Genomic DNA, 56,805 nt, shown 5'->3' with positions numbered 1-56,805 from the left:
CGTCCTTGGTCAAAACAAAGGCCAGCTCATCCATGGTGGCCGGACTCATCAAGTCACACGTCGCCAAGGTAACCGAGTTAATCCCCCGTTCGACTGGCACCACCATATACATACGCGCCACACTGGCGGAAATGGAGTGAACCACCTCCGGCGGAATATCGGTTGCGGCCAGATTCACAACTCGGGTTCCCAGGCTCTCGGCAATCATCTTCAGAAGCGTGTCTTCAGGACAAACATCAATATTAATGATGATATCGCGCACCGGCTTACCGCTGCGTTGATGCTCCTCACTAATTTCCTGGAGCTGTTCGGGGGTCACCAGACCATGCGACTCCAGTAATTGAAGAATCAGTTCGTTGTGATGAACATCCGGCATAGGTCATTTACCTTTTCTTATTCTTATGAGCCTCTTCCAGTTTCAACACAATCGACTCCGGATCCTGAGACTTTGTAATCAGATCCTCGTAGTTGATCCGTCCTGCCTGGTAAAGCGCCATGAGATGTGCGTCCAAGGTAATCATGCCCCATTTGGCGCCCGTCTGAATTTCTGATGTAATACGATAGGTTTTACCTTCACGGACCAAGGACTGAATGGCCGGCGTGGAAATCATGATTTCGAACGCAGCGACACGTCCCGGCGCATCTGCCCGCACAAGAAGCAACTGTGAAATCACCGCCACAAGTCCGGAGGCCAACTGGGTGCGAACCTGGGCCTGCTGCCCCATGGGGAAGGCATCCACAATACGATCAACCGTACGGGCAGCCCCGGTCGTATGCAGTGTGGCAAAAACCAAGTGTCCGGTTTCCGCCGCCGTGATGGCAGCCATCATGGTTTCCAGATCGCGCATTTCACCGACAAGAATGACGTCAGGATCCTGGCGCAACGCCCGGCGCAAGGCCTCACCAAATGAGGGGACGTCCACACCAATTTCCCGCTGAGTCACCACGGATTTTTTATGAGGATGATAATACTCAATGGGATCCTCAATGGTTATAATATGCAGATCGCGTTCCTCGTTAATCAGATTCAACATCGAGGCGAGTGTTGTGGTTTTCCCGGATCCAGTCGGACCGGTAACCAAAATCAGGCCCCGAGGCCGGAAAATCAATTCTTTAACTTGCGGAGGTAGCCCGATCCCATCCAGCGACATAAGCTTGGTGGGGATCTGGCGCAGAACCATCCCGACGTTCCCTTTGGCCTTGAGGACGCTGACACGGAAACGAGCCACTGTACCAAAGCCGAAACCGAAGTCTGTTCCCCCGCCTTCCCTGACTCTCTGCTGATGATCTTCCGAAGTAATGCTCTTCATGAAGCGCTCAGTATCTTCCGGCTTCAGCACTGAGGCATCAATAGCCTGCATGCGGCCATGAAGGCGCAGTACGGGTGGGACTCCCACGGTAAGATGCAAATCCGAGGCCCCTTCATCCACGACAAGCTGAAGCAATTCGCTCATCTCAATCTGGCTGCTATCGATCATTATAATGCATCTCCCATGGTGGCGCGTAACACTTCATCCAGGGTTGTTGTCCCGATCACAACTTTCCTTAAACCATCTTCTCGCAGCGTTCTCATCCCCAGCTCACGTGCTTTCTGGCGGATCTCAATCGACGAAATTTTACCAAAAATCATTCTTTGAATTTCATCATTGATGATGAGAATTTCGAAAATACCAGCCCGGCCCGAATACCCGGTAAGCGCGCACTTGTTGCAACCGCGCCCACGATAAAGTTGAACTCCGGCGAACTGCTCGGCAGCGGCTCCGAGAAGAAGCAATTCATTAGCCGTAGGCTTATGCTCCTCCCGGCAATGTTCACACACGGTTCGGACCAATCGCTGCGCGATAATCGCACGCACAGACGAGGCAACCAAAAATGGTTTTACGCCAATATCCTGCAAACGCGTAATGGCACTCGGAGCATCATTGGTGTGCAAGGTGCTGAACACGAGATGACCGGTCAATGCTGCCTCAGTCGCAATACGTGCAGTTTCGTTGTCCCGAATTTCACCAATCATTACAATATTCGGTGCCTGACGTAAAATCGAACGGAGCGCAGTTGCGAAAGTCAGCCCGATATCCTCTCGAACATGCACTTGATTGATACCTGACATTTGATATTCGACGGGATCCTCAACCGTGATGATTTTTCGGTCAGGCTTATTGACGAAATTAAGACAGGCATAAAGTGTCGTCGTTTTGCCTGACCCAGTCGGGCCGGTAACCAGAATAATCCCATCCGGCAAACCGATCAACCGGGTGAAAGTCTCCTGATCATCAGCAAGAAATCCCAGTTTAGGCAGTCCCAGAGCCAAATTTTGCTTGTCGAGAATACGCATGACAATACTCTCGCCATGCCCGGTGGGGACCGTCGACACACGCAGATCCAACTCACGACCTTTGACGTTTACCTGAATACGACCATCCTGGGGAACACGTTTTTCGGCAATTTTCATGTTCGCCATGATTTTAACACGGCTGATAATCGCCGCCTGCAGGCGCTTCGGGGGACTATCCACCTCCTGCATGACACCATCAATGCGATATCGCACACGGAATCGCTTTTCCAGCGGCTCCAGATGAATATCAGAAGCACGGTTTCGATGCGCTTCATAGATGATCAAACTGACCAACTTGATAATGGGCACATCGGACTCGGAAACATCAACATCCTCCCGCAAATCTGCCCGTCCGGCACTCACCATGGCGACCGTACCCTCGGTGAGCTGATCAATCATGGTCTCCATGGAAGCTTCGGTCGCATAATAGCGATCCAACGCAACCGTGATCTCAGCGGGAAGAGCAACCACCCCTTCAATGTCACATTTAAGCAAATAGCGCAGACTATCAAGGGTATCGACCTCCAAGGGGTCACCGATGGCCACCGTCAATACGTTATCATGCTTGGAGACAGGCATGACCTTGTATTTGCGCGCGATATCAACCGGCACCGCCGTAATCGCCTCAGGGGGGATATGGAGATTTACGAGGGAAATCATTTCCATACCAAAACGGCTGGAAAGGACTGAAAGGATTTCTTCAAAGGTGAGCACCTTCGTACTGATGAAGGTATCCACTACAGAGCTATGCATGGGCATGCGCTGTCGAGCCAATTCAATCTGCTCATCGGCGACCAGGCCCTCTTCCTTGAGGACCTCCAAAACATATTCATCGTTTGAGGTCAAATCGCAATCCTCTCAGATCTAGTTGGATGACGGCGTGTACAACTCTGTCAGGTAACACCTTACCACCATCCCGCGTCATGGTCAATTGGACAACTTCTTTTCCAGCAGAGCACCCGCCATTTGGGGATTGGCCTTCCCTTTACTAAGCCGCATGACCTGTCCGACCAGAAATTTCATGGCTGCCGCCTTACCATTCCGGAAATCTTCCACAGATTTTGAATTTTCCGCAATGATCTGATCAACCACTGCCTCAATCGCCCCGGCATCACTCACCTGCGCCAATCCACGGGCGGCAACAATATCCTTAGCGAGCCCTCCCCGCTCCAACATAATGGCAAAGACATCCCGCGCCGTATTAGAATTGATCACCTTGGCATCAGTCAGGTCTACCAGTTCGGCCAGGGCCGCAGGTTTAATGGCAAAGGCGGAAATAGAAATCCCCTTTTCAGTAAGTGTCCGCAACACATCGGTCATGACCCAATTTGAGACAGCCTTCGGATTGCGCGAACACCGGGCAGCATCTTCAAAATAATCGCCTACAGCCTTCTCCGCCGCCAACACCTGAGCATCATATTCTGGCAATCCAAATTCCCTTACAAATTTTTCGCGCCGCTGGGCAGGCAGCAAAGGAAGCGCAGCGGCCCATTCGGCGACAAGGGCCTCAGGCAATGCAATCGGCATCAAATCTGGTTCAGGGAAATAACGATAATCATGGGCATCTTCCTTGGTGCGCATCGAGAACGTCTGCCCCTTATCCACATCCCATCGGCGGGTTTCCTGAATGATCTTGCCGCCTCCCTCAATCACCTCGCGTTGCCTCTCGATTTCATAATGGAGTGCGTTATAAATCCCCTTGAAGGAATTCATGTTTTTGATTTCGACTTTGGTTCCGAATGTAGACTGCCCTTCGGGCCGGAGGCTGATATTCACATCACACCGCATATTGCCCTCTTCCATATTGCAATCACTGACTTCGGCATACACCAAAATCTGACGCAACGTCTGGAGGTAGGCCAAGGCCTCGTCCGGGCTTTCCATGTCAGGCTCCGATACGATTTCCATCAGGGGCACTCCGGCACGGTTGTAGTCAATTCCGCTCCAGGTGGTGTAGTGCATATTTTTCGCCACGTCTTCTTCCTGATGAATGCGCGTAATGCCGATCCGGCGAGCATTCCCCCCCACCTCAATATCCACGCCCCCCCCCAGACAAAGAGGCTTGTCGCATTGGGTAATCTGGTAATTCTTTGGCATGTCCGGGTAGAAGTAGTTCTTCCGGTCAAATTTACTGAAGGAATTAATGCGGCACCCAAGCATCAACCCGGAAATAACTGTCCAGCGAATCGCCTCACGGTTCATGACCGGCAGGCTCCCGGGGTAGCCCATGCAAACAGGACAAACATGCGTATTGGGCGAAGCCCCGAAATCCGTACTACAGGCACAAAACATTTTGGACTTCGTCTTGAGCTGGACATGCACTTCCAGCCCGATGGTTACCCGGAAAGTCGTCATAATTGCACCTGTGATCCTGCATTCTCTGTAGCGATGCCCGAACGCTGAGCTCGCCAATGTGTCGCCTGCTCAAAAGCAAATCCCGTTCGCAAAATGGCCTCCTCGCCCAACGCAGGACCCATCACCTGAAGCCCGACAGGAAGCTTCCCGGATGCCATGCCACAAGGAACAGACAGCCCGCAAATCCCCGCCAAATTGACGGGGACAGTGAAGACATCTCCAAGATACATCTGGAGAGGATCAGCACAATTCTCGCCAATCCGATATGCCGGAGTCGGGGCCACTGGCGAGAGGATCACCGAACAGTGTTTGAAGGCCTCCTCAAAATCACGCCGAATCAGGGTCCGAACCTTCTGGGCGCGCAGGTAGAATGCATCATAGTAGCCGCTACTTAAGACATAGGTCCCCAGAATTATCCGCCGTTTGACCTCAGGACCGAATCCTTCCGCCCGGGTCTTCTTATAAAGATCCAGAGGATCTAAAGCCCCCGCTGCCCGATACCCGTAGCGCACACCATCAAAGCGGGACAAATTAGCCGAAGCTTCGGCCGGAGCAATAATATAGTAGGTATCCACGGCCACTCGCGTATGCGGCAGGGACACTTCAACCACCTTGGCCCCCAATTGGCGGCACACCTCAATGGCCTCCTGAACACACCGTTCAACTTCAGGGTCCAACCCACCCACAAAGTATTCCTTGGGCAGCCCGACCGTTACCCCTCTCAAATCCTTCGTCAACGAAGCTTGATAGTCCGGAACGGACACAGACAATGTCGTGGAATCCGCTGCATCAACGCCCGCCATAATCTGCAACAATAAAGCCGTATCACGCACATCTTTTGTCATCGGCCCGATCTGATCAAGTGATGAGGCGTAAGCAGTGAGTCCATAGCGGGAAATCCGTCCATAGGTCGGTTTCAACCCGACACACCCGCAAAACGACGCCGGCTGCCGAACCGAACCGCCCGTATCGGACCCTAGCGCCGCCACACACTCGTTTGCCGCAACCACGGCCGCAGAACCACCGCTTGAACCACCGGGGACACACTCCAAATTCCAGGGATTACGCGTGATGCCATAGGCCGAGTTTTCCGTGGTTGACCCCATGGCAAACTCATCCATATTGGTACGTCCGACAAAAACCGCCCCTTCAGCTCGAAGCCTGGCAATGGCAGTGGCATCATACGGCGACACGTATCCCTTTAGAATTTTGGATCCACAGGTACAGGGTTGACCTTTGACATTCAGAACATCTTTTACGGCGATGGGCACGCCAAGAAGGCGTCCCTTCACACCATTCCCACGGGCAACATCAGCCGCACGGGCTTGCTCCAGGGCATCCGACTCATCAAGCGTCAGATAGCCATGAATCCGGTCATCTGTCCGATGAATGGCATCCAGCACCGAGCGAACCACATCCACAGAACAGCATTCACCGCGATTTAGGTGCTCTAAAATTTCATGAATGGTAAGGGTATTCAGCATGATAATTACTCCACAATGGTTGGCACCATCACCAGACCGGCAGACTGCTCGGGTGCGTTGTTCAGAATCACGTCCCGGTCCAACCCCGGTTGCACGACATCTTCCCGAAATACATTCTGGATGGGGGTTGCATGTGCCATCGGCTCAACGTCATCCACCTCCAAGCTCCGTATCTGGTTAAAATGATCAACAATATGATCCAGTTGCGACTGAAATTCGACCACCTCATCGTCCGTCAAATTCAAACGCGCCAGATTGGCTACATACCGGACATCCATTTTCTTGGCTGATTGGGTTTTATCGTCACTCATAAATAATCTTACTCTCCGCCGCCTTTGGCAACTGAAAAAACACATTCTCTGAAACAACAACACCCCTGTCAACTGCCGTCGTACAAGGGCTATTAACGGTTACTCAAATTCTGAACCGTTACGGGAACGGTCAATCCGGCGAACCGTGCACACACTCCCCAACCACCACCGAATTACGAAACTTTGAGAAGCAGCATATTACTGCCGGCACGCAGTGTCAGCCGAATCCGCTCCTGATCCACGGTCACCCCACGCGCGACATTCCGTCGTTGTTCCGTAATGGAGTCGCCGAGAAACACTATACGATCATTCGTTTTTAATAATAACCCGCTCGTCATCGCAAATCATCCTTCCCCGAGGTGAATACCACAGATCACTGCCTTCATAAAAAACCAAGAATATATGATATAATCAAACAGGCCATGCAAGCACGGATCTGAGCATTTTCATCGTTCGCCGGAGCCTGCGGATTCACCGACATCCGGACTGGCCCTTGTAGGGTTACTCCCCATAGTAGAGCTCCAGCCAAAGAAGTAGCATGAAATTGAGATAAATACATAAACAACAAAAAAGGCAGATGACTATGAAGATTAATTTTTTAACGGTTCTTGGAATTGTGGCAGTTGCAGGCATTATGGGTTTCGTCAGTTGCAAACAGAAGACGGCGACACCCGGTCCTGCCGAACGAACTGGTGCGGCTATTGATAGGGCTACGTCTAATACGGTTGAAACGGCCAATGACGCTGCCGAGAAAACCCGCGAGCTCGCAGTAAAAGCGGCGGAGGCAACAAAAGCCGCTGCGCAAAAAGTAGTCGAAAAGACAGGCGAAGGCTTGGAGAAAACCGGAGAAGCCATCGAGAAGACAGGCGAGAATCTGCAAAAATAATGGCTCAGTCGATAGGCGAAGCTGACATTATTCGATAGATTGCATCGCGCCTCCGGGACTCAAAGTGGTAGTGACGTCTCAGCTCTGGCTTACCCAGCAGCGGCGAGACGCCGCTGCCACTTTTTTTCATTAACCTACGCATAGAAACCAATATCCATACGCTTTAGCACCACATCTCGGTCGGAAATTGGAATGACTATTCTGCCGCAGTTTCTTCCGGTACGGGTGGAGCATATTTCTTTACCATACGCTTCAGTGCGGATTTTTGACGGGGGGTCAATGATTTACGCTGTTCATATTGCCTGGACAAGGAGACGTAAAACGTCTTGTCGTCAAACGTCTTGCCTTTCTTCTCAACCGCCTCTTTCCACTCAGTAACCGTCTTGAGCTGGTCCAACAGTGCCGCACATTCCGGATCTTCGACCTGGGGCCCTTGAGCTTCCAGAACCAGCCGCGACTTGATGACCTCAAAATCAGGAATTCGATCGGCATACTTCAACACCATTCGATTTACCACGTTGAGCTGTGCTGGCGAAAGTTCGCGATTCTGGTCAACCCGCCGTTGCAGGGAGTCGATAAACTTTTTCTCATCGAAAGTGCGACCCCGCCGGGCTTTCGGAGGATCAAACTCCATCCCTTTAAGCAACGACATCTTCTCAACCGTCGAGGGCTCCGGCGGCACATCCGGCTTCTCCTCCAGCAACAGGCCCAGTCCGGACTCGGTGATGGTGGCCTCGACTCCAGGAATCTGTTCCCGATAGCGCAGGGCTATCCTTCCTAGCGATTCAAACTGGCGCATCGACAATGGCTTTTCAGCCTTTTCCATCTGCTCGCGAATGGAGTCGGCGAACTTTTTATCACTATAGGTGCGACGTCCCCGCTTCACCTCAGGCCCCCACTCCTTGATGTGCTCCAATACCGCCAGCACCCGCCCCACTTTGGCACTATCCGGCGCTGGCCCCTTGGCGGCCTTCATCCACTCCACGAAGTTGACATAGAAATTACGGAGCATATCCGTCCATTCAACCTTACCGGCCTCAATTTCATCCAACAGCAGTTCCATCCCTGCGGTGAATTTGACCTCAAACAGCTCATTCAGGTATTGAACCAATAACCCATTTACCTGAAGCCCGATGTCCGTGGGCGAAATGGCCTTCTTTTCTTTGGCAATATAACGTCGATCATAAAGCGTACCGAGAATCGAAGCGTAGGTACTTGGACGCCCCACCCCATTCTCTTCGAGTGCCTTGATAAGCGAGGCCTCACTGAATCGGCCCGGCGGCTGGGTCTCTTTACGTTCCTCAAGCCATTTCAGAACTTCCAAGAGTTCGCCACGTTCAACGTTTGGAAGTTGATCAACTTCCGATTCCTCTTCAGCGCCGTCTTCCTTATCAGAAGGATCCTTTTCTTTTACTTTCTTCTGAACTCCACTGACTTTCATGTACCCCGGAAACGCAACTTGTGACGCCGTCGCACGGAAAAGGTAATCAGGCACATCTCCCATCGCACCGGTGGTTTCAACTTCCACGGTCTTCTGTTCGATCCTGGCTGGCGCCATCTGACTGGCCACAAACCGCTGCCAGACCAGGGTGTAAAGCTTGAGTTCATCCGGCGTCAAAATGTGGGACATATTCTTCGGGGTGCGATTCACATCCGTAGGACGGATGGCTTCATGGGCTTCCTGCGCATTCCCGCGACTCTTGAAATAGTTCGGTTTCTCGGGCAGATACTCCTGCCCGTATTCCTGTTCAATGAACGTGCGGCAGGTATTCAGCGCATCCTGGGCGATATTGAATGAGTCCGTACGCATATAGGTAATCAAACCGGTCGGCCCATCACCAAGGTCCATTCCTTCATACAGCTTCTGGGCGATCTTCATGGTGCGACTGGGGGTAAAATCAAATACCCGAGAGCCCGCCTGCTGAAGACTGCTGGTAATGTAGGGGGGGGAAGTGCGTTTTGAGAGTTCACGGCGGATGATATCCTTAACGCGAAGTTGCCGGCCATTAAGTTCGTTTCGCACGGTCTCGGCTTGTTCCGGCGTTTTGACATCCGCCTTGGCACCCTTAATACGGGCTAAACGAAGGGCAAAGGGGTCACGGGGATCAACTTCTTTGCGCACATCGGCGCCAAATAGCCAGAACGGTTCAGGAATAAAGGCTCGAATGGCCATCTCGCGTTCACAAACCAAACGTAACGCCACCGACTGCACCCGCCCCGCGCTCAAGCCTCGGCGAATACGACTCCAGAGGAGTGGACTGACCTTATAACCCACGATTCGGTCCAGAATGCGGCGTGCCTGCTGGGCGTTCACCAGCTTTTCATTGATCTCCGAAGGATTGGCAAAAGCTTCCCGCACGGCACGAGGAGTAATTTCATTATAGGTAACCCGAAAGAACTGGTCATCAGCCACCTTCCCCTTGAGCAAAGCCTTCAGATGCCAGGCAATGGCCTCCCCTTCCCGATCTGGATCGGGTGCCAGATATACGGCATCGCATCCCTCCGCAATATCACAAAGCTCTTTGACGATTTTTTTGCGATCCGGGGTCACCTCATACTGGGGTTTGAAGTTTTTCTCGGGATCCACTCCAAGACTTTTGACAGGGAGATCACGAATATGCCCCATGGAAGCCTTGACCACGTAGTCTGCGCCAAGAATCTTATTGATGGTCTTGGCCTTAGCGGGGGACTCAACGATTACTAGATTTTTTCCCATTATATGCTTCCTTTATCCCTGAATGTCAGGCAACCGGAGAAGCCTGATATTCAAGGGTCGTTATTACTGCTTTCTCAAAGCCACACGCTGCCCGGGCAACATTTTGACAACACGCTTCAACTCCAGCCCTAAAAGAAGGGCGCTGATTTCAGAGGGCTTGCGACCCGACCTGCGAATTAAGGCATCCAGCTCAACCTCACCATCCTCAGCAATCACCGTCACCAAACCAGCTTCTGCCTCTGTCAAAGTCGCCAGGATTGAAGCCCCCTCGACCTTGGCTGACGTTGGGATTAAACACCCGAGTTCTTCCAGAATGTCTTCAACACTTTCGACTAATTTCGCACCATTCTTGATCAACTTATGCGGACCGCGAGCACCAAATGAATCAATCCGGCCAGGTACGGCAAAAACGGTGCGCCCCTGATCCAAGGCTTGATGAGCGGTAATCATCGCCCCACTGGCCACATCGGCTTCCACCACCGTAACCCCTTTTGAGAGGCCACTTACTATCCGATTCCGGACTGGGAACGTGGTCTTATCAGGCTGACGGCCCATTGGATATTCCGATAACACAGCCCCTTGTCGGGCGATCTGGGCGGCTAATTCCGCATTTTCAGGAGGAAACATGCAATCCAAAGCACCCCCCAATACAGCCACAGTACGGCCCTTCCCCTTGAGCGCCCCCTTATGAGCGGCCGTATCGATTCCTCGTGCCAAACCGCTAATCACGGTAATTCCGCTCTGCACCAACTGAGTGGCAAGTTTTTCGGCTGTTTCCAAACCATAATGCGAGGTGCGTCGCGAGCCCACAATGGCCACGCCATGTTCGTCACGCAACTGAAGGGCTCCCTGGACATACAATGCCAGAGGAGGGTCATAGATTTGCAGCAACCGTTTCGGATACTCGGCATCCACAGGCGTGATCAGATGTGCGCCAACCGCCGCAGCGGCCTGTTCTTCCTTCTCAACATCCAGTCTGGCTCGCTGATCAAGGAGTTTACTTACAATATCCCGACTGACGCCAGGAACGCTCATCAAAGCATGCTTATCCGCCTCAAAAATAGCAGGGACGGAACCCAGGTGGGTAGCCAACGTACGCACCGTTACCGGGCCGACTCCCTGCATCATATTTAGAGCAATATATGCCTGCCGCAAATCCAATACAAACCTCCATCCTCAACTTAGGGAACAAAAATGAGTCGGTAGAAATAGCACACATCCTTCACCTGCGCAACTAGAGACAATTAAAGATTTCAGAATTGCGTTATGCTCGTATTTAAGGAAAACTACATCACTTTTTATTCAGGAAATGGAAATTATGGGACTGGCTCCAATCGTCGCTCTAGAAATCGGAACCTCGAAGATCATGGCCCTCGTGGGCGAACTCCGCGAGGATAACCATATTGTCATTACGGGAATGGGCGAGCATTCCTCCACGGGAATTCGCAAAGGCGAAATGGTGGACTTTGAAAACGCCCGCATCTGCGTCAAACAAGCCTTAGGTGCGGCTGAAGATAACGCCCAGGTGGCCATCCATCAAATTCATCTGGCCCTCTCGGGCGGGGACATCCAAAGTATTGTCAACCGGGGGACCATCCCCATCACCTCCGCCTCCGAAGGCGTGACACGGGATGATGTCGAACAGGTCACCGAACTTGCCCGCTCAGTCAATCTTCCCCCTGAGCGCCAAATCCTTCATTCCATCGGGCAGATTTTTTATGTGGATGGTGAACGCGTGGCCCGTCCTGAAAACTTCGAATGTGACACCCTCGCTCTCGACATGTTAATCCTTCACGCCCAAAGCAGTCACATACGGAATACCGTACGCATGCTTCGTAACGACCTTGAAATGGATGTCGCAGACACCGCCTTTGGCGGGCTCTGTTCGGCTCTCGCCGTCCTGACGCCCGAGCAAAAAGAGGGAGGCGTACTGGTGATTGACCTTGGCGGTGGCACCACCACCTTCACAGCCTATGCGGCAGGCACTTTTGCGGCCGCCGGGGCCTACGCCATCGGTGGTGACCATGTTACCAACGACATTGCTCTTGCCTTTAATATTCCTCGCATGCAGGCCGAGCAATTAAAAAGGGAGCAAGGCAGCGCTATCACCGAAGAATCCGGCGGTCCGACTCGCATCGATCTGCCAGCAGAAGGCGGCTATCCGGGAAGAAATATCAGCCTCCCGGGCCTGCAAACAGTCATACATCTACGCATGACAGAGATTTTCCAGCTCATTCTCAAGGAAATCGAGCGTAAGGGAATTGTTCATCAGATCGGGGCCGGAGTAGTGTTAACTGGGGGGGGCTCGCAAATGAAAGGGTTAACCAAACTCGCTGATCGCGTCTTTCGTATGCCATGCATGATTGGTCGCCCCATCGGCTATAGTGGCCTGGCAGCAGCAACTGAAAAACCGGAGTGCTCTACAGCTGCCGGCCTGTTGCGGTACGCCTTCAAAAACGTGACTGCGGCTCGTCGCCGTCCCTCGGTCTGGTCAAAGTTTACAAAAATCATCGGCGGACGCTGATGTTCGGAGCAATTTTATTATGAGAAGGGTCGAGAACATCATGGCCACCAGCCGTATCAGCGTGGTGGGGGTTGGTGACGGCGGTTGTAATGCCGTGGATAGCATGGCGACCCATTGGGAGAACGGGCCATCCCTGATCGCCATCAACACAGACGCGCAGGCCCTCAAAACTACACAGGCCAGCACCAGGCTCCAAATCGGTGAGCAAATTACACGCAATATGGGGGCAGGCGGTGATGCCAATATGGGTGCCCTTTCCGCAAACGACGACTTCGACACTCTTCAGGGGTTATTCCGCGGCATGGATCTGATCTTTTTAGTGGCCACACTGGGTGGCGGCACCGGCACCGGAGCGACCCCGGTTGTAGCCCGCGCGGCACGCGAAACGGGAGCCATGGTTATTGCCTTCGTTACCCTTCCATTCACCTTTGAAGGGGATCGTCGTATGTCGCAAGCCCGACAGGGCCTGCTCAATCTTCAGGATCAGGCCGATGTCGTCATCGTTATTCCCAATCAGGCGCTATTTGCTGCGGCAGGCTCCAATGCAACCGCCGAGGAAGCGTTCCACCAATCCGACTACTATCTGGGCATGGGCATCTTTGCGATCTGGAAACTGCTGACCCAGCGGGGTATCATCAACCTTGATTTTGCGACCCTCCGCATGGTGGCACGTTGCAGCGGCGGAGCCAGTAGTTTCAGTTATGGAGAAGGCAAAGGATCGGAACGGGCCCAACGTGCGATCCAAACCGCACTTCACAGCCCGCTTTTAGACAACGGCGAAACTCTTTTAGAGTCGGAATCCATTCTAGTCAGTATTCTGGGCGGATCCGATATGAGCATCCGGGAAGTTGAATCCATTATGTCCGCCGTCGAAAGCGCCACCCGGAAAGATGCCCACATCCATATGGGAACATCCATTGATGATTCATGGAACGACGCGATCTCAGTCACCATTGTGGCTTCACGTTTCTGGCGCGCCGAAAATGAGTCCGACGAAAAAACGCCCCCCGATCCCGCTGTTCCCGAAGAATCCCCCACTACTCCTGCCGGAAAAAAGAAAAACAGAAAAACAGAAACCACCCAGTCCCAATTGATTTTTGAAGGCATCAGTAAAGGGCTCTTCAAGGATGTTGAACCCACCATCATTGCAGGTGAAGACATGGATGTCCCGACCTTCATCCGGCGACGTGTGGCGGTGTCCAAATGAAACACATCCTGCTCCAATTCAAAGGGAATGAGAATCACACCCCTCTTGTTCAGTTCATCAAATACGGCATTTCTGGCGGACTCTCAACGCTGGTTCATATCTGCCTGTTTTACTGGATGGCCACTCAAATACTGCCGGCGCTCAATGCACATGATGTCATTGCCTCGCTGCTTAATCTATCGGTTCCGGAAGTGTCACAGGGTATTCGCGCCCGGAACTCCATGATCGATAATACGGTGGCCTTTCTATTTTCAAATCTGACGGCCTATGTCATCAACATTTACTGGGTGTTTTCACCAGGCCGCCATCACCCCGTCCTGGAGTTTCTGTTTTTCTTCGCTGTCTCCGGAATCGCCATCCTGATCGGAAGCACCATTATGGGCTTTCTGATTCACACCTACGGGATCACAACCACTTCAGCATTTATGGCGAATGTTTTGGTATCGTTGCTGATCAATTTTTTCATCCGGAAACACATTATTTTTAAAGACTGAGTCCTTCCCCATGGTTAAAAAATTGACAATTTTGTTATCCACGGGCTTCGGACTGGGCCATAGCCCTCTATTTCCAGGATCGGTCGGTTGCCTCCTGGGTATCCCACTGGTCTGGGCCATTCAATACTCGGGGCTTCAACTTGGGATGGAGATTCCCTTCCATATCACTATGGCGGTTCTTCTCAGTTTGATTGCCATACCTATTTGCCATGTAGGCGAAAAAGCGGCTGGCAGCAAGGACCCTCATTGCGTCGTGGCCGATGAATACCTCACCTTTCCCATCAGTATGATCGGACTCCCTTTTACCCCCCTCATGATTGCCATATCCTTTGTGACCAACCGGATCCTGGACATCTTCAAACCCTATCCTGCCAGCCAACTCCAAGCTCTTCCCGGCGGTCTGGGAATCACCATCGATGACGTTTTTTCAGCGACCTACAGTCTCGCACTCAACCACGTGGTATTCTGGTGCCTGCGCCACTACGGCTGGCTGTAATACGATCTTGACCCTCTCCGAGTCGCCGCCTAAAGTATGCCCCTACATATGCGCTTCATCATTCATATTTTATTACTGATGTTATTTATTATCCCTTGCAAGGCGAACTACGATACCATGCCGGCACCGCCCCCCAGTTCGCCATACACCCAGTCCAAGGACGATGACAAGCCACGAGTCAAGCGCGGCATCCACTGGTACCGGAGCCCTCAGTGCGAAACGGCCGCACAACAACTCCAACTAGCCTTCAAATATTATAACGATGGCCGTTATCGCAAGGCGGCCAACAGCTATCAGGCGCTCGTGTATGCCTGGCCGGATTCGCCCGAAGCCCCTCAAGCCCAATTGGCCCTGGCCAAAGTTCAAGAAATACGGCAGCGTTTCGCAAAAGCCTTTGATGAGTATCAATACCTGTTTGAATACTATCCGGGGCAATTTGACTATCAGGAGATTTCGGATCGGCAATTCAAAATTGCTAACTACATGATGAAAACGCCCAAGGCATCATTTCTCTTTTTCCCGGGATTTGATGCCCCTGAACGCGCCTTACCCATGTACGAGAAAATCATCAAAAATGCTCCCACCGGAGGGCAGGCGGCCACAGCCCAGTTGAATATCGGGATCATTCACGAGTTAAATGAAGAAGAAGAAGATGCGGTCACCGCTTATGAAACTTTTCAGAACCGTTATAGTGATGCCAATCTAGCCGCTCAGGCCTCCTTCAGGGAGGCTCACTGTCTGGTCAAGATTCACACCAACCGGCCTAATGATGAAGATGCCTGCAATGCTGCACGCGCCGCTCTTGTTCAATTCATCACCACCTATCCTGGACATGAGAAAGTTGAAGAGGCTCGTGGCTTCCTGAAGGATCTGAATGACAAGCAGGCCAAGCGGGCCTATGACCTGGCCCGATACTATCAAACCATTGCCCATCGCCCCAAGGCGGCCATAGTTGCCTATGAGGATTTCTTGAGGAAATACCCGAACACAACTCTCGCAACGAGCGCCAAACAACAGCTGGCCATCTTGAATAAGGAAACAAAAACCAATGAAAATAAATAAGCTATTTACGCCCATCTCATTACTAGGTGCTCTCGTACTGCTACTCATCACAGGCGGGTGCGCAGGCTATCATCTGGGGAATACGCTTCCTCCGGGCATTACCTCCATTTTTATTCCCGTTTTCATCAATGACTCGCGAGAGCCTGGCTTAGAAACAACTGTTACCGCAGCCACCATTCAGGAGTTTCAGAAAGATGGCTCTCTCAAAGTCCTGCAAAAGAACCAAGCTAACAGCCTGCTGGAAGTCAGGATTAAAAAGTCGGAATTGGAGCCCCTTCGCTATCGACGCGACCAGGCTATCACAGCAAACGAATACCGCCTGACACTGACAGCAGATGTGATATTACGGAAGCTTCCCGGCAACGAAGTCATGGTGAATACGACGGGTGTGATTGGATTCACCACCTTTACAGCCCTTGCCGATCTTCCCAGCGCCCGACGCGCAGCACTGCCCAAGGCTGCCGCAGATCTCGGTCAACGAATTGTGAAATGTGTTGTCGAGTACTGGTAACTGACGCGAGCAAGAAAAAAAGCCGTGCACGGGTAACCCGGCACGGCTTTCTCATATCCAAATCGGCTCTATCAGCCAACCTTGCCAACCATAGCAGCAGCACGCGCCTTACGACGATCCGCTGTATTCGGCTTAATAATACCCCGCTTGGCGGACTTATCAAGGAGCGAGCAAAATGCGCTGAATTCCTTCATGGCCTTGCTCTTATCCTTCGATTCCACCGCATCCACAAAGACGCGTCGCATAGTCGCAATTTCACTCTTGGTGCTGCGATTCCGCACCCGCCGGACCAGCGCCTGTTTGGCGCGCTTGCCTGCACTCTTGATATTCGGCATACGTTTTCCTTTAATTCTTCTTGTTGCTTGCTGAACGCAAAAAACGCCGTCATAATAAACATCCAATGGCTCAAGTCAACTTGTAAATTTGTTAATTTCTATGCAATAAATACCCCATGTCATCCGTTATGCATATAGAACCTGTCAAAGAGCGGAGTTCTACCTTTGAAATCAGCGATGAGATTTTACTCGGGCTGTACACAAAGGGGGATATCAAAGCCCTGAATGAGTTGATTGTTCGATATAAGAAACCGTTGTACAGCTTTTTGTGGAGGCTTGTGGCATCGGGAAATGAGGTGGATGAGCTCTTTCAGGAAACATGGCTTCGCGTCATTCAGAAATCTGAGAGTTTTGAGCAATACAGGTTTAAAGGGTGGATTTTTAAAATTGCGTACAATCTGGTAATCGATTGGAGCAGAACTAAACGCAAAAATTTAAGCCTCGATCAAACGTCAGAATATGCCGATGGCTTACAGACACTGGGAGACACCTTACCCGCCACAGGGTTTAGTCCCGATGGGCAGGCGGCCAATGCTGACCTTCAAATAGAGATCACACAGGCACTGGCAAGCCTGCCCGTAGAACAAAGGGAGGTATTTGTAATGAGAATGGAAGCCGATATGTCTTTTAAAGAAATTGCCGAGATACAAGGGATCTCGATAAATACCGCCTTAGCCAGAATGCAGTATGCCTTAACAAAAATGAGAAAAGCATTAAAACCCCTGCATGAAAATTCAGAGAGGACGCTATGAACTGCGCCGATATAGAAAAGCTGATATTGCTTCAGGATTCTGGAGAAATTTCCGAGGATCAAGAGCAAGAACTTATTACACACCTAAATAACTGTGAGATATGTTGTGGGAACAGCAGCAATCTAGCGAGTCTTCGTAAAACCTTTACTTCTGAAGCTCGCCATCTTCCCGAACCTTCACAGAAGACATTCACCATCATCCGGAAGGCGGCCAAACGCCATCATAACCCCAAGGCACGGCCATTCTCGATCCCTTGGCCCCTGGCCCTGGCCCTGGCTACCGCCGCAAGTCTCACCTTGTGTTTGACCACCTTGCGATTTTCTATAGGTCCGTCCTTGAACCTACCGGCCCCCATCGTTCAAAATTCACATGCCATCGAAATCATCCCATTGATTGCCTATATCACAGGAACAGAGCCCGTTCAGTTCACCATGGAGGGCGATGATGCCGAGTTGACCGTCCTGGCCAATGAATTGTTACGACTTCAGGACATGGCCATAGAATGGCCGGGGGATAAAATGGACACCCCTACTCTACCCGAGGACTATCAGCCCACAACTCTTCTATGGAATAATATTCCCGGACCTCAGTTTGGAAGATGTGGATAACCACATCAAATAAGTCCACCACAACCCAGCCATCCTCAGGCGCCCCGCTTACGCGGATCGTAAATCCAGTAGATTTAAGGGACGTGCTCACAGCGCTGGCCATGGCCTTTAATTGGGCAGCGGTCGAACCGGACGCAATCATGTAATAATCAGTAACCGGTGATGTATTACGAACATCAAAGACTGTGATATTGGCCGCCTTTTTTGACAGCAAAGCTTCTTTCGCACAACGCATTAACTCTAGTGATTCCATCATTCCTACTCATCTCCTGTATAGGGAATGCTCGGTAATATACATATCTACGGCAGGAGACACAAGATAACGAATAGACATTCCCTCAGCCACCCGGTACCGGATATCCGTTGAAGAGATATCTATCAGGTGCCCACCCCTTACATCCGCCAGCAACCTTTCTGGCCAAGGCGCGGGAAGTTTCAAATCCGACTTTGCCAATGCGGCGAGATCAATGCCAGGACGGGCGATCGTCACAATCCGGCAAAGTTTTAGCAAAAGTTCAATATCCTTCCAAAGATGCAGTTCCATAAGGGAATCAGCCCCTATTATGAAGCATAATTCCATATCGGGATGATGCTCCGCCAATATCCGCATGGAATCAATGGTATAGGATGTCCCGCCCCGCTGAATCTCCATGTCAGACACTTCAAACTGCAAATCCCCTTCAATCGCCGCTTCCAACATGGCAAGACGATGGTGTGCCACAGGTAGTTCATATGAAGATTTATGGGGAGGTTGAGCACAAGGGACAAACATCACTTTCGTAAGCTCAAACCGCTCAATGGCATCCTGAGCCATAATTAAATGCCCCAAATGCACAGGATTAAAGGTTCCTCCCAGAACCCCAAGTCTTGGACGCTGTAAAAGGGTATCCACGGGTGATCGCGCTTAGGCCTTCAATCGGCTTACAGCCTGCTTCACAGCAGCAATATGCGCGGGAGTGGTCCCGCAACAGCCGCCAATAATGGCAGCACCAGCCGCAACCAATTCAGCAACACGTCCAGCCATGTCGGCCGGTGATTCCGGAAACACATCAATTCCGTTCACATTCTTCGGCAACCCTGCATTTGCCTGAACCATAATGGGGGTTGCTGGAGCCGCCAGCTTAAGCTCCTTAACAATATCAATCATACGCTCCATCCCATTACCACAATTGGTACCAATAATGTGGGCCCCGGCCGCAACCGTCGCACGTGCGGCCTCGGAGGGAGAAACACCCATCATCGTCCGATAGGTTCCTTGATGGGTTCGCTCATAGGTAAGCGTGCATATCACCTCACAGCCGGTATTCTCTCTTGCCGCCCTGATAGCTGCAACCGACTCATCCAAGGCACTCATAGTCTCGATGCAAATTGCATCAGCGCCACCGGCTTCAAGCGCCATAACCTGCTCTTTAAAAAAAGTATAGAAATCGTCTTCAGTCACATCCCCCATAGCCGTCATCATACCGGTAGGCCCAACCGAGGCGATAACCCATTTATCAGATCCGGCGGCCTCTCGCGAAATCGATGCCGCCGCCTTATTCAGTTCCCGAGTACGGTCTGCCAGACCGAAATGCTCCAGCTTACACCGGGTTCCACCAAAGCTATCCGTTTCAATCATGTCCGAACCGGCCGCAATGTAGCCTTTGGCAATATCCATCACAGCGTCACGGTGCGTAACACACCACAATTCAGGACACTCACCTGGCTGCATCCCTTTTTTCTGAAGAAACGTCCCCCATGCCCCATCAGACACCAAAACTCGCCCGGCCTTGATCGCAGCAGTAATTTTTTGTTTTGCCATGGTTCGTCCTGATCCTTTCGGTGTTACAGCGAGGCAGCTTTAAGCGCCTGATCCAAATCGGCCACAATGTCATCAATGTGCTCGATCCCGACAGAAAGCCGAACAAGTTCAGGAGCAATGCCGCATTCTATCTGCTGAGTTTCGGTAAGCTGGGAATGAGTCGTGCTGGCTGGGTGAATGGCTAAACTCTTGGCATCTCCGACATTGGCCAACAAAGAGAACAATTTCAGGCTGTCGATAAACTTTCCGCCGGCTTTTGCGCCACCTTTAATACCGAAAACCACCATACCGCCAAATCCATTCTGCAGCATTTTTTTGGCTACCAGATATGAAGGATCGCCCTCCAACCCGGGATATCTCACCCACGAAACGGCAGGATGCTTCTGGAGATATTTGGCCGCAGCCATGGCATTCTGGCTATGCCGCTCCATCCTTAACGGAAGGGTCTCAAGTCCCTGTAAAAACAACCAGGCATTATCCGGAGCAATACAGGCACCCAGATTACGCAACGGCACCAGCCGCATCCTGAGGATGAACGCCAAAGGCTCCAACGGCCCGAGATCATAAGCAAACCGAAGATTGTGATAACTCGCTTCCGGCTGAGTAAATGACGGAAATTTATCACTCTTCCAGTTAAACTTTCCAGAATCCACCACGATACCACCAATTCCGGTCCCATGGCCCCCGATCCACTTGGTCAACGAATGCACAACAATATCAGCCCCCTGCTGAAGAGGACGCTGGTGAAAAGGGGTGCTGAAAGTACTATCCACCACTAACGGTAATCCGTTTTCATGCGCAATCTTGGCGACAGCAGAAATATCCACCACATCAAGACCGGGATTTCCGATGGTCTCAACATAAACCAACTTGGTTTTCGGGGTAATCGCCTTGGCGAAATTCGCGGGATTGCGCGAATCAACAAAGGCACACTTAATGCCGAAATGCGGCAGGATATCGTTGAACTGCGTGTAGGTTCCCCCGTACAGATTCTGTGCAGAAACAAACTCATCACCCGCCTGGCAGATGTTGATGATCGCATAGAAGATTGCGCTTGTGCCTGATGCAACCGCTAAAGCGGCCACCCCGCCCTCCAGAGCGGCAACCCGCTTCTCAAGCACATCCTGAGTCGGATTCATCAATCGAGTATAAATATTACCCAATTCTTTCAGGCCGAAAAGATTAGCCGCATGTTCCGCATTTTTGAACACATATGAACTGGTCCGGTAAACGGGTACCGCTCGTGACAACGTAGAGGAATCCGGTTCCTGTCCAGCATGCAAAGCTAAGGTCTCAATCTTATTACTGATCACACTCATCTTGAATTTCCCTTCTGTAAAATCAATGCAAGAAAACAGGTGCCACCTGACGCGCTACAGCCTCCGCCAGCTTTTCCTCAGCATCAGCGGGATCATCAGCCAATACAGCAAAATCAGCCAGTATGACCGTAATTTCAGGAGTCACTTCCGCCACTCCGCCATCCACCACGATCAGCTTGGTTTCATTTGCCAAGCTCACTTTAACAATCCCCGTTCCTACCGCCGCCACCATTTGGGCATGACGCGCCAAAACACCGAAATAACCCTCTGGCTCAGGACAGACAAGACTATCGGCCAAGCCGTTGTAGAAAATTTTATCGGGTGTAGAAATCAGGACTTTGAACGTCACGCCTTGCCTCCCGCGAGTTTTTTAGCTTTCACAAGCACATCCTCAATTCTTCCGACCATGTAGAAGGCCTGCTCAGGAACCTTATCATGCTTACCATCCAGAATTTCCTTGAAAGACCTGACGGTATCGGCAATCTGCACATAGGCACCCGCCATGCCGGTGAATTGTTCGGCGACAAAGAAGGGCTGTGAAAGAAATTTCTGAACTTTACGGGCACGCTCAACCGTAAGCCGATCTTCTTCAGAAAGCTCATCCATACCCAGAATCGCAATGATGTCCTGCAATTCCTTATAGCGCTGAAGAATCTCCTGCACCCCACGTGCAACCTGATAATGTTCTTCCCCGACAATTTCCGGTGAAAGAACTGAGGAGGAGGACGCCAGGGGATCCACAGCCGGATAAATGCCAAGCTCGGAGATCGCGCGGGACAGTTCCGTCGTGGCATCCAAATGCGCAAAGGTCGTCGCCGGGGCGGGATCGGTATAGTCGTCAGCGGGAACATAAACCGCCTGAATGGAGGTAATGGAGCCATTCTTGGTCGAGGTGATACGCTCCTGCAATTCACCCATATCAGTACCCAAAGTCGGCTGGTAGCCTACTGCCGAAGGAATACGTCCTAACAAGGCCGAAACCTCAGATCCGGCCTGGGTGAAACGAAAAATATTATCGATAAACAGCAATACATCCTGCCGCAACTCATCACGGAAATATTCAGCCACAGTCAACGCGGACAGGGCGACTCGAGCGCGAGCACCTGGCGGCTCATTCATCTGCCCGAACACCATGGATGTTTTCTTAATCACTCCAGATTCGCGCATTTCCCGGTAAAGCTGAGTTCCCTCACGTGTGCGCTCACCAACCCCGGCAAACACAGAATAACCACCATGCTCCGTGGCGATATTACGAATCAATTCCTGAATCAGCACGGTCTTTCCGACACCGGCCCCGCCAAACAACCCAATCTTGCCACCTTTTTTGTATGGGGCAAGAAGATCAATCACCTTGATCCCGGTAACCAGAATGCTGTCCTTGGTATCCTGATCCTGGAAAAGAGGAGCGGCACGGTGAATCGGCATGCGAACCTCACAGGGAATCGGTCCCGCCGCATCAATGGGATCCCCCAACAAATTCATGACTCGGCCCAACGTCCCCGGTCCGACAGGAACCGTGATTCGCTCTCCGGTATTTTTAACTTCGGCGCCACGCACCAACCCATCCGTTGCATCCATGGCAATGGCACGAACCAGATTGTTGCCAAGATGCTGTGATACCTCAAGCGTCAGATTCCATTCCTGATCATCGATATAAGGATTGGTAACCTTCAGCGCTGTCAAAATAAAAGGCAGCTGGTTCTCCGGAAATTCAACATCGACCACCGGGCCAAGCACCTGAGCCACTTTACCGTTCACCACCGTTTTTTCCATGCTCATAAATCCCTCTTTATTTCAGCGCCTCAGCGCCCGCCACAATCTCTGTTAATTCCGTTGTAATCGCTGCCTGACGTGCCCGATTCCGCTGCAGCGTAATCTGGCGGATCAAGTTATCAGCATTCGAGCTCGCCTGTTCCATCGCCTTCATGCGGGCGCTATGCTCCCCCACCGAACTGCTGAGCATCGCAATATAGACGCTCAAGCTGATCACACGAGGAAGCAGGGCCTTCAGCACCTCTTCGGAACTTGGCTCCAGCATCCAGCCTCCGGATTTGACATCCCCGACACCCTGCGTTAACGCCGCCGCATCCATAGGCATGATTTTTTCCACAACCGGCTGTGTTGACATGGCGCCCTGAAGGGAATTGTAGGCCAGATATACCTCATCCACACGGCCCCGCACAAAAGCCGCCTGAAGTTCGCGCGCAATACGATGGGCATGCGTAAAGTCCGGCTTCACCATCACGTCTTCATAGTACCGCTCAACTGCGACATGGTTTTTCATGGAAGCATAGCCGCGACGACCACAAAAACTAATCAATACCGACCGTCCCTTTTCCTCCTGCTGCCTCATCCAGGGATTGATCATCTTGACCAGATTGTTGTTGAACCCACCGCACAACCCCCGGTCTGATGTAATCAGCAATACCAGAATTTTTTTTACAGATTTGCGAGAAATAACCAGCGGATGCTCACCGGCCACCACAGAAGGCCCCATCCGCCCCAAAATTCCAAACATCCGGCTTGAAATCAGGCTGACACGCTTCTCGGCATCCTGTGCCCGCCGGAGCTTGTTTACCGAGACCAGCTTCATGGTCTTGGTCATTTTCCGGGTACTTCGGAGACGGGTCAACTTGACATTAAATTCTTTAAGCGTCGGCATGCGATAACGTCCCCGATCAAGCCGTCTTCACAGACAAACGTTTCAGTACAGCATCCAAGGCCGCCTTAACCTCGGTCGTCATCGCTTTGGCCTGCGCAAACAAAGTCAAATATTCACAGGGACCGCGATCCAGAGCCTCATACAATTCATCCTCAAACGTTCTGATTTTAGTCACCGGGATGGAATCCAAGTACCCTTGAGTGCCGGCATAGATGACCGCCACCTGCTTGGCCACGGGAATCGTCGCGTGAACGTTTTGCTTCATAAGTTCCATGAGCCGTCGACCACGATCAAGCTGCTTGCGCGTTGCCGGATCCAAGTCCGAGGCGAATTGCGAAAAGCCTGCCAGTTCACGGTACTGCGCCAACTCCAAACGCAGGGAACCCGCGGTCTGCTTCATGGCCTTCAACTGGGCGTCACCACCCACACGCGAAACTGAAATTCCGGGATTGATCGCGGGCCGCTGCCCGGCATTAAACGCATCCGTCTCAAGGAAAATCTGCCCATCTGTAATCGAAATGACATTCGTCGGGATATAGGCCGAAACGTCGCTCGCCTGGGTTTCCACGATCGGCAACGCCGTCAGGCTTCCGCCCCCCTTCTCAGGGCTCAACTTGGCAGCGCGCTCCAGCAACCGGCTGTGTAGATAGAAAATATCCCCGGGAAACGCCTCACGGCCCGGTGGTCGACGCAACAGCAGGGACAACTGGCGATAGGCCTGTGCCTGCTTGGTCAAGTCATCAAAAATAATCAGTGCATGCCGGCCACTGTCCCGGAAATACTCAGCCATGGCGCAACCGGTATAACCCGCGAGATACTGCATGGGGGCAGGATCGGAAGCCGTTGCGGCGATGACCGTCGTATATTCCATCGCGCCGTATTTTTTCAGCTTCTCACACACCTGCACCACGGTTGAGCGCTTCTGCCCGATGGCGACATAGAAACACATCACGTTCTCGCCGCGCTGGTTGATGATCGTATCGATGGCAAGCGAGGTCTTCCCTGTTTTACGATCACCAATGATCAACTCACGCTGTCCCCGCCCGATGGGGGTCAAGGCATCAATCACTTTGATTCCGGTCTGAAGCGGCTCACGCACGTCAGCACGATCAATAATGCCCGGGGCCTTAATCTCGATTTTCCGCATCTCAGTACTCTTGATGGCGGGCCCGCCATCAATGGGACGTCCTAATGCGTCCACGACGCGTCCGGCAACCGCCTCCCCTACAGGCACTGAAGCAATTTTACCCGTACGACGAACGGTATCCCCTTCTTTGATTTCACGATCCTCACCAAAAATGGCTACCCCGACGTTATCCTCTTCGAGATTGAGAACCAGACCTGTCAGCCCCTCGCGGAACTCGATCAACTCCCCAGCCATCACACCGGTCAAGCCATCGACATGGGCGATCCCATCACCCACGCTTAACACGGTTCCAGTTTCGGATACGTCTATTTTCTGATCAAACTCCGAGATTTGTTTTCTCAGAATAGACGCAATTTCTTCAGGTCTTAAATCAACAGCCATACGCCCACCTTGCCGTTATCCGGCCATCATCGTTTGCCTGATCATACGCAATTGCGCCGCCAAGCTGAAATCATACACCGTATCACCCACCTGCAATCGGCATCCGCCCAGCAGCTCGGGGTTCTCTTCCGTCTCCAAAATCAACTGTTTTCTAATGCGGCTTCCCGCCTGCAATGCAATAGCCCTGACATCATCGGAGGATAACGCGAATGCCGAAGTTAAACGCCCTCTCAAAATTCCCTGGCACCGCTCTTCCTGATCCTTGAAATCAGCACAAATCTCACCCAAAAGACCCAGACGCCGCTTGGACTCCAGGAAACGGATAAAACGCCAGACAAGCGGGTGGACCCGGGCCGCAAAGAGAGCCTCCAGGGTTTGCATCCGCCGCGCTGAAGCGTACCGATAGTTCCCGATAAAACCGCGAAGATCACCAGAGCCGGCTAAATCCGATTGGATCTTGACGAGATCGGCCCCAACAGCCTCAAGCGCCGCATCTCCTGTTGCGAGATCGTGCAACGCCTGCGCATATCGGTGCGCCGCTCTGGAACGCAGCTTCATAGGTGCTGAATTCCCTTGGTCATATCGTGTGCCAATGTCCGATTCCGCTCGGTATCCATATTCGTCGCGAGAATTTTACCCGCCAGTGAAATGGCAAGTTCGGTTGTTTCCCGCCGCAGGACAATGCGCGCCTGCTCGGTGGCCGCCGCAATATCACGCCCCGCCTCTTCAACAAGCGCTTTCGTCTTCTGCTCCGCCTGATCCAGAACGATTCGGGCCGACTCCTGAGCCGCCACGCGCGCCTCTGCGACCAACCGCTGGGACTCCCGCTCGGCGGCCTGGATCATTTCGCGATTCTTCGCCACGGTCTCTTCCGCCCCAAGGCGCGCAGCCTCGGCTTGCGCCAGCGCATCGCGGATGGATTTCTCCCGCATATCCAGCACTTTTAGAATCGGCTTCCAGGCAACCTTATAGAGCACCACCGTCAACAAAGCGAAGGTGATCCACGTCAGTACCATCATGGACCCCGACACGTCCATGACGTTCGGGGAGGCTCCATGGCTATCAGCTGCCGGTGTTTCCGTCACAGCCTGAGTTTGAACGGCGTCTTCCATGCCGGTTTACTTTCCAAGCAAACAGATAACGGCACAAAACAAAGCCGTACCTTCAACCAAAGCCGCAACGATCAACATCGTCACTTGAATTTTGGCCGTCATTTCCGGCTGCCGTGCAATGGCACCGACCGCTGCGGCTCCCACCAACCCGATTCCCAGACCTGCACCAATGGCAACCAACCCCGCACCAATTCCTGCTACTGACCCAGTTAACATACCGTTTTCCTTTCTAAAAACTCAGTCCACATAAACCCAACAAACCACGTCACCTCTTCCCGCCCCATGTCATTAATGAGCCGGATGATACCGTTCCCCTATAAAAATCGCGGAAAGTAATGTAAAAATATATGCCTGCAAAAAAGACACAAACACTTCAAGAAGATAAATTCCCAAAGCCCCCAGCAACGCCGGCGCGGCATAGGCGCCAAACATCACAATCATTCCCAGCAGGGAATAAATGACCAAATGCCCGGCCAACATGTTGGCAAACAAACGAATGGCCAATGCCATGGCGCGAATAAACATACTCACAAATTCGATTGGTACAATCATAATCAGCATTGGACCGGGAATTCCGGGTGGAACAAAGCCCTTACAAAAAGCGACAAATCCGTTCCGGTAAATGGCCCCAAAAATCATGAAACCCAGCGTGACCAGGGCCAACGCAGCGGTGACCCCGAGGTTCGACGTGGCCGTATACAAACAAGGGACCAGACCCACCAGATTCATGATCAATATGAAAAAGAAAAGCGAACAGAACATCGGGGTCATTTTCTGGCCATCTTTTTCGCCCAAAAACGGAATAACCATTTCATCACGGATATACTTGGCGAAAAACTCAACCGCATTCAGCAAACCGGTTGGCACCGCCTGCTTTCTGCGACCCAGAAGCCCCAACACCACGATCAGCAGCAACGCCACGGAAACCATCATGACGGAATGTACCGTAAGTCCAGCAGGAAGGGTCGTATGCAGGTGGGGCAACCAGGCCCAAGTGGAGGAGTTCATGACATGATGCATCATGTAGGCTTGGACCGCCTCACTTTTCGCCTGCACCAAATTCACCGCATCAATTGTATTAGTTTGCATCACGTCCACACTCTAACTTTTCTGCCACCTTTGTCTGAGATTTAAACAGTTGCATCACTTCAACCGGCATCATCACAAAAAAAGCAGAAAGACCTGAAATCAAAAAACTTCCGCGCTCACCTGGGAAAAAGACGGTCATGTAAGCAAAGATCACGATCAGGGTCAACATTCTGATTGCATTGGCAATCACACCCCACCCCATAAAGGCTGCCCGCGAAACCCCGACCGACTGGTCACGAATCACGCGAGCCGCCATGCTGTTAAGTGCCACGAGGCTCCATCCGCCACAGGCCGCCCACCAGCAAGGAGTAAGCACGATAACCCCCACCAAACTAAAAGCAACAAAACCAGAGAGAAGCATCCCCGCCATCCAGTGGTGCGAGTTCACGCCTGACTTCATGGCCTGCAACTTCACGAAAAATCACCTTCCCCAGGATCTTTGGATCTAGGCGTTGTCGCCTTGCGGGCCTGTTCATTCAGCATCCGGATCACAATCCAAACCTCGTAAGCCCCATAGGCCAATCCCAGCAAAATCCCACCCACGGTAAAAAGAATGGCCCCTTCGCCTCGTTGCTGATCAATGTAATAGCCAAGAAAAGAAAAAACCGCCATCCCGACTGCAAAATTCATTCCCAGCATCAAGGCCCGGCCTAACTCATTGCGCTCTCCTGGCCCGGTAAAAACTTTTCGCATCATGGTAACCCCTCTTTCTCACTCGATTGAAAAGAAGCCTACATAATATTCTTGGGATTGTACCGCACAATGATATTTGGTTACATAAGCCCTTACACAACTAAGCCGCTTTCTTAAATGAGACAATTTATCGTATGAATATCCTTTTTCTGGCCCCCCACCCTTTCTACCAAGAGCGCGGCACCCCCATTGCCGTCAACTTGCTGCTTCAGGCCCTTTCCAATCAGGGCCACAAGGTTGACGTCCTGACCTATCACGAAGGGTCGGATGTAACCTATCACGGCGTAACCCTTCATCGAATCCGCCGCCCCATCTTTGCAAAAAATGTTCCGCCCGGACCCTCACTGAAGAAGATTTTGTGCGACCTGGTAATGCTCCCGACAGCCCTTAAAATGGCAAAGAACACTCGCTATGATCTTGTCCACGCCGTGGAGGAATCCGTCTACATGGCCATGCTCATTAAATGCCGTTATGGCATTCCGTACCTGTATGATATGGATTCTTCTCTTGCCCGACAAATTGCCGAAAAGTTCAGCTTTTTGAAATTTCTGCTACCCATGATGGCCAAAACTGAAGGGGCCGCCATCAAAGGGGCTCTCGGGGTCGTGCCCGTCTGCGATGCTCTTGCAGATATAGCCCGTGCCGACGGGGGACGTAAAATTTTTCTTCTGCGAGACATCTCGCTATTGCAACCTGCCTCCGCCGAAGACCGCGAAGTCGTTCGGAAATTGATTCCAGAGCATAACCGCCCTCGCCTCATGTATCTGGGCAACCTTGAGACCTACCAGGGAGCCGATCTAATGTTGGAAAGCTTCGCCCGCTTCATCAAAAACGGTGGGACTGCCGACCTCATCATCGCAGGGGGTAAAGAAGCCGACATCACACGATTTCAGGAAAAGGCCATCGTATTGGGAATTAACACCCAAACGCAATTCCTTGGCCACCAGCCTGTCAGCCGGATGGCCGCTCTTTTCGAAGCGTCGGATATCCTGGTATCGCCACGTATCAAGGGCAACAACACCCCGATGAAGATTTACTCCTATCTTGCCTCCGGGAAAGCCATCCTCGCCACCAACCTGCCAACCCACACCCAAGTGCTCACGCCGGAAGTGGCCATCCTCACCCCTGCCACGGTCGAAGCCTTTGCCGAAGGTATGGCGAAACTAGTAAACGACAAACCCCTGCGCGAACAGATCGGCTCGACGGCCAGTACCCTCGCACAGCAATCCTATTCACAGGAATCCTTCCTCAAGACGGCACAAGAATTGTATACTTGGGTCAAAACCGAAATTTCCAGCCATGAAGAGATCTAATAGCCGTTACCGTCCTTCACCCCAGCCCTACGTTACCCGCGCCCAAATGAGGATGAGCACGGCTCTGATCCGTTTGAACACAAGCTCGATCCGGAACAAAGCGCTCAAGGACTATCAAAAGGCCGAACGGGAACTCGAGCGGCATAAAAACCAGTTGAAACGTTACCACGAGGAGGACATCCCTGGCTTCCGCTCCTGGATCCACAAAAACTTTGGCCACTTGCTCACCCGACAACGTGAGTTGGCGCAGGCGCTTGACGAGAACAGAAATACTGTTTTTGAAATTCAAGCTCTCGCCTCGCGCTACCATCTCTCCGAAGCAGCCGCCTATAAAAAACTTCTCTGGCGCCGGGCTCATCCCGCAGAGGCTGAGGAAGAAGACCGCCAATGGGAAGAAGCGATGGAGCGCAAAAGGAAGAAAAGCAAAGATCCCTCACTTGATGATTTCTTTGGGGATGAAGATGATGACGGCTTTACTGATTTTGAAAGTGAGTTAGCCGACATGCCGGATGACGCCAAGGCTGGCTTTACCGATTTTTTTGAAGAAATGACGGGCATCCGGCTGCCCTATCGCTCCCCTGAAACCTCAAGTGCGGAAGGCAAAACCGCCAAGGAGTTGTATCGCACCATTGTCCGGCGCCTCCATCCGGATCACCACGGCCAGATGTCGGAAGCTCGGAAGGTCCTCTGGCATGAGGCACAGGCCGCCTATCGCCAAAAGGATACCAATGCCCTCTATAACATCCTGGCACGCTGTGATGGTGGCGAATCAGGCTTAGGTGCACAGAGTGCGGTCAGCCTGATCCAAAACCTGACGCGTCAACTGAAGCAATCCCTGCGCACAACCAAACAAGAGATCAAGCAGGTCAAGCGTGACCCGGCCTGGGATTTCCATACCCGCGCCCAGGACCCCAAGTTTGGCCAAAAAATCCGGCACGAACTTGAAGATGAAATCACAAACGGGGAATGGAATTTAAAATCGGTTGAAAACCTGTTGAAACAACTTGAACGTGAAGCCAACCGCCCTCCCCCGCGTCATGGCCGCCCGAGACGATACGCACGGGATCCATTCGATATCTTTTAGTAACTGCTCAGGTATCCAGAAGGCAGGACTTGACCCTCAAGGTGGCGTTCGACGTCCTCGGCGAACGCATTCGCCATTTAAGGGCACCTGATACGCAATTTGTGCCACTTTCTGGTCTTCCGCTGTTTTGAACCCAGGCGGTTCACTGGCCTTTGGCATCACCGTGCTGGTAGTCGTCTGAACAGGCTCCAGCCCCAGTTTGTTGGCCAATTTAGACTGCGAATAAACCGTCACGGTTTTCTCGCCCAACTGTTCCGGCTCCGGGATCACCTGCTGCATACGGATTTGCGAATCCGGTTTCTTGGCCTCATCCACAATCTCCTGGAACTTATCGTGCGCAATGATATTCAGGCGATCCACTGTGTTGACCCCGGTACGCCGACCGTAGGGCAGCCGAAGCCCACGCCCAGAGGATTTGACTTTACCACCGGCTAAATTGTGGTGGGCGGCTTGTAGACCGGGATTATGATGGCTGGAGGGGGAAGAGGTTTAAGAACAGGCGGCACTGGCTTAGCCGGTTCTATGGCTGGACGGGGAGATGGTGTTGCCTGGGTGGCGGGAGGCGGAATCGTACGGCTTTTCACTCGGGACTCCATGGACTCCTTCACCTCCACTCCCAGCGCCTTCAAAATCGTCTCACCGGCCCCCTGCCCCATGGCAATTATCGGACATATGTTATCCCAACAATTCCCGACGGAGGGTTCGGGCGCGTTCCAGAAAGGACTTAACTTCGCAGTAGTCTTGCTTATCGATGGCAGAGATCAACTGGCCAAGTTGATCTTGATAGGCATGTAATTCGGTGAGAATAGCCGTCCGGTTGGTTTTCACGATGTCGTGCCACATTTCCGGGGATCCCGCCGCGACGCGAGTGGTGGACTGAAAACCCGGGCCGCAAAATTTCGAGAGGTCAACTGGGTGATTACGACCGGCAGTCGCCACCAGCAAGGCGGCAATGAGATGCGGCAAATGACTGCTTCGCGCAACCAGTTCATCATGTGCATCGGGTGCCAGACGCACGACCTTGGACCCCACTCCCTGCCAGAGCGCCTCAATGATACCAACGGCAGATTCCGGCGTTCCCGCTTCCGGCGTAAGGGCTGTCACGGCACTTTCATAGAGTTCGGCATTCGCTACTTCCAAACCAGTTTTCTCAGAGCCCGCCATGGGGTGACTTCCTACAAAAACCAGGTTCGTGCCTTTGAAAAGACGAGGCATCTCTCGCGCAAGATCCGATTTTGTACTCCCCACGTCGGTTACCACACAACCGGGCTCAAACGCCGCTAGACAGGTTTTGGAAAGTTCAGGAATGCTGCACACCGGCGTGCAGAATACCACCACATCAGCCCCGCGTATTGCCGCCTGGGGAGTTTCAAAAACCTCATCTGCAGCACCCATGAACAACGCCCGTCGGCGGGTCTCCTCGCGCCGGGCCGATGCGCTGACTGTTGCCAGTCCCCTACGCTTCAAGGCCAGCCCTAACGAGCCCCCCATCAAACCCAGTCCAATTATGGCTACTTTTTTCATATCCAACAACACCCTCACCCCAGCCCGCTCCCCTGAAGGGAGCGGGAGTGTCATGCTTCCTTGAGGACTTTCTTAAGCACAGAAATGCACCGCTTGTTTTCGGCACGGGTTCCAATGGTAATCCGGATATACTCGGGAAGCCCATAGGGATCCATGGGGCGCACAATCACGCCCGCCCGTTGCATGGCATCAAAGATCTTTCGGCCGGGACCAACCTTGACCATAATGAAATTGGCGAAGGTGGGCACATATTCAAGCTTCATTTTGCTGAACATCGCCTGTAAATAGGTAACCCCTTCCTGTGTCATCGCCCGGGTCCGTTCTACAAACTCATCGTCGTCCAGGGCCGCAATGGCCGCCACCTGGGCCATGGCCGTGGTATTGAAGGGTTGGCGCACACGCTGCAGGAGCTTGATGCAATCCTCCGATGCCACCCCATAGCCAATACGTAAGCCCGCCAGCCCATAGGTCTTCGAGAATGTTCGGAGCACAATCACTTTGCGTCCGGCCCGAACGTATTTAATACAATCAGGCTGGAGCGCCGGGGGCAGCAATTCGATATACGCTTCATCAAACGCCACCAGCACATGATCAGGAACACGCTCCATAAAACGGTCCAGAGCAGCCTGATCCACCATTGTGCCCGTCGGGTTGTTGGGATTAGACACAAAAACCACCCGCGTATCCGGTGTAATCGCGGCCAGCATGGCATCCAGATCGTGGGTAAAATTCTGCATGGGCACCTTGATGGTGCGGGCCCGGAACATATCGGCCACCAGTTTGTAGACCACAAACGCGCGATCGGCCATTACAATGGACGTTGAGGAATCCAAAAACACATGCCCGAGGAATTCGATCAGTTCGTTACTGCCGGAGCCGGTAATGATCTGGTCGGGGGACACATTTAGTTTTTTCCCCAGTGCCTGCCGAAGATAGAAGGCACCGCCATCAGGATAGAGATGCATTTGACGCGCGGCTTTTTTCATAGCCGCCACGGCTTTGGGCGACGGCCCCAAAGCATTTTCATTCGAGGCCAGTTTGATGATTTCGCTGGCATCCTGAAATCCCATTTCACGAGCCACTTCCTCGATAGGTCGGCCCGGCTCATACATCCCAAGCCCCGCCACCCAGGGTCTCGCCAATTCATTAATCGTCATGACAAACTCCCTTCTTCACTACAACTATTACGCCTTGGGATAGGATCCCAGCACCGTCAATAAGGCGCAATGTTTCGCCAGATCCTGCATTCCCTTTTTCACCTGCTTATCCTCAGCGTGGCCTTCAATATCCACGAAAAAGAAATATTCCCAGCGTTTGCTGCGGCTCGGGCGCGACTCGATCTTGGTCAGATTCAGCCCAAACTTTTTAAAGGATTCCAGCGCCCCATAAAGAGCTCCCGCTTTGTGTTGAACGGCAAATAACAAGGAGGTCTTATCATCGCCTGTCGGTTGATTCTGACTGTGACCAATGACCAGGAAACGGGTCGTATTACCGCTCATATCCTGAACATCGGATTCGAGAATATTAAGCCCGTAGATTTCCGCAGCCAGCGAACTGGCCAAAGCCCCGGCCCCATCCTCCTTGGCAGCGAGTTCAGCCCCACGTGCAGTACTCGCTACAGGGATCAGGTCCACTCCCGCCATTTCGCGTTGCAACCATTGCCTGCATTGCCCCAAAACCTGAGGATGGCTGTACAATTTCTTGATGCTCTCCCGCGGCACTTTGGACAATAGATTCTGCGTGACAGGCAGATACAATTCCGCACAGATTCTGAGCGATGTTTCCGTCATCCGATCAAGCGTATAAGTCACAGCCCCTTCGGTGGAGTTCTCGACAGGCACCACCCCATAGTCGGCCATTTGTTTTTCGACTGCATCGAATACATCACTAATCGTCTCGCAGGATAAATAATCAACGCTACCCCCGAATCGGCTACGGGCAGCCTGGTGCGAGAAAGTGGAAGGCGGCCCCATATAGGCAACCTTGAGATTCTTCTCAAGCGCAAGGGCGGCAGACATGATTTCCCGATAAATGGCTCGAACCGACTTATCGCCAAGCGGGCCGCGACTTAGTTTTGAAACGCGCGCCAAAACTTGCTTTTCTCGGGCAGGCACATAAATGCTCTTACCGTCTTTCTTTTTGAGCTTACCAATCTCCAGCGCATACCGAGTCCGCTCATTCAGGAGCTTGACAAGCTTCGCGTCAACATTGTCGATTTTTTTTCGAACTGTTTCCAGGCTCATCATTTCTCCTCTTCTTCATCTTCTTCGTTGTCGTCCTCTTCGTCGTCGTCTTCGCTTTCCTCCTCGTCTTCGTCTTCTTCGTCATCCTCATCTTCTTCGTCGTCGTCATTGTCATCCGTCGGATCGGACGAATCCGTCGGATCGATCGCCTTGACATCTGCTGTGCCCTCTTCACCAGGGACCTCAACGGCGGGTGCGACCGTGGCGGCCGCATCCTTGGTGCTCTCGTCCTGCTTTTGGCGGATCGCATCCATCCGGCTCAATTCAGCAATGCCGGGAAGGTCTTTAACTTCCTTGAGCCCAAAATGCTCAAGGAATAGTGCCGTGGTACCGTAAAGCATAGGACGCCCTGGCAACTCACTACGCCCCACAATCTTGATCAACTGCATTTCCATGAGCATCCGGATCACATGGTCTACGGCAACCCCACGAACCGCTTCCAACTCGGCGCGGGAAATTGGCTGTCGATAAGCAATAATGGCAAGCGTTTCCAAAGCCGGGCGGGACAGCCGTGTGGGTTTTCCGACATTCAACATATGCCGAACCCATGGCCCGCCCGTGGGATCACTCTGGAAACGAAACCCATCGGCATTCTCGACCAAATGGACGCCTGTTTTGTTGGTGTCACACTCTGTCTGAAGTTGCCGCAGGCAAGCCTTCAGTTCCGCCTCTTTGACAGAACTGTAGACCCCCGCTTCTTCACGGTTGATTTCTGCCGTTTCCTGCAACAATTTTCGGATTGCCCCGACAGTCATGGGCTGACGTGCCGCAAAAATGATTGCTCCGAGGACTTGTTTTAATTCCACCTGTATTGCCTCCATACCTATATCCCCTTAAACTTCCACTTTCGTCACAATCACGATCTCGCCAAAATCACCATCTTGCTGCGCCATCAACTGACGCAAGCGAATCAATTCAAGAACGGCCAGAAATGTACAAACAATCTCATTCCGGCTGGCTGCTTTCTCAAACAGAGTCGAAAAACTGACCTTCCCTTTGGCTTTGAGAGTTCCTAAAACAAATTCTATCTTATCTGTAACCGTAAAACGCTCGTCATGGATTTCGCCGAACTCTTCAACTTTGACCTTCTTGAGCGCGTCATTAAAGGCTGTGATCAGATCAAATAAACTGACATCCCCCAGTCCGATACCCGGTCCCTCTTCAACCCCGGCCGCAGCGTCACTACCCAAAGCAAACACATTTTCCTGCAAATATTCGCGATGCTGGAGGTGGGCGGCCGCTTCCTTGAACTTTTTATATTCCACCAGCTGCTTAACGAGTTCCCACCGGGGATCCTCCTCTTCCTCCTCCATGTCCGGGCGCACATCGACCGGAAGCAACATCCGGCTCTTGATCATCATCAATGTCGCTGCCATGACGATAAATTCGCCGGCAATATTGAGATCCAACAGCTTCATGAGCGAGAGATACTCCATGTACTGCTTGGTCACCCGTTCAATGGGAATATTGTAGATATCTACTTCATCCTTCTTGATCAAATATAAAAGAAGGTCAAGAGGCCCCTCGAACACTTCGAGTGATACCTTATAATCATCCTGCACGACAATTTGCGTCATATAAATCCTTCGAGTTCACGTAGATCCAATACCCACCCGACTCGTATTCTCTACCACTATTCCTATTCCAAACCAACTGCCCGGCGAGCGGCAGACAATGTCTTGCGGGCTTCAATACGCGCCCGCTCCGCCCCCTCTTTCAACACAGCATCGACATAGGCAGGCTCTTTCTGAAGCTCTTCACGGCGTTTACGGAAGGGCTCAAAATAGGTCCATAACTTTTCAAAAAGCGCTTTTTTTGCAGTGCCATATCCAAACCCACCCACCCGGTAACGCGCCTCAAGCTCAGCCCGCTCAATGTCCGAGGCAAATAACTTGTACAAAGCAAAAACATTGCACGTCGCGGGATCCTTGGGCTGCTCCAACGGCGTGCTATCTGTCACGATGCGCATGACACGTGCCTTCGTGTCTTTTTCCGTCCCAAAGATCTCGATCGTATTGTTATACGACTTCGACATTTTCTGACCATCCACTCCGGGTACCACGGCCACATCGTCACGAATAACGGGTTCGGGAATGGTAAAAGTTTCACCGAACTGAAGGTTGAACTTCACGGCAATATCACGCGCCACTTCCACATGCTGTTTCTGATCACGCCCAACAGGAACCGTAGTGGCCTGCACTTCCAGAATATCTGCCGCCATCAACACCGGGTAGGAAAAGAGCGCATGCGACGCCGCTATCCCCTTGGCAATCTTATCCTTGTAAGAATGACACCGCTCCAACAGACCCATGGGGGTCACAATCGACAGAAGCCAGGACAACTCAACCACTTCCGACACATCACTTTGCCGAAAAAAAACCGTTCGACTGGTATCCAGGCCACAGGCTAGGAAATCAAGCGCCACATCACGCACATTCTGCCGCAACACCTGGGGATCGGCCACCGAGGTTAAAGCATGATAATCAGCAATGAACAAAAATGCCTCCCCTTGCTGTTGCAAAGCTAAGGCCGGTTTCATCATCCCGAAGTAATTACCAAGATGCAGCTTACCCGAAGGTTGAATTCCCGAAAGAATTCTCATTTTCTTCTTTGTTTCCATAGACAAAGGTTCCCTTTTATTCCTAAACCGGCAAACCATAGCGGATGCGCCCCTATTCTTAAAGAGTTTTTCGCAAGAATCGCTATTCAGTTCGATCCCGGATGTGTATAGAGTATGGCGGCTTCAAGAACAGAAGGAGACAAGGAAGGATTACACACATGACAACGACAATGGCCTGGGATTACTTGATTGTCACCGCTTCCAACGACGCGCAGGGCACAGCTTACGAGCAGCAGCTTGCACACCGCCAGCAACTGGGGCTATTGCCCCAATTCCGTAATTTCATGGTGGTGACCGATCTTGAAGGAAAACGAATTGGCAGTGGCGGCAGTACGGTTCTCTGTATCATGCGCGTTCTCGATCGTGAGATTGAAGGCCGACAGGGGCCCCTTACCGGCCCTGCCGATATCGAGCAAATCCTGCGCCGTCTGCGCATCATGATCATCCACGCCGGCGGGGATTCGCGCAGACTTCCCGCTTACGGGCCCTGCGGCAAAATCTTTATCCCGGTTCCCGGGAAACTCACGTCCCAACTCGCCCCCACCCTATTTGACCGACTTCTCCCGTCCTTTCTCGCACTCCCCGCACCTCAAGCGGATGCGGGGCAAATGCTCGTACTCTCGGGGGATGCCCTCCTGCTATTTAACCCCCGCTCAGTGCGAATGGATCTACCCGGAATTACTGCTCTCGCCTGCTATGATACCCCCGAACACTCCAGCAAACATGGAGTCTTTGTTCCGGACGGCATGAGCGTCAAAGCCTATCTTCAAAAACCCAGCCCCGAAACCCAACGGGCATTGGGCGCCATCAATGCATCCGGCCAAACGGCACTCGACGTGGGCATTATGAGTTTTGATGCCGCCGCCATACTCCTTCTTCTAAAAGCCTTCGACGTCACTCAAAGTTCCGACGGTAAATTTGATTGGGCTCCCGACAGCCGCCGGCGCATTCTGGCTCGAAGTCTGGATCTCTATCGAGAAATCTGCTGCGCGTTGGGCACAGAGGCTACCCGCGAACACTATGTCCGTAGCGCCCGGGACAGCGGCTCTACCTGGGACGATGATGCGTTAGCGCACATCTACGAGATTCTGCACTCCATGCCGTTCCACTTGCAGGTAGTCCCATCCTGCCAATTCATGCACTTCGGTACCACCAAACAACTCATTACCAGCGGACTCGAACTGCTTACACATGATCTAGGACAGGCTCCCGCCAGAACCACTCTGTCCTTAAACACAAAATTGACGGACCAGGCAGAAATTACGGGAACTAACTCCTGGGTGGAAGGCTGCACACTGACCGCCCCATTGAGGCTGACCGGCCAAAATGTCATCGTAGGGGCCGATATCACAACTCCGCTGTCCTTGCCAGAAAAGGTCTGTCTGGACATCGTGCCCGGTTATGACCGGCAGGGAACCAGCGTGCATTTCGTCCGGTGCTACGGCATCGCCGATACGTTCAAAGACAGCCTGGAAAAGGGAGGCACACTCTGCGGACTACCGTTACTCATCTGGCTTGAGGCAGCAGGACTCCCGCCTGAAGCCGTCTGGGCATCTGGAGTACCCCTAGCCTACCGCAGCCTCTGGGATGCCCGCGTTTTTCCTGCTGTCAAACGACATGCGGAATTCATGCAATGGTTATGGCTTTTCGATATCAAGCACGCCACCCCACAACAGAAGCTGGCTTATCAACAATCCGACCGCTACAGCGCGGCAGAAGTCGCCATAATGACCAATCAGGACGCCTTCTATGCGCGTCGAAAGCTCAACTTGGATGAACCAAATTAATGAGCATTTTAGAGGCGATGACAAGTAACAAAAAGGCAAATCCCCGCTTCAGCGTAGGAACGGGAAGCCGGTGTGCTAGCCTTGCCCCAAGGGGCGCCGTTAGCATGCTCACCACCGCAATCCCGGCAATCGCAGGAAGATAAATATAGCCGAGTGAGTATTTAGGTAAAAAGGCCTCACCTTTTACGAAAACAATACTTCCGAAACTCCCCGTCAAGGCAATGAACAGACCAATGGCAGAAGAGGTTCCAATGGCCGTTCGCATGGACACATTACACCAGGATAAAAAGGGAACCACCATACTCCCGCCACCGATCCCCACCATGCTTGAGAGTCCCCCTATCAAAACCCCCACACATGTCATAGCCACGGGGTGTTTCGAAGGAGTCGGGGAATGCTTGACCTCCGCCTTCATGAACATCTGCACGACCAGACAATACAGAAATGCAACGAATACCCATTGCAGAAGCCGCGTTGACATGTGACTGGCCAGCAGGGAGCCAGCCAAAGTGCCAAGGATAATCGCGGGCGCCATCCTCCGGACAATCGCCCAATCCACACTCTCACGCTCATGATGGGCCTTCATGCTGGCGATGGAGGTGAATACAATACTGGCTAGCGAGGTACCCACCACCAAGTGCTGGATATGCTCGGGATGGAACTGCTGTTTTGCGAACAGAACAGCCAAAGCGGGAACGATAATGACTCCTCCCCCGACACCCAACATCCCGGCCAGAAGGCCAACCCCACCACCCAGGACACAATATATTACCCAGATTGTCATTCCTTACTTTCTTTAAGTGAGGGCTGGCCTACACCCTATTTGCTGCAGGAGTCACAGCGATTCCATCCGATTTCAAATAAAGGGTCTGCGAGGGAAACGCAAAAGAAATCCCCGCCGCGTCAAATCGACGCTTTAACTCCAAATTGAGTAACTGAAAATTCTGCAAGTACTCCTTATAATCCGCTGAATTCCACCAGTGCACAACCAGGATGTTAAGCGACGAGTTTTCGAATTTATCAAAACTCACAATGAGATCGGCCGTTTTCGGGTGAGGCCGGTAGACCTCATCAATAATTTTCATGGCCCGTTGCACCCCTTCGGCCGGAGTATCATACGTAATCCCAATATTCATCACCGTCTTAATTTGCTGACGTTTGCTCACATTGGTCAAACTCACGTTAGCCATCGTCCGGTTGGGCACAACCACAAGATGTCCATCCAGATTACGAATGCGAGTGCTTCGTAATCCGATGCCCTCGACCTCGCCATCAATTTTATCAAACTGAATGCGATCCCCAATCCGGAAAGGTTTGTCGGTAAACAACGCTACGGCGCCAAAAAGGTTCGAGAGAGTATCCTGGGCAGCAAGCCCCACCGCCAGACCGCCGATGGATAATGACGCCAGAAGCCCCGTTACGTTCATGCCCAGGTTCTGCGTAGTCACCAGAACAGCGACAACCAACACAAATACTTTGGCACTTTTACGGATAACCGGAAAAAGATGCATATCGAGAACGGCTTCACCGGATGCAAGAATTCGCTTCTGCCACACCTCCATCCCCACATCTACCAATTTCAAAAGCAAATAGGTAAGGGAGCCCGCAACGACAATTTTAAGACCATTTGAGATAAAGGTTTCCGCCCACTCCGGCCAGGAAAATACGCGAAGCCCTACATGCAGAAGCACCACAAACGCGATAACTTTGACCGGCCCATGCGCGAGGTCAAGCATGAGATCATCGATTTCGGTCTCCGTTTTCTCTACCAGCTTCCGTAACTGAACTTGTACCAGATAATCCACGAGTTTGGCAGCATAGAGAGCCAGAATAACGTAGATAATCGCGGCCAGGTATTGCCATAGCGGATTGCCTAATAAACTTCCCTGAAGCCATACAACGCGATCGAGTCCGAAGGTTAGCCAGACGTTTGACACCCTCTCAACAGTCACGGCAGTCACCGTATTGGTAGTCTCGCCCGCCCATCCACTCAGTGGTGCCAATCCTGAAAACAAAGCAACTATATTCACAAACTTAATCAAATCTTTAAACATGAAATAAAACTCCGTGTAACCTTTACTTCTAGAAAGGCGGGAAGTTTGACATAACAACTCCACATTATCAATTCTTCGCACTGAATATGTGGCCTAACCCCTTGATTTTGTGACGAATAAGGACTTTCGGCCTTTCTGGAGGTGTTTTTTCATCGCAACCATCATTTAGCGATTGGCACGTCGGCTGAAAGCCGCCTTCCCCAGGCAACCCATTTGCTTGCTCGGGGATGCGCTTTGCGCCTGTTCAGCCGTCTACTCGTGGAGTTGTTGATTTTAGAATTCTATTCTGGACAAACACTTCATAGCCGAATAGAGTCTTAAAAGTTTTTTGGATGCGGGAGTAATTCAGTGGTAGAATGTCAGCTTCCCAAGCTGAACGTCGTGGGTTCGATCCCCATCTCCCGCTCCACTTTAAAACCACCTGAAACGTAAAATAACCCTGTAAACATTGAGTGAAACAGGTATTTGCGCTTCAAACTCAATTTCCTGTCACAAACCTGCAACAGGTTGGTTTTGGATGAGTGAAAACAAAACTTTTTTCAGCTCCTATACCCCATTCCCCTGCTCTCCCAGCCTAAAAGACGACTTGCTCCTATATCATCGAAGAAAGTTGCATTCGCACTATGCACTTTTGAAACTATGACGACGTTACAAATGGCTTGCAGCGGATAAAAAAGGAGTGGTGTCATGGATAATGATGTGGTCAAGAAACTGATCGAGGCTGTGTTTACGGCCCCACCGGACTTACAAGAAAAAGCGCTGATAGTACTGCGAGGTGATCCTGTGCACCAGCACGCGCACGGTCTGGCGCCTGGCAAGAATCGGGAAACTTACACGGATCAAACTCGGGCACCGATCCACCCGATTCCGGATGGCGGATATTGCCAACATTACTTCGGAGGAAGATGTTGATCGACCTGTGGTGTAACTTGATCGGGTACATTCGGTGACGTTGAATAAGCGGGACAAGTGTCACGTGTTTTAATCAGGACATCCGTGATTGAGATATCACGGTTTTCATGAACCCTTGAAGGTGCTAATGTCACGGCATGGGCAGAGGTTACCCGTAAACGCAACCACCGGATCAACGCCGTCAAATGGCCTGGGTTTTATGGGGAATATCCTCTTCACTCCGCGCGCTATTTTACCGCTTTATCCAGAATCTTCCCGACTGACTTCTCGAACTGCCCGATGACCTTTTCGGCGGCTTGCTTGATATGGCCGACAGACTGATCCGTCTGGCCCTTGGCGCGCAGCTTGTCGTTGCCGGTCAGCGCCCCCGCTGCCTCCTCGATGCGCCCCTTTAAAACCTTTGTTAATCCCTTCATGATGCCGATTCCCTATTGTACGAAAGTTGTCTCGACCCTATATCTCCCCGATGCTTACCAGTCTTTGGCTATCGGATGTAACACTAGCCGAACCACAGAAAGTGGTCGCCGCCAAAAATCACACATCCCGAAAGCAGCAGGCAGGCTGAGACCAAAACCAACAGCATCATTATCACGCGCAGGCATTTTCCCGTATTCATAAGTCCTCCTCATCCGTAATCTTGGCGATCCTTGACCGCAATTTGTTTACCCAAGCCAGCGGTTCGTCGTGTTCGTCCTTCAAATTCGACCCAAAAGAAGCAATATGACCAGGATCAGAACCACGAGGCCGAGCCCACCGCTTGGATAGTAACCCCAGTTCTTGCTGTGGGGCCAGGCGGGCAATGCGCCCACGAGAAAGAGAATCAGGACAACCAGTAGTAACGTTCCAATGCTCATGCTGTTGCTCCCTTCATATTTAGAATCTCCAGTTGACGAGAACCATCCCAGGCGCTAACGCGTCGGGCAACTCGGTGAACCACTCGTTCTAGGGCATAATATTAACCACCCCGATTTGCAAGCCGCTAGCCGCCGTCGCCGCATAGTTGACGATTCCGAGTTGTAACCCGGTCAAACTCCCAGCATAGTTCACCACACCGCACTGGAACCCCTTCATGGTGCCGCCGGTGTAGTTCACCACACTGCCCACAAGGCCAAGACAGAAACCACCTTGCCAGCCGAGGGTGTCGCCCTTCGTATAGTTGACCAGTCCCCATTGAAGGCCTCTGTAGCTATCTGCGTAATTCAGGATACCCACACTCAAGCCAGCGCTATCACCCGTTGACCCGTTCACAATCCCCAAGGCGAACGCGGCTTGCGGGTTCTCGCTCCATATTCCCAGTGTGAAGCCCTCGATCTTCTCGGTCCGGTCATGGATGGCGATGCCTGGAGTAAGGCTGAGTTGCAGGGGCTTGGGCCCTGCCATGGCTCCCACCGTAACCAGCGCAACGCCCATCAAAACAACAACCTTTTTCATTGCATGTTCCTTTCTCATTGTTTGTGTCTCTTTCTGTTAACGACGAAGCATTAGCACCACGAGAACGATGACGACAACAAGGCCGAGTCCGCCACCGCCGATGTAATAGATGTTGGCCAAAACTGGCGAAAATAGAAGATTCATTGGTCGATTCCTTTCAATTCCTAGGGAACTCACCAGTTCCCATACTTTCAATCATGACGTTACGCGGCGGGACGCACCTTTGCTATGGGGTGTAACCCTACTGCTGCACCACATGCTTTTCGCAGGTTCTGCAAAAGTGATAGCCGTAGATGGCGAGAATGATCGCATCGGGGATGAGCCGCGGCCGCCGAATACGCTCCGCCCACGTGCGGTAAAGGAGCATGGACTACTGTTGAGCCGCCCACGGGGCTGGATGCTCCAAAGGACAGGTGGGGCGAGCGTACTACGCAGATGTCCGTTCCTTTTCAGTCGAGATGGCGATCTCGGCTGGATATGGGTATGGATGTAGGAATGGCTTTTATAAATTTTTCCAAGGCCATGTTTTGATGCGGCAGGGTTAGACCCCATTGCCCAGACGGCATTTCATTACGTAATATCAGTCCAAGGATGATTTTAAGAACAAAGCTGTGACAATATTTTGATAATTTTATGTAAAGTGACATGAACAAGATGGCAAAATCATCGAAAAATACGAAGCGACATGCGGGGAAAGCCTGTGTCATGAGTGAGGTCAATAGGATGAAAACGGAGTTTGTGTCCTTTGCCACCCATGAACTACGCACACCCCTCAGCAATATTACTGAAGCGGTGGCCCAGGTGGTCGACGGGCTTCATGGTGAGATTGGAGTGGAGCAGAAAAAAATTCTTGAGATCGCCCATAGAAATTGCATGCGGATGGGGAATCTTATCAGCGAACTGGTGGACATGTCACGGGTCGGGTCCGGTAAGATCGAATTCGGCAAAACTTTTGATCAAGTGAATCAGCAGCCCGACAGGAAACTGGACGGGGGAAGGTCTGTATGAAAAAGGGGCAACCAGTCGCAAAAATTCTTATGGTTGATGATAATGACGATCTGCTGCTTCTGGTGGGAGCGCGGTTGCGGAGCAACGGCTACGAGGTGGTCACGGCCAGCAATGGGGAGACCGCCATCAAACTTGCACTACGGGAGAAGCCCGCGTTGATCCTGCTCGATATGGGGTTGCCGGATCTGGATGGATGTGCTGTGTGTCGAAGGTTGAAGTCGGAAGTGTCCATTCGTGAGATTCCCATCATTGTGATGTCAGCCAACAGTCGGCAGGTCGACAAGGATCAGGCTGCAGAGTGCGGTGCCGAAGGATACATGGCCAAACCGTGCGATCCGGGATCTCTTCTGGAAGGAATTGGAAGTCTGTTGGAAAGGAGAACTCCTCATGTCACAGCGAATTCTAATTGTGGATGACGATGTTGATTTTGTGTACCTGTTAAGTACTCGTTTGATGGCCAACAACTATGAAGTGTCGACGGCCTATGACGCGATGACGGCTGTGTCCATAGCGCAGGAGAAAAGACCCCATCTCATTATTCTGGACATCAGGCTTCCCGGTGGCGGAGGGTTTAAAGTCTATGAGAACTTGAGGACATCATTGCGCACCAGTCGAATTCCCGTCCTTTTCATAACCGGGTTTGATGAGGTCGGGCCTGAGCAGGAGAGAAAGGTCAAGGATTCTCTCCAGGCGTTGAATTACCCGTTTCTTATCAAGCCCTTCGTGGTAGACACCCTCCTGGAAAAGATAAAACAGGCATTGAAACAACCTCCCGCTATTCCGGATGAAAACGAGAAAGCTCTAGTAAAAGAGATCATCGCCTGGGTGGCAGGTAAAGAAATTTAAGGAACTTGAACGTGGATAACTCAACAGGATCAAACCGCCCGGTGGCCGCCAGCAGAGAGTTGTTGCGGCTGATGGGGAGGATTTTCGCAAACAGCGACATGTATGGTCCGCATCATAAACTCACCATTGAATCTATTGACAAGTCTTACAATTTACTGGCGCCGATACTGGAGATTTGTGAGCGCATCAACTTTGATATGGCTGACGGTGTGCTGCTTGTCGAGGGCGAGCCGGCGGGAACGACCGAATCCTTCATCAATGTCCTTGCCAAACGGTTAACCGACGTTGAACTAGCCGGACTTGCCATGTTAAAGGGTCTGACGCGGGAAGAGTATGGCAAACTGATCGAGATCATGTTCACAGGCGTGCCGGTTGCGGATTCTGAAGGTGAGGGTATGCGACAGGCCTTGGCGGAGCATGGCGTCGAGCACATCTCCGCATTGACAGTGACGTATCGCACGGTTACTGAACATGAGGAGGTTGTTCTCAAGAACGCTGAGAAAGCCCCGGAAAGTCTCATTGAAGATGCGAAAGCCGAGGAAGGCAAGAAAGGCGTCGTTGAGCAGATTATGGCGTTTCTGAAGAGCGATGGCCTTGTCGACGGTGAGCAGGCGTCCAAAGATCTGGCAACCATGTTGCTTTCGGACCCCGAGCGACTTGCCCGATTCATCATGGAGATGGCGGTGGTACAACCCAGGAAAATGACGCCATCTGGTGAGCCGGAATCTCTGGCTGACATTGTTGTCGCGCGTCTCAACCGGGTTCGTCACGCTCTGCTGAAGGAGAAGCCGATTGCGAGTGCAAAACGGAAAACCGCCTTGAAGAAAAACCTGCTGTTGCTGGGGAAGGATATCCTGCGCAGCGTGAAGGGGCTCGAACCTCCTGCCGCGCCCGGTACGGAGATCGCGATCTCAACGGCCATCAATGAAATGCTGGGGGAAGTTGAAATCAAGGCCATCGCATCCGAGTACGCGAAGAAATACGCTTCGTTTGCCAGGGCCGAGAAAGATCTCGTGCAGCAGATCAAGGCTATGGGCGAAGAACAAGCAGTTGAACGCGGCCTGGGTAAGCAGCTCTCTGCGGAAGGGATATCGTCCAGCGATTGGCGGACGCTCCTGATGAAGGCTGCGGAGGTCTCCGCCCCCGGCGGTGTGAGTGAGATTATCGCCCTTCTCACGAAATTGGATGAAATGGTCAGTGCCGGCAAGTCGGATCCAACTGCGATCACTGATGTTGTGTCGCAGGTGAATAAGGTTTCCGGGACCCTTGCGAGCAAAACCGGGAAGAAAATCGAGAATCTTGGCAAACAGATTCAGGACTATATCGAAGCATCGGAAGACCTGGAAGAGCCGGAAGAGCCGGAACGGACTAAACGCAAACAGACCCTGGCGGCCCTCCTGGTAATCCTTGCCGAAATCCTTCAGGAGTTGTGTCAGCCTATTACTGTGATGAGTGGCGTGATCCAAATGGCGGCCGCTGGCTATCTTGGCCAGGTCAATGAACAGCAAAAAGAAATGTTTCAAATGGCGGAAGAGAGTGGCGCGAGCGCAAAACAGCTTCTGGATAGGCTGATCGTGATTGTAGGAGTGCCAAAAGGCCTGGCACCGGATAGGGAACTCCTCACTGCCCGTTGAAAACCCGTTCATACATTCGGCCCTTATGTTGAAAAGAGGGTTGCCGAGGGACGATGCTCGCCTGATTCGAGTAGGGTTAACCCCTTCCCACGGGTTATAAGTACCCCGTGCTTTGGAGTGGCAGCGGAAGAGCAAGCGGCCAAGACCACCGAATCCCACGGCGTATTGCACAAGATTGTCATGTATATACCCAACCGCGTACTGGATGTCTTCGACATTGTCCGGCTCCGTGTTCGCGTGGGATCGGGATTAGCGGTGGATGTACGGGCGACAAAAATGGCTTCTGCTTTCGTGGGGTCGTACGCCTCTGTATATGCTGGTTTGCCCGGGCCACGCAACCGCCCCTTTCCTAAGCTCCCGATTGGGTTTGAGAGCCGAAACGGCGTTCAAGCCAGTGTCGTCGATGCCACGGTGTCCGGAGGGGTTGATCCGGATTACGGCCCTGCGGAAATCGGCGTGGGCATTCAAGCTCTCGTCGTCGGGATTGATGTCGGGGTCGAGCCATTGGAAATATTTGACCTGTTGGCTGGATTCTTCTTCATAGATCTGACACACGACGACCTTTGAGTCCGCGCAAACACGAGGAATAATCGATAGGGTTACACCCCATAGAAAGCAGCCTCCAGATCTCAGGGTTCCTTCCGGGCTACAATAGGCAGAGTAAATCGGACCGAGGTGCCTTTATTCAGCCCCTCTGATTCTGCAGCAAGCTTCCCGCCATGCAGCTCAACCAGTTTTCTAGAGAGCGGCAAACCCAGTCCGGTCCCCTCAGTTACCCGGGAATAGGGGGTATTGACACGGAAAAAACCTTCGAATATTTTCTCCATGTTTTCAGGTGCGATACCGATCCCCTTGTCCCAAACCACTATTTCTATCTCTGAATCAGCTTTCCTTGCCTGCATGCCAATGGTGCCACCATCGGCTGAAAACTTAACTGCGTTCGAAAGCAGGTTGTAAATGATCTGTTTCACCTTGAGCTCATCCGCGTCAATTGACGGCAGATCTTCGGCTATTTCGAGCACCATCTGCAGTTTCTTCTTGCCGACCACATCCGCTACCAGCAGCGCCATCTCATGTAACAGGCTTTTCAGGGGTAAGCTGGATAAAGCCAGCGTCATCTTTCCGGACTCAACTTTTGCCATATCAAGTATCTGATTAATCAGTAAGATAAGGTGCTTTCCGCTGACTAGAACATTGGTAACGTATTTTTTCTGCTTCTCATTAAGCGGTCCGAACGTCTCGTCGTATAATACCTCAGAGAAACCGTTAATGGAGTTAAGCGGTGTCCTGAGCTCATGCGACATATTGGCCAGGAATTCCGTTTTTGCCCGAGCAGCTCGACTTAACTCTTCATGGGCGTTTTCCAAGCCGGCTTCTATCTCCTTACGCTCGGTAATATCCTCGATAGCCAGAAGGATGATCCGTTCCTTGCCAAACCCTCTTTGAATTTGCCGGGCATTCAGAAGCATGATGCGCCGGCCAATGGTGGAAAAATCGTGTTCCACCTCATAGTTATCGAAGGTTGTCTTTTGCGGAAGGATGGTTTCCAGCAGTTCCCGCAGTTTGGGAATATTCCACTGGCCATTTCCCAGATCATAGACAAGCTGTCCCACCGTCTCTTCGGGTTTTACCTTGAAGAATGCACAGAAGGAGCGGTTGACGGCGACCACCCTGAGGTCTTGATCCAAAGAAATCAGGGGTTCACGCACGGTGTTGATGACGCTCTCGGCGAATTCGCTGGCTTCCCGTAATTTGTCCCGGGCAGCCGCAAGCTTCAGGGATTGCTGAACCGCAATCTCGTAGGTGGATAGCAGAAGGCTCAGTGGCTGATGAGCATTGGCCTCGATCGTGTAGGCTTTCCCCTCGAAACGCACAGTGAGTCCGTCCTGGCCATGGTCGGACAACGGTTGGTACGTATCCAGAACGGATGCGATTTTGGCAATCAGATCGTCATGATCCCACTGCTTCAGGAAATAGTAGTCAGCCCGGCTGTTGATGGCGTGAACGATATCGCTCGACTGTGACAGCGAAGTGAACAGCACCACCGGCACATCATGCAGGGCCGGGTCGGTCTTGATCGCTTTTGAGAGGGCGTAACCGTCCATTTTCGGCATACGAATGTCGCTGACCACGATATCCGGCTTGCTGAGGCGGGCCATTTCCAGCGCCATGACGCCATCGCGGGCGACGCGGACGCACCAGCCGTGCCCTTCCAAAGCGCTCTTGAGCACGGCGGCCTGGGTGGCACTGTCTTCGACAATCAGCACGTCTTTTGGAAGAGGCATTGCGTTCGTTTCTTGCTTTTTCATAGTGTTGTCCTCTCCATCTCCCCGGACAGCCGGTTCAGCATCTTTACAATCTCCTCCGGAGACAGGACGTGCTTAACCGCATTCAGTTGTATGGCGGCTTTGGGCATGCCATAGACAACGCAGCTTTTCTCGTCCTGCGCAATCGTCACTCCGCCCTGGTTCTTGATATCCAGCATTTCGCGTGCGCCGTCATTTCCCATGCCCGTAAGAAGCACCGCGATGGTGCGGTTGCCATAGAGGGCGGCTGCGGAATGGAACAAGCGCGACGCTGCGGGCCGCAGGCCCTGTTCCGGCTCATCCACGGTAAGGACGACTTGCTCATCGGCGCCGACTTCCATGTGGTGGTCTTCCGGGGCAATGATGACCTGCCCGGGGTTGAGCAGATCGCCCTGCCTTCCGAGCGCGACGGGAAGTGCCGATGTGCCGCCAAGCCAGTCCGCGAGTCCCTGGGTGAAGCCTTTCGATATGTGCTGCACGACAAGGACCGAGAACCTGAAGTCCTTTTCGAGTCCGGCCAGGATGCACTGGAGTACCGGTGGCCCTCCGGTGGAGACACCGATGACTACGATCCCCGGGTTCCGAAGCCGGCGGCCGTTATTGACCGGAGAGGCCGCTCTGTTTTCGTTGAGTGACGAAAATGTCGAAGGGCCGCGCCTGCGCACCAGCTTGATGCGCGCCAGAGCCTCGATATTGGCCACCAGCTCGCGTATGGATTCGGCGCTGTCTGCGCTCGCCACCCCGGACGGTTTGGCGAACGAAGCCAGCGCCCCGGCTTCTACGGCCAAGAAACTCTTCTGAACTTCACCCGGTTCCCAACTCGCACTGAGAATCACGATGGGAATAGGATCGGTGGACATGATCTCGCGCGTGGCCTCAAGCCCGTTCATCACCGGCATATTAACATCCATGGTGATGATGTCGGGTCGTATGTGGTGCACAAACTCAACCGCTTCCCTGCCGTTGCGGGCCGTGCCGATCACCTTCAGCCGTTCTGTCGCGTTGAAGATGCGCGTCAGGTGTTCCAGAACCGTCGGCGAATCGTCGACGATGAGAACCTTTGTTTTCTTGACGTCAGCATTCATAACAGCCCCTCGATCACGGACAGCAGGTTCGTCTGGTCGAAACTGCTCTTCACGATGTACGCGTTGGCACCACACTCGATGCCGCGCTCCTTGTCTTCGCGCGATTCCCTGGCCGTGACCAGCACCACCGGCATCTCTTTGAACGCAGCGTCTTGTCGAATCCGCATGGTCAGTTCGAACCCGTTCATTCGCGGCATCTCCAAGTCGGAGACTACCAGGTCAAAGCGCGTCGTCCGCATCGTGGTGAACGCATCCATGCCGTCCACGGCGGTCGTGACCTCGTATCCGGCCGCCTGCAGGATGCTTTTCAGCAGCACGCGGGAGGTAACGGAGTCTTCCACGACGAGCAGGGACTTGACTTCGCCCGAGGCGTCAGGCGCATGCTCGGCGGGGCGCGGCGCGCCATCGGAAACGCTGGCCGAGCGCATCAGGTCGGCGACATTCAGGATCGGCACGAGCGCCCCGGACCCCAGCATGGCGGCGCCCGAGATGTTTGTGACACTGGCCAACTGTGGTCCGAGCGACCTGACCAGGATCTCCTGCTCCCCGAGAACCTCACTGACACCCAAGCCGATATGGCGTCCCGCCGAATGAACCACAAGGGCGGTCACCTGACCCTTGTTCTCCCCAGTCTGCCGGACGGGGATGCCGAGAACGTCCGCCAGCTTGACAAACGAGATCGACCGACCGGTGAATGCGATCGTCTCCCTGTTTTCGGCCGAATGGATCTGATCGGCGGAGAACCTGATGGCCTTCGCGACGCTGTCCGTAGGCATGACAAACGACCGGTCGCCGGCACGCACAAGCGTTCCACGGAACGTTGCCAACGTCGCCGGCAGGAGCAGACGGATTCGCGTACCTTGACCGGGAGTGGAGTCCACCCTGACACGCCCGCCCAACTTCTCAACCTTCTCGCTCACGATGGCCAGTCCCAAACCGCGGCCGGACAGGGAGGTAATGATCGGACTGGTCGACACACCCGAGCGGAAGATCAGCGGAAGGACCTCACCGTCATCCAGGTTTCCCGCCTCGGCGGCATCCAGCAGTCCACTCTTGATCGCCGACGCTTTCACCCTGGCGCAGTCAATCCCCGCACCGTCGTCCTCGACGCAGAGCTCGACCTTGTTTCCGTCCTGTTGTGAAAGGGATACCGTAATCGTCCCGCTTTCAGGTTTGCCCAAACGCCGCCGCACCTCGGCCGGCTCAATTCCATGCCCAACACAGTTCCGTATCAGGTGAATCAGCGGGTCCTTCATCTCGTCAAGAACCCGCTTTTCGATCTTAATGTGGGTTCCGTGTACGGTAAGTGCCACCTGTTTGCATTCAGCGCGTGACAGTTCCGCGGCCATGCGTGTCAGCATCTGCCCCATTACCGAGAACTGGAGCATAAGGACTTCTTTGGCGCTCGCCAGGAGATGATCCAGTATCGAGGCTGTCCAGCGGCGGTCCACGTCAAGCCGTGTCGAGAATCCCTTGAGGGCACTGTGGAAGGTGGACAGTTCCCGTCCGGCGTCCGCGAAACATTCCTCCGGGCCGGGTGCGGGCTCCGGTTCGACGGCGGCACCGCTTGTGCCAAGGCCCCGCCCTGACAACGCGCTGGCGGAAACCAGTCCATTCCACCGTTTTGTCCACGCCCCGTGCATCTCCAGGAGCGTTGCGGTTTCGGACAATCTCTGTGCCGACATCAACTCGATACGCAGCAACTCCTCGGCCAACCGGAGCAGCGCCTCAAGCCGTGCGACGGGGACCCGCACGGTGTCGGCAAGAGGTTCATGATTGGTCGCACCGGGTTCCTCGGTTTCAACTGCAGCGGCGGAGCGTGTTGCGCCGGTCTGCAAAGACAGCTGTCTCGAAACGGGCGCTTCAGGTTCGGATATCGGCGTCACGGTTGCCTGCTGCGAATCAACCGCCGCCTTCAGGGCGGCAACGATTTGCGAGGTGTTTGCGGCCATTGTCTTCCGGCCCTCGACCAGGCGGTGAACCTCTTCAAGAACCGGCTGCACGGCTGCACGGAGGCCGTCCGAGACCGGCAGTTCCGTATTCTTTACGGTGGCAAACACGTCCTCAAGCGCTTGGCAGATCGCCTCGATCGCCGCCAGGCCCACGGAACGGGCCGCGCCCTTGAGACTGTGCGTATCGCGGTAGATTCGCTCCACAAGCTCAGCACGCGCGCCGGACGGCGGCAACCGTCGCAGTTCGGTCAATCCTTCTGAAATAGCCAAGAGGTGTTCTTCGGCTTCCGCCTTGAACGTCACCATAATGCTTTTCAGAGCGTCGTTATCGTTTGCCTTTGCCATAACTCTGCCCTCTGCCCACTGCCCTCTGCCCACTGCCCTCTGTCCACTGTCCACTGCCCTCTACCCCTCCACCAGTTTCCGCAAGTTCATCCCCAGATCCTGCAGGTTACGTGCAGCCGTAGCCAGTTGCGTGGTACTCGCCTGGTTCTGCAGGCTGGCTTCCTTGATGTTCCCCATGGCGTTGGCAACCTGTTCCGTGCCGGCCAGTTGCTGTTGGCTTGATGCGGCGATCTGGATGGCGGCTTGGGCGGACTGCGTGATGGCAGCCGCCATGGTGTTGATGGCTTCCGCGGCCTGGTCGGCGAGTTTCTGCCCCTCCTGCACGGCCTTGCCGCCCTGTTCGGTGGTCAGCACGGCCGTGCTGGTCGCCTTCTGAACGTCACTCAGAATCGCCCTCACCTGCTTGGTCGCTTCCTTGGATTGATTGGCAAGGCTACGGATTTCCTCGGCCACCGATGCAAAGGCTTGGCCCTGTTCGCCTGCGCGGGCCGCCTCCATGGAGGCATTGACGGCGAGAAGATTCGATTGTTCGGCCAGATCGTTGACGGTGGTGATGATGTCGCCGATCGCCTGGCTCTTCTCGCTCATGCTCATGACCGAGCCCGTGATCGCCTTCATCTGTTCGCCGATCCGCTTCAGGCCGTCCACGCTGGCACGTACGGCGTCCGATCCCGTGTGCGAAGTGCGCACCGCGCTCTGGGCCCCGTCCGAGACGCCCTTCGCGCTTTCCCTTGCGAGTTGCGCGGTCTGTCGAACCTCGTCGATCGTCGTACTGGTTTCAGCGACAGCAGAGGCCGTCTCCCCGGCGCTGGCGGCTATCTGGCTGACCGTGGCGGATACCTCACCGGCAGCGGCGACCAGCACCTGTGCCCCTTCGCGGATTGGCCCGGCAATGGCGCGCGTGGACAGCCATGCAACCACGACTCCCGCGATCAGGGCGACGAACAACCCCACAAGCAGAATGACAATCGTGACATTGAGACGCTGCGCTCCCTCCGTCGCCGCCTTCGCTGTATGTCCCAGACCAACGGTTGACACCCCTTCACCCCTGGCCACAAGCACCTCCGCGCTATCGGCTAGTTTCTCCTTGAGTTCATTGATGGTCAGTTGGATTTTCAACACCGCCTCCATGGCGGCCTTGTAACTGTTCGCGTATTCCCGGAGCTGGTGCAACTGGTCAATATTCTCCTGTTGGCGAAATAACGGCTCCAACCTAGTGCAGGCTTCCTCGAGAGGAGCGAAGTCCTTGATTACATCGCGCAGGGCATCCATGTCGCCCACAGCCTGAGCCTTGAAGTTGTTAAGTTGAATGGCCATGCCATGGTCTCTCAACCTCTGAACCATGCCGAGTTTTATCAGCCGCTCGTCCAGTGTGGCCGGGGTCATGTTAGTGGCGATTTCCGTCTTCATCGCCTTTTCTTCCGAAGCCCGCATAGTCTGGCATGCCAGCATGTAGGCCTTGCCGGCCGCATCGAGCAGTCCGCGCTGCACCTTGAGGTTGTTGCGTTCGGACTCCATCTTGTCGGTGTCCGCCTCCCACGTGTCCAAAGCGATTCTGGAGTCAACCACGCCCTGGCGCAGGGCGACGAGATCTGGATATGTCTTCGCGAGTTCGTCCGCTGCTTTGAGGTCGTCTTTCAATGCGGCAATCCCTTTGCGGCTTTTGAGCAGGAAGCCTTCATCGCCCGTCAATGTATAGTTGCGCATGTTGAACCGTGTCGACCAGATGCCAGTGGCCACCTTTTGCGCAACGATGACCTCCGGGACGAATTTAGCGGGCAGATCCGCTGAACTGACTGCGGCCAGGTTCATGCGCCAGACCGCCAAACCGCCGAGTACACCCATCAACACGATCAACATACCGAGGGGAACACTTCCGCCACGAACCGGCTCTCGATGGCGTAGCACTCGTGAGCCAACTGGAACTCAACAACGTCGAGATGCCCTTCGGCGCTTGTCCTGCGTAAAAGAGGCCGTGCAAGTTCCATGGCCCGCGCATCGAGAATACTTTGGTCTGTGTGGCTTGCCGTGCTCATGTTCTTGCCAAACTTTTCTGAATGTGTTTCACAATGACTTTCAGCCTTTCCGCGGTCATGCCGTCGCTGTCGGGAACCACCGCACTGTCATCCAGCGCACGGAGGAGACTCATGGTCTTACGGAAGTACTTCATGGCCTTGGCCGGTTCGCCGGTCTGGAGCATGAGATTCGCCGTTGTGAAGTGGGCCAGGACGGAATGGGGCTCCAGATACAGTACGCGCTTCAGCGCTTCCAGCGCGGCAGGTCCGTCGCGTTTGGCCACGAGAACGGTTGCCTGCAGGTGGTGGACGGAGGCGTGCATCTTGTCACGTTCCAATGCCGTTCGACACCACGCAAGGGCTTCGTCGAGCCGCCCAAGATTGGCGCAGGCGCGAGCCGCCAGCACGAGAACGGGCACCGCCGGTTCCGGGAGGGTGGCGGCGATCTTCAGGACCGCTTCGTAGTCCGCGCGCGCGTACGCCTCCGTCGCGGGCACCAGGGGCGATTCCGAGTGTGCCGTGGGGAGTAATATCGCACGGATCGCATCACGGCGAGCCTGAGGCGGTTCGGTAATTACGCAGGCGCCCATCCGGTCGGGTGCCGAGAGGTCGTGCGGCGGCAATACGGGCACCGCCACGGCACCACTCTTCTGGTATAGCGAGGTGTTGTCGAACGACACCCTGGCGAATAGAGCGGAACTCCCGGGGCAGCCTTCGCTTGGACTCATGACAAGCCAGCCGCCGTCCAGAAGCGCCCGGTGGAATCGTCCGACTACCAGTTTGGCGCGGTCAGCGGCAAAATACATCATCACGTTTCGACACAGAATGACATCCATGGCCGACGTATTATTCATCAGCGACGGGTAGACGTCTTCGACGAGATTCAGATAGGAGAAACTGACCATTTGCCGCACGCGCGCGGCAAGTTCGTATTCATCATTTGCAGACTTGTTGAAATAGCCGGTCTTGAGCCACGCTGGCGCGCCCCGGAACGACCATTCCCGATATCGGCCGGCCCTGGCCTTGCTGAGGACATCGGGATTGATGTCGGTGGCCAGAATCGTGATGTCCCATTCGCTCAAAGAAGGAATCAGCCGGGTGAGCATGATGGCCAAGGTATACGCCTCTTCGCCAGTACAGCAACCGGCGCTCCACATTCGGATTCGCCTTTCCCCGCTTTTGCCGCGTACTGCGATCAATTCGGGCAGGACGTGCTCCTCAAGGGCTTTCAGAGCGGCAGGTTCGCGGAAGAAATAGGTTTCGCCCACTGTCAATGCCTGTGCCAGGGTGTCCTGTTCCACTGGGGTGATTCCAGTGGCCAGAAGACGGATCGCGTACGCCTCGGGATCGGCAAAGCCCATCTCCACGCCGCCGCGCTCCAACCCGCGGGCAAGAACGTCGTGGCGTTCAGATGGAAAATGGAGCCCCAGGCGCCGTTCGATCAGACCGCTTACGGCCTCCAGCGTATCTTGTTTCATGGCAACCGTGTTCATGGCGGAACTCCAGGCACAACGTGATCGAAAAGAAACGAACCATTTTTTCGCAGGAACCGCTCTAGGTCATATATCAGAATGGGGCATCGGCCACCGGGGTAACGGCCACCGCTCGGATCACCCGCTCGACCACGGAAAGGTGCAAGGCAATCCTAGTATCGCCGAGCCTTATGACGACGATGTGCCTCCCGTCGTCGGGAGGCATGGATGTTGTCGGTTCAAAACTCATTCCGGTTTCCTGCCACTCTTCCATGACTCGATAAACTAGTCTAAGCTTCGGCCTCGTTCTATGGGGTACAACCCTACCGCGTGGGTATATTCGCCTGAATTTCTCCGTCATTTCCATCCTGCCGCTCTCAACGCGATTCCGCGCGAACCGTGAGTGTGCGGAAAGTGGGGCCTGGGCTGGTACTACGGTTGGCAGATCATGACCAAGCGCGCTTGAGCAGCCGCGGACGGTCAGTCCGGAGGTCGTGAGGTCCAAGGTTGTGACTGTACCGGCGGGGCGCAGTGCAACGCGGAACTCGGAATGCCGGAGAAGGAGCTAACTCTTCAAGACGCATGCCTTGATTTGCTTATCCGGCTTGAATTTGACCGCCCGGCACTCAGGAATGATGACGGAGTTCCTGGGCGGCTATGGACTTTGATCCGGACAGCCACACCCCATCAGCTTTTTAATCCTTTGCATTCAATTCATGTTTGCGGACCAGACGTTGCAAATAGGCGCGCTCGATCTGCGCTTCACGGGCAGCGCGGGAAATGTTGCCGTTGTTCCGCTCCAGCAACTTGATAATATAGTCGCGCTCAAAGTGGTCGACCAATTGATTCTTTGCCACCTTGAAAGGCTTATCATCCATATTACCCAGACCCTCA

The 56,805-nt window shown here is 53.2% G+C and carries 61 protein-coding genes and 1 tRNA gene (2 of these 62 only partly in view); 18 read left to right on the top strand and 44 right to left on the bottom strand.

What is annotated here, in order from left to right; all coding sequences use genetic code 11:
• The 7 genes from WCI03_01000 to WCI03_00970 all read right to left on the bottom strand — a co-directional run.
• Positions 1-376, bottom strand: the 5' end (the start) of a protein-coding gene (locus tag WCI03_01000; GenBank protein MEI8138424.1) for a GspE/PulE family protein. The gene continues 1,337 nt to the left of window position 1, outside the view; the window shows 376 of its 1,713 coding nt (coding positions 1-376); the start codon lies at positions 374-376; its stop codon lies off the left edge, out of view.
• A gap of 7 nt (positions 377-383) precedes the next feature.
• Positions 384-1,478, bottom strand: coding sequence for a type IV pilus twitching motility protein PilT (locus WCI03_00995; protein ID MEI8138423.1), 1,095 nt, complete (start codon positions 1,476-1,478; stop codon positions 384-386).
• Positions 1,478-3,181, bottom strand: coding sequence for a type II secretion system ATPase GspE (gspE, locus tag WCI03_00990; GenBank protein ID MEI8138422.1), 1,704 nt, complete (start codon positions 3,179-3,181; stop codon positions 1,478-1,480). Before gspE ends, WCI03_00995 begins: the two co-directional genes overlap by 1 nt.
• Positions 3,182-3,262: 81 nt before the next feature.
• Positions 3,263-4,690, bottom strand: a complete 1,428-nt coding sequence (gene gatB, locus WCI03_00985; GenBank protein MEI8138421.1) for an Asp-tRNA(Asn)/Glu-tRNA(Gln) amidotransferase subunit GatB — start codon at positions 4,688-4,690, stop codon at positions 3,263-3,265.
• Positions 4,687-6,177: an Asp-tRNA(Asn)/Glu-tRNA(Gln) amidotransferase subunit GatA gene (gene gatA, locus WCI03_00980; protein MEI8138420.1), complete on the bottom strand. Its 1,491-nt coding sequence runs from the start codon at positions 6,175-6,177 to the stop codon at positions 4,687-4,689. Before gatA ends, gatB begins: the two co-directional genes overlap by 4 nt.
• 2 nt (positions 6,178-6,179) lie before the next feature.
• Positions 6,180-6,485, bottom strand: coding sequence for an Asp-tRNA(Asn)/Glu-tRNA(Gln) amidotransferase subunit GatC (gene gatC / locus WCI03_00975; GenBank protein MEI8138419.1), 306 nt, complete (start codon positions 6,483-6,485; stop codon positions 6,180-6,182).
• Between the two features lie 173 nt (positions 6,486-6,658).
• A complete protein-coding gene (locus tag WCI03_00970; GenBank protein ID MEI8138418.1) occupies positions 6,659-6,823 on the bottom strand; it encodes a hypothetical protein in 165 nt (54 codons plus the stop codon).
• A 245-nt stretch (positions 6,824-7,068) separates the two neighbouring features.
• Here WCI03_00970 and WCI03_00965 point away from each other — a divergent pair, with 245 nt between their 5' ends.
• The gene (locus WCI03_00965) at positions 7,069-7,371 is read left to right on the top strand and encodes a hypothetical protein (protein ID MEI8138417.1); all 303 of its coding nucleotides are present in this window, start codon (positions 7,069-7,071) and stop codon (positions 7,369-7,371) included.
• Positions 7,372-7,567: 196 nt separating this feature from the next.
• On the opposite strand, the gene topA is transcribed toward WCI03_00965, so the two are convergent.
• Both topA and dprA read right to left on the bottom strand, forming a co-directional pair.
• A complete protein-coding gene (gene topA / locus WCI03_00960; protein ID MEI8138416.1) occupies positions 7,568-10,087 on the bottom strand; it encodes a type I DNA topoisomerase in 2,520 nt (839 codons plus the stop codon).
• 63 nt (positions 10,088-10,150) lie between these two features.
• Entirely contained in the window at positions 10,151-11,215 is a 1,065-nt protein-coding gene (gene dprA / locus WCI03_00955; protein ID MEI8138415.1) for a DNA-processing protein DprA, read from the bottom strand.
• Between the two features lie 190 nt (positions 11,216-11,405).
• On the opposite strand from dprA, the gene ftsA reads away from it, so the two are divergent.
• The 6 genes from ftsA to WCI03_00925 are packed head-to-tail and all read left to right on the top strand — an operon-like array spanning position 11,406 to position 16,381.
• Positions 11,406-12,611, top strand: coding sequence for a cell division protein FtsA (gene ftsA / locus WCI03_00950; protein ID MEI8138414.1), 1,206 nt, complete (start codon positions 11,406-11,408; stop codon positions 12,609-12,611).
• A gap of 19 nt (positions 12,612-12,630) precedes the next feature.
• Entirely contained in the window at positions 12,631-13,818 is a 1,188-nt protein-coding gene (locus WCI03_00945; GenBank protein ID MEI8138413.1) for a cell division protein FtsZ, read from the top strand.
• Positions 13,815-14,312 carry a GtrA family protein gene (locus tag WCI03_00940; GenBank protein ID MEI8138412.1) on the top strand — a complete coding sequence of 166 codons (498 nt, stop codon included), beginning with the start codon at positions 13,815-13,817 and terminating at the stop codon, positions 14,310-14,312. The genes WCI03_00945 and WCI03_00940 overlap by 4 nt, the downstream gene beginning before the upstream one ends.
• A 10-nt stretch (positions 14,313-14,322) precedes the next feature.
• Positions 14,323-14,808 (top strand): phosphatidylglycerophosphatase A, encoded by a 486-nt coding sequence (locus tag WCI03_00935; GenBank protein ID MEI8138411.1) that lies wholly within the window; start codon positions 14,323-14,325, stop codon positions 14,806-14,808.
• A 36-nt stretch (positions 14,809-14,844) separates the two neighbouring features.
• Positions 14,845-15,870, top strand: a complete 1,026-nt coding sequence (locus tag WCI03_00930) for a tetratricopeptide repeat protein (GenBank protein MEI8138410.1) — start codon at positions 14,845-14,847, stop codon at positions 15,868-15,870.
• Positions 15,857-16,381: an LptE family protein gene (locus WCI03_00925; GenBank protein ID MEI8138409.1), complete on the top strand. Its 525-nt coding sequence runs from the start codon at positions 15,857-15,859 to the stop codon at positions 16,379-16,381. Before WCI03_00930 ends, WCI03_00925 begins: the two co-directional genes overlap by 14 nt.
• Positions 16,382-16,452: 71 nt before the next feature.
• Here WCI03_00925 and rpsT read toward each other — a convergent pair whose 3' ends face one another.
• Positions 16,453-16,716, bottom strand: a complete 264-nt coding sequence (gene rpsT, locus WCI03_00920; GenBank protein ID MEI8138408.1) for a 30S ribosomal protein S20 — start codon at positions 16,714-16,716, stop codon at positions 16,453-16,455.
• Between the two features lie 128 nt (positions 16,717-16,844).
• Here rpsT and WCI03_00915 point away from each other — a divergent pair, with 128 nt between their 5' ends.
• The gene (locus WCI03_00915) at positions 16,845-17,468 is read left to right on the top strand and encodes a sigma-70 family RNA polymerase sigma factor (protein MEI8138407.1); all 624 of its coding nucleotides are present in this window, start codon (positions 16,845-16,847) and stop codon (positions 17,466-17,468) included.
• Positions 17,469-17,996: 528 nt separating this feature from the next.
• On the opposite strand, the gene rsfS is transcribed toward WCI03_00915, so the two are convergent.
• From rsfS to WCI03_00845, 14 genes are all read right to left on the bottom strand, one after another.
• Positions 17,997-18,332, bottom strand: coding sequence for a ribosome silencing factor (rsfS, locus tag WCI03_00910; protein ID MEI8138406.1), 336 nt, complete (start codon positions 18,330-18,332; stop codon positions 17,997-17,999).
• A gap of 6 nt (positions 18,333-18,338) precedes the next feature.
• Positions 18,339-18,968 (bottom strand): nicotinate-nucleotide adenylyltransferase, encoded by a 630-nt coding sequence (nadD, locus tag WCI03_00905; protein MEI8138405.1) that lies wholly within the window; start codon positions 18,966-18,968, stop codon positions 18,339-18,341.
• 12 nt (positions 18,969-18,980) lie between these two features.
• Entirely contained in the window at positions 18,981-19,877 is an 897-nt protein-coding gene (locus WCI03_00900) for a homocysteine S-methyltransferase family protein (protein ID MEI8138404.1), read from the bottom strand.
• A gap of 23 nt (positions 19,878-19,900) precedes the next feature.
• Entirely contained in the window at positions 19,901-21,196 is a 1,296-nt protein-coding gene (locus WCI03_00895; protein MEI8138403.1) for an O-acetylhomoserine aminocarboxypropyltransferase/cysteine synthase family protein, read from the bottom strand.
• 22 nt (positions 21,197-21,218) lie between these two features.
• Complete coding sequence (gene atpC / locus WCI03_00890) at positions 21,219-21,545, bottom strand: ATP synthase F1 subunit epsilon (GenBank protein MEI8138402.1); 327 nt, start codon at positions 21,543-21,545, stop codon at positions 21,219-21,221.
• Positions 21,542-22,969: a F0F1 ATP synthase subunit beta gene (gene atpD / locus WCI03_00885; GenBank protein ID MEI8138401.1), complete on the bottom strand. Its 1,428-nt coding sequence runs from the start codon at positions 22,967-22,969 to the stop codon at positions 21,542-21,544. The genes atpC and atpD overlap by 4 nt, the downstream gene beginning before the upstream one ends.
• A 16-nt stretch (positions 22,970-22,985) precedes the next feature.
• A complete protein-coding gene (gene atpG, locus WCI03_00880) occupies positions 22,986-23,858 on the bottom strand; it encodes an ATP synthase F1 subunit gamma (protein MEI8138400.1) in 873 nt (290 codons plus the stop codon).
• A gap of 16 nt (positions 23,859-23,874) precedes the next feature.
• A complete protein-coding gene (gene atpA / locus WCI03_00875) occupies positions 23,875-25,386 on the bottom strand; it encodes a F0F1 ATP synthase subunit alpha (protein ID MEI8138399.1) in 1,512 nt (503 codons plus the stop codon).
• 15 nt (positions 25,387-25,401) lie between these two features.
• Entirely contained in the window at positions 25,402-25,944 is a 543-nt protein-coding gene (gene atpH, locus WCI03_00870; protein ID MEI8138398.1) for an ATP synthase F1 subunit delta, read from the bottom strand.
• Positions 25,941-26,498 (bottom strand): F0F1 ATP synthase subunit B, encoded by a 558-nt coding sequence (gene atpF, locus WCI03_00865; protein ID MEI8138397.1) that lies wholly within the window; start codon positions 26,496-26,498, stop codon positions 25,941-25,943. The genes atpH and atpF overlap by 4 nt, the downstream gene beginning before the upstream one ends.
• A 6-nt stretch (positions 26,499-26,504) precedes the next feature.
• Positions 26,505-26,714, bottom strand: a complete 210-nt coding sequence (gene atpE / locus WCI03_00860; protein MEI8138396.1) for an ATP synthase F0 subunit C — start codon at positions 26,712-26,714, stop codon at positions 26,505-26,507.
• A gap of 72 nt (positions 26,715-26,786) precedes the next feature.
• Positions 26,787-27,587 (bottom strand): F0F1 ATP synthase subunit A, encoded by an 801-nt coding sequence (atpB, locus tag WCI03_00855; protein MEI8138395.1) that lies wholly within the window; start codon positions 27,585-27,587, stop codon positions 26,787-26,789.
• A complete protein-coding gene (locus tag WCI03_00850; protein ID MEI8138394.1) occupies positions 27,577-27,957 on the bottom strand; it encodes a hypothetical protein in 381 nt (126 codons plus the stop codon). Before WCI03_00850 ends, atpB begins: the two co-directional genes overlap by 11 nt.
• Before the next feature lie 41 nt (positions 27,958-27,998).
• Positions 27,999-28,283, bottom strand: coding sequence for an AtpZ/AtpI family protein (locus tag WCI03_00845; GenBank protein ID MEI8138393.1), 285 nt, complete (start codon positions 28,281-28,283; stop codon positions 27,999-28,001).
• 131 nt (positions 28,284-28,414) lie between these two features.
• Here WCI03_00845 and WCI03_00840 point away from each other — a divergent pair, with 131 nt between their 5' ends.
• Positions 28,415-29,593 (top strand): glycosyltransferase family 4 protein, encoded by a 1,179-nt coding sequence (locus WCI03_00840; protein ID MEI8138392.1) that lies wholly within the window; start codon positions 28,415-28,417, stop codon positions 29,591-29,593.
• Complete coding sequence (locus WCI03_00835) at positions 29,580-30,677, top strand: hypothetical protein (protein ID MEI8138391.1); 1,098 nt, start codon at positions 29,580-29,582, stop codon at positions 30,675-30,677. Before WCI03_00840 ends, WCI03_00835 begins: the two co-directional genes overlap by 14 nt.
• Positions 30,678-30,713: 36 nt before the next feature.
• Here the strand turns inward: WCI03_00835 and WCI03_00830 are convergent, their stop codons facing one another.
• The 8 genes from WCI03_00830 to trpS form a co-directional block, all read right to left on the bottom strand.
• Complete coding sequence (locus tag WCI03_00830) at positions 30,714-31,037, bottom strand: hypothetical protein (protein ID MEI8138390.1); 324 nt, start codon at positions 31,035-31,037, stop codon at positions 30,714-30,716.
• Positions 31,038-31,108: 71 nt separating this feature from the next.
• A complete protein-coding gene (locus tag WCI03_00825; GenBank protein MEI8138389.1) occupies positions 31,109-31,333 on the bottom strand; it encodes a hypothetical protein in 225 nt (74 codons plus the stop codon).
• A 19-nt stretch (positions 31,334-31,352) separates the two neighbouring features.
• A complete protein-coding gene (locus WCI03_00820; protein ID MEI8138388.1) occupies positions 31,353-32,201 on the bottom strand; it encodes a prephenate dehydrogenase/arogenate dehydrogenase family protein in 849 nt (282 codons plus the stop codon).
• A gap of 50 nt (positions 32,202-32,251) precedes the next feature.
• Positions 32,252-33,358, bottom strand: coding sequence for a histidinol-phosphate transaminase (gene hisC / locus WCI03_00815; GenBank protein ID MEI8138387.1), 1,107 nt, complete (start codon positions 33,356-33,358; stop codon positions 32,252-32,254).
• A 27-nt stretch (positions 33,359-33,385) separates the two neighbouring features.
• Complete coding sequence (pheA, locus tag WCI03_00810; protein ID MEI8138386.1) at positions 33,386-34,444, bottom strand: prephenate dehydratase; 1,059 nt, start codon at positions 34,442-34,444, stop codon at positions 33,386-33,388.
• Entirely contained in the window at positions 34,444-35,265 is an 822-nt protein-coding gene (scpB, locus tag WCI03_00805) for an SMC-Scp complex subunit ScpB (GenBank protein MEI8138385.1), read from the bottom strand. The genes pheA and scpB overlap by 1 nt, the downstream gene beginning before the upstream one ends.
• Positions 35,266-35,277: 12 nt before the next feature.
• Positions 35,278-36,021, bottom strand: coding sequence for a segregation/condensation protein A (locus WCI03_00800; GenBank protein MEI8138384.1), 744 nt, complete (start codon positions 36,019-36,021; stop codon positions 35,278-35,280).
• 62 nt (positions 36,022-36,083) lie between these two features.
• Entirely contained in the window at positions 36,084-37,046 is a 963-nt protein-coding gene (trpS, locus tag WCI03_00795) for a tryptophan--tRNA ligase (protein MEI8138383.1), read from the bottom strand.
• Positions 37,047-37,222: 176 nt separating this feature from the next.
• Here trpS and WCI03_00790 point away from each other — a divergent pair, with 176 nt between their 5' ends.
• On the top strand, positions 37,223-38,851 hold the full coding sequence (locus WCI03_00790; GenBank protein ID MEI8138382.1) for an L-fucokinase: 1,629 nt from the start codon (positions 37,223-37,225) through the stop codon (positions 38,849-38,851).
• On the opposite strand, the gene WCI03_00785 is transcribed toward WCI03_00790, so the two are convergent.
• Both WCI03_00785 and WCI03_00780 read right to left on the bottom strand, forming a co-directional pair.
• Positions 38,829-39,635 (bottom strand): sulfite exporter TauE/SafE family protein, encoded by an 807-nt coding sequence (locus tag WCI03_00785; protein MEI8138381.1) that lies wholly within the window; start codon positions 39,633-39,635, stop codon positions 38,829-38,831. The two genes, WCI03_00790 and WCI03_00785, sit on opposite strands and share 23 nt — an antisense overlap.
• A 28-nt stretch (positions 39,636-39,663) precedes the next feature.
• Positions 39,664-40,905: a mechanosensitive ion channel family protein gene (locus WCI03_00780; protein MEI8138380.1), complete on the bottom strand. Its 1,242-nt coding sequence runs from the start codon at positions 40,903-40,905 to the stop codon at positions 39,664-39,666.
• Between the two features lie 334 nt (positions 40,906-41,239).
• Between WCI03_00780 and WCI03_00775 the strand changes: the two genes are divergently transcribed.
• Together WCI03_00775 and WCI03_00770 are read left to right on the top strand one after the other, a co-directional pair.
• Positions 41,240-41,314 (top strand) — tRNA-Gly (locus tag WCI03_00775).
• A 278-nt stretch (positions 41,315-41,592) separates the two neighbouring features.
• A complete protein-coding gene (locus WCI03_00770; GenBank protein MEI8138379.1) occupies positions 41,593-41,817 on the top strand; it encodes a hypothetical protein in 225 nt (74 codons plus the stop codon).
• A gap of 227 nt (positions 41,818-42,044) precedes the next feature.
• On the opposite strand, the gene WCI03_00765 is transcribed toward WCI03_00770, so the two are convergent.
• The 3 genes from WCI03_00765 to WCI03_00755 form a co-directional block, all read right to left on the bottom strand.
• Positions 42,045-42,233, bottom strand: coding sequence for a CsbD family protein (locus WCI03_00765; protein ID MEI8138378.1), 189 nt, complete (start codon positions 42,231-42,233; stop codon positions 42,045-42,047).
• A gap of 279 nt (positions 42,234-42,512) precedes the next feature.
• Complete coding sequence (locus WCI03_00760) at positions 42,513-42,671, bottom strand: DUF3309 family protein (GenBank protein ID MEI8138377.1); 159 nt, start codon at positions 42,669-42,671, stop codon at positions 42,513-42,515.
• 88 nt (positions 42,672-42,759) lie between these two features.
• A complete protein-coding gene (locus WCI03_00755; GenBank protein ID MEI8138376.1) occupies positions 42,760-43,248 on the bottom strand; it encodes a hypothetical protein in 489 nt (162 codons plus the stop codon).
• Between the two features lie 645 nt (positions 43,249-43,893).
• Between WCI03_00755 and WCI03_00750 the strand changes: the two genes are divergently transcribed.
• From WCI03_00750 to WCI03_00730, 5 genes are all read left to right on the top strand, one after another.
• Complete coding sequence (locus WCI03_00750) at positions 43,894-44,256, top strand: histidine kinase dimerization/phospho-acceptor domain-containing protein (GenBank protein ID MEI8138375.1); 363 nt, start codon at positions 43,894-43,896, stop codon at positions 44,254-44,256.
• A complete protein-coding gene (locus WCI03_00745; protein ID MEI8138374.1) occupies positions 44,253-44,672 on the top strand; it encodes a response regulator in 420 nt (139 codons plus the stop codon). Before WCI03_00750 ends, WCI03_00745 begins: the two co-directional genes overlap by 4 nt.
• Positions 44,644-45,102: a response regulator gene (locus WCI03_00740; protein MEI8138373.1), complete on the top strand. Its 459-nt coding sequence runs from the start codon at positions 44,644-44,646 to the stop codon at positions 45,100-45,102. The genes WCI03_00745 and WCI03_00740 overlap by 29 nt, the downstream gene beginning before the upstream one ends.
• A gap of 11 nt (positions 45,103-45,113) precedes the next feature.
• Positions 45,114-46,736 carry a hypothetical protein gene (locus WCI03_00735; protein ID MEI8138372.1) on the top strand — a complete coding sequence of 541 codons (1,623 nt, stop codon included), beginning with the start codon at positions 45,114-45,116 and terminating at the stop codon, positions 46,734-46,736.
• A gap of 117 nt (positions 46,737-46,853) precedes the next feature.
• Complete coding sequence (locus WCI03_00730; GenBank protein MEI8138371.1) at positions 46,854-47,303, top strand: hypothetical protein; 450 nt, start codon at positions 46,854-46,856, stop codon at positions 47,301-47,303.
• A 62-nt stretch (positions 47,304-47,365) separates the two neighbouring features.
• Here WCI03_00730 and WCI03_00725 read toward each other — a convergent pair whose 3' ends face one another.
• From WCI03_00725 to WCI03_00695, 7 genes are all read right to left on the bottom strand, one after another.
• Positions 47,366-49,045: an ATP-binding protein gene (locus WCI03_00725; GenBank protein ID MEI8138370.1), complete on the bottom strand. Its 1,680-nt coding sequence runs from the start codon at positions 49,043-49,045 to the stop codon at positions 47,366-47,368.
• Complete coding sequence (cheB, locus tag WCI03_00720) at positions 49,042-50,127, bottom strand: chemotaxis-specific protein-glutamate methyltransferase CheB (GenBank protein MEI8138369.1); 1,086 nt, start codon at positions 50,125-50,127, stop codon at positions 49,042-49,044. Before cheB ends, WCI03_00725 begins: the two co-directional genes overlap by 4 nt.
• Positions 50,124-52,424 (bottom strand): response regulator, encoded by a 2,301-nt coding sequence (locus WCI03_00715; GenBank protein MEI8138368.1) that lies wholly within the window; start codon positions 52,422-52,424, stop codon positions 50,124-50,126. The genes cheB and WCI03_00715 overlap by 4 nt, the downstream gene beginning before the upstream one ends.
• Positions 52,425-52,484: 60 nt before the next feature.
• Complete coding sequence (locus WCI03_00710) at positions 52,485-54,284, bottom strand: methyl-accepting chemotaxis protein (protein ID MEI8138367.1); 1,800 nt, start codon at positions 54,282-54,284, stop codon at positions 52,485-52,487.
• The gene (locus tag WCI03_00705) at positions 54,278-54,460 is read right to left on the bottom strand and encodes a hypothetical protein (GenBank protein MEI8138366.1); all 183 of its coding nucleotides are present in this window, start codon (positions 54,458-54,460) and stop codon (positions 54,278-54,280) included. The genes WCI03_00710 and WCI03_00705 overlap by 7 nt, the downstream gene beginning before the upstream one ends.
• The gene (locus tag WCI03_00700; GenBank protein ID MEI8138365.1) at positions 54,457-55,932 is read right to left on the bottom strand and encodes a CheR family methyltransferase; all 1,476 of its coding nucleotides are present in this window, start codon (positions 55,930-55,932) and stop codon (positions 54,457-54,459) included. Before WCI03_00700 ends, WCI03_00705 begins: the two co-directional genes overlap by 4 nt.
• Before the next feature lie 674 nt (positions 55,933-56,606).
• A protein-coding gene (locus tag WCI03_00695) for a sigma 54-interacting transcriptional regulator (protein ID MEI8138364.1) crosses the window boundary here: on the bottom strand, positions 56,607-56,805 show its 3' portion. Its footprint extends 1,184 nt past the window's final position; 199 of the gene's 1,383 nt are visible here — the last part of the coding sequence; the start codon falls outside the window, past its right edge; the stop codon is at positions 56,607-56,609.

This window comes from bacterium (assembly GCA_037143175.1).
Classification (GTDB): domain Bacteria; phylum Verrucomicrobiota; class Kiritimatiellia; order CAIKKV01; family CAITUY01; genus JAABPW01.
Note: the sequence above shows the minus strand (reverse complement) of the source record. Positions and strands in the feature narration are given on the sequence as shown.

Coding starts and splice junctions, on each gene's coding strand:
- WCI03_00725 (MEI8138370.1), bottom strand. CDS start 49,045: ATGAAAAAGCAAGAAACGAACGCAATGCCTCTTCCAAAAGACGTGCTG.
- WCI03_00825 (MEI8138389.1), bottom strand. CDS start 31,333: ATGGGGCAGGGGGCCGGTGAGACGATTTTGAAGGCGCTGGGAGTGGAG.
- atpB (MEI8138395.1), bottom strand. CDS start 27,587: ATGCAAACTAATACAATTGATGCGGTGAATTTGGTGCAGGCGAAAAGT.
- WCI03_00745 (MEI8138374.1), top strand. CDS start 44,253: ATGAAAAAGGGGCAACCAGTCGCAAAAATTCTTATGGTTGATGATAAT.
- scpB (MEI8138385.1), bottom strand. CDS start 35,265: ATGGAGGCAATACAGGTGGAATTAAAACAAGTCCTCGGAGCAATCATT.
- atpE (MEI8138396.1), bottom strand. CDS start 26,714: ATGTTAACTGGGTCAGTAGCAGGAATTGGTGCGGGGTTGGTTGCCATT.
- WCI03_00845 (MEI8138393.1), bottom strand. CDS start 28,283: ATGATGCGAAAAGTTTTTACCGGGCCAGGAGAGCGCAATGAGTTAGGC.
- hisC (MEI8138387.1), bottom strand. CDS start 33,358: ATGACGATTAATGAATTGGCGAGACCCTGGGTGGCGGGGCTTGGGATG.
- gatC (MEI8138419.1), bottom strand. CDS start 6,485: ATGAGTGACGATAAAACCCAATCAGCCAAGAAAATGGATGTCCGGTAT.
- WCI03_00895 (MEI8138403.1), bottom strand. CDS start 21,196: ATGAGTGTGATCAGTAATAAGATTGAGACCTTAGCTTTGCATGCTGGA.
- dprA (MEI8138415.1), bottom strand. CDS start 11,215: ATGATGCAGGGAGTCGGCCCGGTAACGGTGCGTACGTTGGCTACCCAC.
- WCI03_00760 (MEI8138377.1), bottom strand. CDS start 42,671: ATGAGCATTGGAACGTTACTACTGGTTGTCCTGATTCTCTTTCTCGTG.
- atpG (MEI8138400.1), bottom strand. CDS start 23,858: ATGCCGACGCTTAAAGAATTTAATGTCAAGTTGACCCGTCTCCGAAGT.
- WCI03_00755 (MEI8138376.1), bottom strand. CDS start 43,248: ATGAAAAAGGTTGTTGTTTTGATGGGCGTTGCGCTGGTTACGGTGGGA.
- trpS (MEI8138383.1), bottom strand. CDS start 37,046: ATGAGAATTCTTTCGGGAATTCAACCTTCGGGTAAGCTGCATCTTGGT.
- WCI03_00710 (MEI8138367.1), bottom strand. CDS start 54,284: ATGTTGATCGTGTTGATGGGTGTACTCGGCGGTTTGGCGGTCTGGCGC.
- WCI03_00800 (MEI8138384.1), bottom strand. CDS start 36,021: ATGACGCAAATTGTCGTGCAGGATGATTATAAGGTATCACTCGAAGTG.
- WCI03_00700 (MEI8138365.1), bottom strand. CDS start 55,932: ATGAACACGGTTGCCATGAAACAAGATACGCTGGAGGCCGTAAGCGGT.
- WCI03_00900 (MEI8138404.1), bottom strand. CDS start 19,877: ATGGCAAAACAAAAAATTACTGCTGCGATCAAGGCCGGGCGAGTTTTG.
- pheA (MEI8138386.1), bottom strand. CDS start 34,444: ATGAGCCTGGAAACAGTTCGAAAAAAAATCGACAATGTTGACGCGAAG.
- WCI03_00785 (MEI8138381.1), bottom strand. CDS start 39,635: ATGACAATCTGGGTAATATATTGTGTCCTGGGTGGTGGGGTTGGCCTT.
- WCI03_00770 (MEI8138379.1), top strand. CDS start 41,593: ATGGATAATGATGTGGTCAAGAAACTGATCGAGGCTGTGTTTACGGCC.
- WCI03_00820 (MEI8138388.1), bottom strand. CDS start 32,201: ATGAAAAAAGTAGCCATAATTGGACTGGGTTTGATGGGGGGCTCGTTA.
- WCI03_00750 (MEI8138375.1), top strand. CDS start 43,894: ATGAACAAGATGGCAAAATCATCGAAAAATACGAAGCGACATGCGGGG.
- rsfS (MEI8138406.1), bottom strand. CDS start 18,332: ATGATGGAATCACTAGAGTTAATGCGTTGTGCGAAAGAAGCTTTGCTG.
- WCI03_00835 (MEI8138391.1), top strand. CDS start 29,580: ATGAAGAGATCTAATAGCCGTTACCGTCCTTCACCCCAGCCCTACGTT.
- WCI03_00740 (MEI8138373.1), top strand. CDS start 44,644: ATGTCACAGCGAATTCTAATTGTGGATGACGATGTTGATTTTGTGTAC.
- WCI03_00970 (MEI8138418.1), bottom strand. CDS start 6,823: ATGACGAGCGGGTTATTATTAAAAACGAATGATCGTATAGTGTTTCTC.
- WCI03_00935 (MEI8138411.1), top strand. CDS start 14,323: ATGGTTAAAAAATTGACAATTTTGTTATCCACGGGCTTCGGACTGGGC.
- WCI03_00925 (MEI8138409.1), top strand. CDS start 15,857: ATGAAAATAAATAAGCTATTTACGCCCATCTCATTACTAGGTGCTCTC.
- WCI03_00790 (MEI8138382.1), top strand. CDS start 37,223: ATGACAACGACAATGGCCTGGGATTACTTGATTGTCACCGCTTCCAAC.
- WCI03_00995 (MEI8138423.1), bottom strand. CDS start 1,478: ATGATCGATAGCAGCCAGATTGAGATGAGCGAATTGCTTCAGCTTGTC.
- WCI03_00765 (MEI8138378.1), bottom strand. CDS start 42,233: ATGAAGGGATTAACAAAGGTTTTAAAGGGGCGCATCGAGGAGGCAGCG.
- WCI03_00945 (MEI8138413.1), top strand. CDS start 12,631: ATGAGAAGGGTCGAGAACATCATGGCCACCAGCCGTATCAGCGTGGTG.
- WCI03_00940 (MEI8138412.1), top strand. CDS start 13,815: ATGAAACACATCCTGCTCCAATTCAAAGGGAATGAGAATCACACCCCT.
- atpH (MEI8138398.1), bottom strand. CDS start 25,944: ATGAAGCTGCGTTCCAGAGCGGCGCACCGATATGCGCAGGCGTTGCAC.
- WCI03_00840 (MEI8138392.1), top strand. CDS start 28,415: ATGAATATCCTTTTTCTGGCCCCCCACCCTTTCTACCAAGAGCGCGGC.
- rpsT (MEI8138408.1), bottom strand. CDS start 16,716: ATGCCGAATATCAAGAGTGCAGGCAAGCGCGCCAAACAGGCGCTGGTC.
- WCI03_00705 (MEI8138366.1), bottom strand. CDS start 54,460: ATGAGCACGGCAAGCCACACAGACCAAAGTATTCTCGATGCGCGGGCC.
- WCI03_00715 (MEI8138368.1), bottom strand. CDS start 52,424: ATGGCAAAGGCAAACGATAACGACGCTCTGAAAAGCATTATGGTGACG.
- WCI03_00965 (MEI8138417.1), top strand. CDS start 7,069: ATGAAGATTAATTTTTTAACGGTTCTTGGAATTGTGGCAGTTGCAGGC.
- atpD (MEI8138401.1), bottom strand. CDS start 22,969: ATGGAAAAAACGGTGGTGAACGGTAAAGTGGCTCAGGTGCTTGGCCCG.
- WCI03_00850 (MEI8138394.1), bottom strand. CDS start 27,957: ATGGCGGGGATGCTTCTCTCTGGTTTTGTTGCTTTTAGTTTGGTGGGG.
- atpF (MEI8138397.1), bottom strand. CDS start 26,498: ATGGAAGACGCCGTTCAAACTCAGGCTGTGACGGAAACACCGGCAGCT.
- cheB (MEI8138369.1), bottom strand. CDS start 50,127: ATGAATGCTGACGTCAAGAAAACAAAGGTTCTCATCGTCGACGATTCG.
- WCI03_00915 (MEI8138407.1), top strand. CDS start 16,845: ATGCATATAGAACCTGTCAAAGAGCGGAGTTCTACCTTTGAAATCAGC.
- topA (MEI8138416.1), bottom strand. CDS start 10,087: ATGGGAAAAAATCTAGTAATCGTTGAGTCCCCCGCTAAGGCCAAGACC.
- WCI03_00930 (MEI8138410.1), top strand. CDS start 14,845: ATGCCCCTACATATGCGCTTCATCATTCATATTTTATTACTGATGTTA.
- gatB (MEI8138421.1), bottom strand. CDS start 4,690: ATGACGACTTTCCGGGTAACCATCGGGCTGGAAGTGCATGTCCAGCTC.
- ftsA (MEI8138414.1), top strand. CDS start 11,406: ATGGGACTGGCTCCAATCGTCGCTCTAGAAATCGGAACCTCGAAGATC.
- atpA (MEI8138399.1), bottom strand. CDS start 25,386: ATGGCTGTTGATTTAAGACCTGAAGAAATTGCGTCTATTCTGAGAAAA.
- WCI03_00780 (MEI8138380.1), bottom strand. CDS start 40,905: ATGTTTAAAGATTTGATTAAGTTTGTGAATATAGTTGCTTTGTTTTCA.